This is a genomic window from Dactylosporangium salmoneum (assembly GCF_039532525.1).
Lineage (GTDB): Bacteria > Actinomycetota > Actinomycetes > Mycobacteriales > Micromonosporaceae > Dactylosporangium > Dactylosporangium salmoneum.
In genome coordinates, this window is sequence record NZ_BAAARV010000078.1 from 1 (window position 1) to 57671 (window position 57671).

The window sequence follows — 57671 nt, forward strand, 5'->3', positions numbered from 1 at the left end:
CCGGTCTCGGTCGCGGTCGCCTCGGCGTCGGCCAGCGCGAGCTCGGCGGCGCGGCGGCGGTAGTGGCGCACCTCGGCGTCGAGCTGTTCGGCTCGGGTGGCCTCCTGGCGTACCGAATCCTGGGCTTCTTCGGCGGCTCCGGCGTCGGACTCCGCGGCGGCCAGGGCGAGCTGGACGGCGGCCGTGAGCGACGCGGCGAGCGTGGCGGCGTCGTCGCGGGCGGCCCCGGCGGCGGCCTCGGCGCCGGCCAGCGCGGCGCGGGCCTGCTCCAGGGCGGCGAGCAGGGCCACGGCCTCGTCGCAGAAGGCGATCTCGGCGCGCAGCCGCGGCTGGCGGGCGAGGCGGTCGCGGGTGGTGCGCAGGATGCCGGCGACCTTGCCGGCCGAGGTGGGCTCGGTGACGAGGGCGAGCAGGTACTGCACGAACTCGTCCGCCGTCTTGAACTTGAAGTGGTGCTCGATGCCGCCCTCGGTGGCGTTGATCTTCAGGATGGCGGTGAACAGCCCCGGGTCGAGGCCGCGGTCCTGTAGCGCCTGAGTCCAGCGCTCCTGCTTGGTGGTGACGACCGGCTCGGTCTCGTGCGGCAGCCCCTCGACCGCCCGCACGAAGTCCTTGAGATCGGCGTCGAACGGCAGCTGCACGTCACCGGAAGGGGTGAACGCGTACCAGGCCTGGCGCAGGCGCTCGTGGGAGGCGTTGGGGTCGGCGGGCTGCGCCTTGTCGGCCCACTCGTAGACGCCGCCGGTGACCAGCCGCTGCCCGGCGGGGTCGATCCACTCGACGACGACGTGCGCGGTGTCGGCGCCGAGGATGCAGTCCTCCAGGTGCCGGCCGGTGGTGGCGGTGGCCAGGAAGTCGCGCCGGTCGGGGCGGATGAGCGCGCACAGCAGCGCGATGAGGGTCGACTTGCCGCCGCCGTTGCGCATCCACAGGATCGTGTCGAGCGGGGCGCCGTCGCGGCCGGTCAGGTCGAGCCGGACGTCGCGGAAGCGGGCCGCCGCCGACCCGATCCGGTCCAGGTAGATGCTGCGGATGCGCCACAGCCGCGCGGGGGCCGCCATCAGTGCTGCCCCGCCCGGACGGCCTTCATCGCCTCGAGCGCCTCGCCGCCGGCCACGTCGGCGACCAGCAGCCGGAAGCGGTCGGTGAGCTGGAAGGTGCTGGCCCCGAGCTGCGGCATCTGCCGGGCGGCGCCGCGCTCGACCAGCCAGCCGAGAACCTCGGCGACGGCGAACTGGGTGCAGCCCTTCGCCGGGCCGGGCTGGCGGTCCTTGGGCCGGAAGGCGGCCGTGCGCCGGTAGAGCTCGGCGGCCGTGCGGGCCTGCCCGTCCACGCTTTCGGGGTCGCCCGGGACGGCGAGGACCCGCTCGATCGAGTCGCGCACGAACTTGTCCAATGCGGCGACCTCGACGGTCTTCACCTCGCTGCTGTCGAGGTCGGCCTCCTGCGGGAAGGCGTACGCGGCGACGCCGAGCACGACCAGGCCGGCGATGAGCTTCTCGTCGGCGGACATGCCGGTGCTGCGCAGGTCGCCCATGCGCACCGCGAAGACGCTGCCGGGCTGGGTGCTCAGCACGAGCCCGGTCCGCGCCGGCGCGCCGAGCACGACCAGCCCGAGCCCGCTCGCGACGGTGTCGACCGTGTCGCGGAAGAGGGTTTGGCTGCGGTACCGCTCCAGAAGCCGCCCGTACGGGTTCGCGTCGGTCGGCCGTGCACCGGTGCGCAGGCCCAGGGCGACCAGTTCGGCCGCGGCCCGGACGTCCTCGATCGGCACTGTCACGCTTCGTCTTCCTCCTCGCTGTACTTCACCAGCAGCTCGTCGCCCCAGACCATCGCGTTTTCGAGGGTCCCGCCGGTGCGCTCGGCGACGAGGGCGGTCAAATCGGCGGAGCGCTGTTCCTCGGGGTCGGCGACATCGGGCGCATAGGCCCACAGCGCGGACAGCATCACCAATTCCGCCGTTTCATCGTCGTCAATGTTCTTGAGCAGCTCGGAAAGGGCGACGGGCCGTTCCTGGGCGCGCCGCAGAATGCGGGTGGCGGCCGCCACGACGTGCGCCGGATAGGACTGCGGGTCCACGCCCTCGGTCTCGCCGGGCTCCTCGGCGTCCAGGTCGGTGTTCCCTTCGGCCTTCGGGGGCGCCAGCAGTACGTCGATCAGGCTGTCCAGCTGCAGCAGCCGCGGGATCTGCAGGCCGAGCACCCGGTCCCCGAACGCCTCGGCGACCGTCGCCGCCTGCTGCGCGGGCAGTCCGAGGACGGGGTGCAGCAGCTCCTGCTCGACGTTGAGGAGCCGCAGGTGTACGCGCCGGGCGAACACCTGCTGCAGCTGCGCCTGGATGAAGATCGTCCGCGCGCCGCTCACCCGGTCGGCGAGGTCGAGGTGGACCTGCCGGATGCGCCGCAGCGTGTCGACGAGGTCGCCGGAGGCCCGGCGCACGGCGGGGTCGGTCTCGGCGTCGATGCCGGCCGCGACGTGGTCGAGGACCTCGGCGTCGGCGGCGATGCGGGCCTCGACGTGCTCGCGGGCGCGGGCCAGGCGCTGCGGCACATCGGCCACCCAGTCGACCGAGCGCACGTCCCGCTTGGTGGCGTCGAGGACGTCGGCCAGCGACGCCGACATGGCCACCGAGGCCCGCTCGGCCTGCACGGCGGTGCGCCCGGCGGCCTCGAACCGCCGGTCGCGCAGCTGCCGCTGGAGCACCACCGAGAAGGCGGCCTCGGCGTCGTCCACGTCGAGGTCCAGGCCGCTGAGGTACAACATCACGGCCTGCGGCGAGGCCAGCACCACCGCCCCGTCGGCGCCGTCCTGGAGCTGGAGCAGCTTGAACGCGTACTCCTCGCGGTTGTCGTAGGTGTAGACGAAGGCCCGCTGCTGGTCGGCGTCGTTGAGCAGCCCCTTGACCACCCACCGGGCGGCGTCCTCGTGCTCGGCCGGGTCGGCGCCGGGCGCCCTCATCCGCCCCGCGAGCTCGGCGATCGACTCGATCAGCTCGGCCAGGGTGAGCGAGCGGGCGAACCCGAGCGAGGCGACGGCGAGGTCAATCGCCGCGAGCGCGAGCTGGCGCAGGTCGTAGGCCTCGTGGATGTTGGCGTGCGGGGCGTTGCGCACCAGCCGGGCCACCGGGTCGGTGAGGATGAGCGCCCGCCACCTGGTCCGCACGTCCGTCACCCGATCACCCCCGGCCACCTACCGTACGCATCACCCGTTCGTGGCGCAGGGTTGGGCCTGCCTAGGCTCGGTACTCCCGGGCGGTGACCGCGTACTGCACCTCGGGCTCGTCCTCGCCCGGGTAGTCGAACGTGGCGACGTGGCGCAGCCCGCACTTCTCCATCACCCGGCGGGAGCCCACGTTGGTCGCCATCGTCTCGGCGTACACCCGCTCGACGCCCAGCGCCTCGAACCCGCGCACGACGAGCGGCCGGCACGCCTCGGTCGCGAAGCCCTTGCCCCACGCCTCCCGCCGCAGCCGGTAGCCGACCTCGATCCCGGACCGGTCAACGGGCGCGGGCGGGTCGATGTCGCGGTGCGGCCGGAAGAACACCCAGCCGAGAAACGTTTCGGCGGCCTTCTCCTGCACCGCCCAGTAGCCGAGGTCGTCGCCGCGGTCGTAGTAGGCGAGGATGCGCGGCAGCCCCTCGTCCCGCATGGCCTGCAGGAGCGTGGGCGGGCCGAGGTACCGCATCACCTCGGGATCGGCATCGAGCGCCACGAGGTTGTCGAGGTCACCCACGGTGATACGCCGCAGCGCGAGCCGTTCGGTCTCCAGGTGCACGGACATGCAGCCATCATCCACGGGCTAGGTTGGAGGCATGGACGCGCTGGACCGGTTGGGCGAGGAGTACTTCCGGCGGCACTACGCGGCCGATCCGTTCGCGGCCGGGGTGTTCGGGGTGCCGGGACACGAGGCCGAGGTGCCCGATCCGAGCCGGGCGGCCGCCGATCGGCACCGCGCCGAACTCGCCCGCCTCGCCGGGGAGCTGGACCGCATCGACCCCGCCGGGCTCGTCGGCGAGGACCGGATCAGCCACGCGATCCTGCGCCGGCTGCTGCGGGACGGGCAGCGGGTGCTCGCCGACGGGGTCGTGGAGGTCGGGGTCACGGCCGGGGGCAGCGGGCCGCTCGCGCTGGTCGTGTCGACCGTGCCGGCGGGGACCGGGACCGACTCGGAGTACCTGGCGCGGCTGGAGAAGCTGCCGGGGTTCTTCGACGCCTACGTCGGCCGGTACCTGCAGGCCGCGGCCGACGGGCGGTTCCCGGCCGCGGTCGGGGTCCGGCAGGCCATCGCGCAGGCCGACGCCTACCTCGCCGGGCCGCTCGAGCGGGACCCGCTGCTGCGGCGGCTCCCGACGGACGTGGTGGCTTCCGCGGTACGGCCGGCAGTCGTGCGGTTCCGCAACACCCTCGAGGAGCGTCTGCTGCCCGTCGCGCGGGACGACGAGCACGTGGGGCTGTGCCACGTGCCGGGCGGGGCGGAGGGCTACCTCGGGCTCGTGGCGGCGTGCACCACGACCGAGCTCGGCCCCGAGGAGATCCACCGGACCGGCCTGGAGCTGGTGGCGCGGCTGCGCGAGGAGTTCGCCGAGCGGGGCGGGCGCGCGCTGGGCACCACGGACGTCGACGACGTCCTCGTGCGGCTCCGCGAAGATCGAAGCCTCCGCTTCGGTACCGCGGAAGAGATCGTCGGCACCGTGACGCGCGCGCTGCGCGAGGCCGAGGCGGCGCTGCCGGACTGGTTCGCGCACTACGACATCGCGCCGTGCGTCGTGCGCGAGATGGACCCGGCCGAGGCCGAGCACTCGGTGCTGGGCTACTACATGCCCCCGGCGGCCTCCCGCCCCGGCGCCCACGTGGTCAACACGCACCGGCCGGACCTGCGGGCCCGCTTCGAGTACGAGGCCCTTGCCTTCCACGAGAGCGTCCCCGGCCACCACCTGCAGATCGCCCTGGCCCAGTCGCGCACCGACCTGCCCGCGTTCCGCCGCTTCGCCTACTTCGACGCCCACGGCGAGGGCTGGGGCCTGTACAGCGAGCGCCTCGCCGACGAGATGGGCCTCTACACCGGCGAGCTGAGCCGCCTGGGCATGGTCTCGTTCGACGCCTGGCGCGCGTGCCGCCTGGTCGTGGACACGGGGATGCACCATTTCGGCTGGTCACGCTCGCGCGCCATCGACTACATGCGCGCCAACACCGCCCTGTCGCAGACGAACATCGAGAACGAGGTCGACCGGTACATCGCCATGCCCGGCCAGGCCCTGGCGTACATGATCGGCCGCCTGAAGATCCAGGAACTGCGGGAGCGCTCGCGCGCCACCCTCGACATCCGCGCGTTCCACAACGAGGTCCTGGCCCACGGCCCGCTCCCCCTCGACGTCCTGGACGACCTGATCGAGGGCAGCACGTCGTCCTTGTAACGGAACGTCACTCCAACATCTCGTGCACCGCGCTGGCGAGCTTGCCGAGCCGGCCCTCCTCGCGGAGGCGCTCGTGGTGGATCCATTGCTTCCCCTCAGCAGCGATGCCCTCCAGAACATGCAGGGTGTTGCTGAGGCCGGCGGCGTCGAGCGTCACCCGGGAGACGGAACGTTCATCCTCGTGAGGCTCGATCGAAACGGCCGTCACCACGGCCTCGATCGGGTGCCCGTTGACCAACGTCAGCTCGAACGTCTTGTGGCCGTCATCGGCCTCGGCGACCTGCACCGCCGCCACCGCGTCGAAGCGGTAGTTGAGCCGGTCCATTCCGTGAAACCGCGCCTTCTCGAAGTCGGATTCCACGGTCATCTGCCGGACGCCGTCCTCGGTGAGCAGGAAGATCAGCAGCCGGTACCGCGAGAATCGCCACGGGCCGTTCCGCACCCGTGCCTGCTTGCGGCCCGGAGCCGGCGCCTCGATGAATGCGTGTGCGACAAGATTTCGCGGCGCCAGCTTGTAGTGCCGCATCGCGTCGTCCATGAGTACCTTGCGGTCGCAGTCCAGCCATCGGGCCATCTCCAGATCGCTCGGCTTGTCGGCCAACCTCTGGCACCAGCGCTCGTACGCCGCCACCCTGGCCTCGAGGAGATCCTCGGCCTCCGCGACATCGGCGGCGAATCGCCGATGCTCGACAAAGATGCCGAGGCCGTCGCGGATCGCTGCCCAACCGGCGAGCAGGCCGACTACGGTGGCGCCGATGGCGCTGAACGGCCGGCTCTCGACGGCCTCGGCCACGATCCGGCCCAGCCCTCCCCCGACGACCGCGATCGCCAGCACGCACAGCACCTTGAGGTGCGCGGGAATTCGCAGGCGCGTTCGGTACTCCCACAGGTGGCCCTCTTGCCATCCGCTCTTGACTTCGCTGGCTGTGAACCGGATGAGCCAGTCCACCCGCCGGGCGCTGATCCGGCTCTCGCGGTACAGCTCCGCGAGTTCGTCCCGCAACGCCGCCCGTATACCGCTGGTGAAGGCCAGCCAATCCGCTCGGTCGGCGTTGCCGGGCACATATCTGCCGAAGTAGCGGTCGATGGATCGCTCGATCCTTCGCGTGAACCCATCGACGGCACCGACCGGCCGGCGCTGCCTCGGCAGGAGCGCACGGTCCTTGGCGCCGCGGCGAACGGTCCTGAAACGCCACTCGGCAATCGTCCGGGCGGACACCACCGCGGCACCGACGACAACCGCCAGGGTCGAGAGGGTGATCGGCCAGTCCTGCTGCCAGGCCGCCCAGGCGACGAAGGCTGTCAGCAGCGCGAGAACGATGCTCGCCGCCGCGCACCGCAAGTACACGACGAGGTCGACCTTGGCGGGTCGGGGCACCCGCACTCGAGCCCTGGCGGGTCTGGGGTGAAAGAACTTCCATACCCGCTCGGTCCGATTGTCGGCGCGCTGGTCCCGCCGGGCCTGGTCGAAGGCCCGCTGCCAGATCCAGTCCTGCAACGGCCCGTGCAGGAAGATCTCGAGGTGACGGGTGATCTCGATCCGCTGTGCGGGGGCGAGTTCTTCCAGTTCCTTGATGAGTATCCGCGGGTCCTGTTCGTGGCTCTCGAGCGAGTCGATCAGGCGCATGACGGCCCCCGCCGCATCGGTCCAGGCGTCGCGCGGCTGGCGGGACAGTCGTCCGCGCAGCGAGCGCAGCGCGGTGAGATCCGCGTCCGTCATCTGCTGCACGGTCCGCCCGCTCACCATCGCGAGGACCAGATAGAAGCACGACCGACTGGTCACGTACCCGCGGGCAACCGCGTCGCCGACGCACTCTCGCGCCTTCTCGGGCATGCCGCCGCTGAGGTACCGCAGGCCGAGCTCGAACGTTTCCGCCGGCGTGGCGTCCGGCGGCGCGTAGTACAGGTTCACGTCGCCGTGGATGGCCTCCGCCTGCACGCCGACCGTTGCCGATCCGCTCGCCGTGTTGGCCACTCGGGGGCTTGCGACGGTCATGACATGCCCCGAACTGCCACGACGAGCGCGGTGACCTTGGCCGCGAGCTCGGCGACGTCCATTACGAGTCCGGCGAGCTTCTTCAGCGCCACCAGCATCTCGCCACGCCGCTGTTCGGTGCTGGGCGGCAGCACGCCGTCGACAACGTCGAGCTCATGGGCCGCGGCCTCGTAGGTGCCCTCGTCCAGCCGTCCGTCGACGTACGCCGCCTGAACCATCCGGCGCAGTTCGGCGAGTTCCTCCGCGACGTGAAGCGGCGCGTCCGGCACCGCGCCGATGAACACTGAGCCGGCGATGCTCCCGGCCTGTACGCCGACGCGCGCGTTGTCCCTGGCGACGTTCTTCACGGCATGATCCCTTCGCGTTGTGGAGGGGCTGACCTGCGGGAGCTCGCGGGCCAGTTCGTCGGCCAATGCCACGGCGAACGCCGCCGCGTTCTCGACCGCTCGGGGCTGCCAGCTCTGACTGTCCGTGGTGGCTTTCGTGCCGTCCGCGCGGTCGCTGATCCCGCGAATCACGACGACCGGCAGCGATCGGTTGAAATGGCCGGCCTGCGCGACACCGGCGCCTTCCATCTCGATGGCGATCGCGTCGTTGTAGATGTCCCTGAGCCAGCGGGCCTGATCGGATGTGGCGGAGTCCTGCACGACCTCGCCGGCGGCAATCGGCCCGAAGCGCACCGTGGGCGCGGCTCCGCCGGCCGGCAGGAACCGTGCCCAGGTCCCGGCCCGGGCCAACCCGTGGGCGATCTGGTCGGGCTCGTGCGAGATGTCCCAGGACCGGGGGCGCGCCTTCAGGCCGTCGTCCTGGCTCGTCGCACCGTGGTAGGCGTAGACCCGGCTGGCGACCACGACGTCACCGAGCTGAACGTGCGGCCAGAGCGCACCTGCCACCCCGACGAAGAGGATCGCCCTCGGCCTGAACTGTGTGATCGCCCGCTCGGCCAGCACCGCCGCCGATTGGTTTCCAGCCCCCACGAGCCCGAGCGCTATCCGGCAGGTGCCGCGCGTGAGCCGGCCTGTCTCGTACCTTGTGCCGGCCGGGTGCCGCTGCATCGTCAACCCGCTCAGATGAGCGTGGATCGCCTGGTACTCGAGATCCAGGGCGGTAAGGATGACGATCGGGACGCTACTCATCGATCGGCGCCCCTTCGTGTACGGCATGGGCGGACCGGACCATCGGCGGATACAGGCTGTGGAGCGGCCCGGCTCTGAACAGCCGAGCCGGACGGCCGCCATCGGTTCGCCGGGCCGGCCCGGCCGCGACGATGAAGCCTCGCGCGCCTTGAACCTTGCGGTAGAAGTTCCGCGGGTCGAGACGGATCCCCCAGACCGCTTCGTACACCTGCTGCAGTTCCGCGATGGTGAAGGTCGCGTCGCAGAACGCCGTCGCGAGGGCGGAGTGCTCCAGCTTCCGGCGGGCGTGCTCGACGCCGTCCGCCACGATCCTCCGATGATCGAAGGCCAGCTCCTCCTCGCCGCTCAACAACGGCTCGACGGGCCGCCAGGAGGCGGCGGCCGCGTCAGTGCCGGCAACGGGCTCCGGAAGCCGGGGCGCGATCGCGAGGAACGCCACGGACACCACTCGCCCGCGAGGGTCACGACCCGGATCGCCGTACACGCCCAGCTCCTCGAGGTAGGGAACCTCGGCGAGGTCGGCCTCCTCGGCCAGCTCCCGCCGCGCGGCGTCCAGAAGCCCCTCCTCGAGATGACTCAGGAAGCCGCCCGGCAGCGCCAAGGCACCGCGATAGGGGTCGACACCACGCTCGACGAGCAGCACATGCAGGCGAGACTCCCGCAGCGTCAGAATCACGAGATCCACGGCAAGCGGCACCGCCGGCGCCCGCCAGTCATCGTCGTCCATGAATATTGACGATAGCTTCCTGTCAGAGTGACAGGAAGGGTCCGAGTGTGCGCCATGTGCACACCGTCCGAGATCCTCGCGACAGCCGCTGGAGGAGAGTTACGGCCGCAGGCGCGAGGACGGGATGATCATCACGCCGGCCCGGGGTGACCCGGCTCAGGCGAGGGCGCGGGCGATCGCGGCTGCCGCGGTGACCACCTCGGCGGGGACGGTCACGGGGTCGAGCTCGGTCAGGGCGACCACGCCCACGCTGGCCTCCAGGCCCTCCACGCCCGCGACGGCGGCGGCCACGCCGTGGGCGCCCTGTTGCAGTTCGCCGGTCGTCGTCACCGCCGAGTGATCGCCCCGGCGGCCGGCGAGGATGGCCTTGCCCGCGGCGCCGGACTCCAGCGGGTGGCGGGAGCCGGTCCGGTACGCCACGTGAAACTGCGTCCACGAAGGCTCCACGACCGCCAGGGCGTAGGCCTCTCCCCCGTCGGCGATGGTCAGGTGCGCGGTGGCGCCCACGGACTCGGCGAGGCGGCGCAGGGCGGGCAGGGCCGCGTCGGCGACCAGCGGCTGGGCGCGGCGGGCCAGGTGCAGCACGCCGGCGCCGAGGCGGAGGCGGCCCGAGCGGTCGCGGCGGATCATGCCGTGCTCGACGAGCGTGGCGGCCAGGCGGTAGACGACGGCGCGGCCGACGCCCAGGTGGACGGCGGCCTCGGTCATGGTGAGGCCGGCGGGGGTGTCGGCGACCAGGTGGAGCAGCCGCAGCCCGCGGTCCAGGGTCTGCGCCGTCTCGGTTGCCACGGCCCAAGGCTATGTGAACCGCCGAAGGGGCACACCATACCCAGGCGCCCCGACGGCTACTCTTGCACTCGTGACCCTACGCCTGTATGACACCGCCACCCGATCTGTCCGGGACTTCGTCCCGAAGACGCCCGGGCAGGTCGGCATCTACCTGTGTGGGCTCACGGTGCAGGCCGGTCCGCACATCGGTCACCTTCGCTCCGGCGTCAACTACGACGTGCTGCGCCGGTGGCTGCTGAAGTCCGGGTTCGCGGTGCGGTTCATCCGCAACATCACCGATATCGACGACAAGGTGCTGCAGAAGGCCAGCGAGGCCGGCCAGCCGTTCTGGTCGATCGCCTACGCCAACGAGCGGCTGCTCGCGGCGACCTACCAGCGACTCGGCGTGCTGCCGCCGACCTACGAGCCGCGCGCGACCGGGCACATCCCGGAGATGCACGAGCTGATCAAGAAGCTGATCGACGACGGGCACGCGTACCCGGCCGTGGACGGCAGCGGCGACGTGTACTTCGACGTGCGCTCCTACCCCGAGTACGGCGCGCTGTCCGGGCAGCGGCCCGACGCGATGGAGCCGGCCGCCGACGGGCCCGAGCGGGCCAAGCGCGACCCGCGCGACTTCGCGCTGTGGAAGGGCGTCAAGGCCGACGAGCCCGCCGACGCCTACTGGCCCTCGCCCTGGGGGCCCGGCCGGCCCGGCTGGCACATCGAGTGCTCCGCCATGTGCTGGCGCTACCTCGGCACCGAGTTCGACATCCACGGCGGCGGGCTCGACCTGCAGTTCCCGCACCACGAGAACGAGATCGCGCAGTCCCGCGCGGCCGGGCACGGCTTCGCCCGCTACTGGGTGCACCACGCCCTGTTGAACCTGGGCGGGGCCAAGATGGCCAAGTCGCTCGGCAACGTGGTGTCGCTCGAGTCGCTGGAGCACTCGGGGGTGCGGCCCGTGGAGGCGCGCTACTACCTCCTCGCCCCGCACTACCGCTCGGTGATCGACTTCTCGCCGGAGGCGCTCAGCGAGTCGGCCGTCGCCTACCGACGGCTGGAGAACTTCGTGCTCCGCGCCGCGGAGCTGGTCGGCGATGGCGAGCTTGGTGACGTACCGGCGGAGTTCGCGGAAGCGATGGACGACGACCTGAACACCTCGCGCGCCGTCGCGGTGCTGCACGACGCGGTGCGGGACGCCAATACGGCCCTCACCAGCGCCGATGCCGCGGCCGTGCGCAGCGCGCTGGCGCAGGTGCGGGCCATGCTCGACGTGCTCGGGGTCGACCCGCTGCACCCGCAGTGGCGCCAGTCGAAGGCCGGCGACCTGACCAAGGTCGTAGACTCGCTGGTCGCGCTTGCCCTCGAACAGCGGGCGGCAGCGCGCGCACGCAAGGACTGGACCGCCGCCGACGCGGTGCGCGACCAGCTCAACCAGGCCGGCGTCGTGGTGGAGGACACCGCGGCCGGCGCCCGATGGACCTTGGAGCATTAGTCGTGCCTGGAAATTCCGAACGCCGCGGCAAGCGGGTCGCCTCGAAGAAGGGCGCGACGAAGGGCTCGGGCGGCAAGAACCGCCAGTCGCTGGCCGGGCGGGGTCGCACCCTGCCCGCCGACGAGCGGCCCTGGCACAAGGGGTACTCCGGCGACGAGCCGCTGCCCGACCGCACCGCCTGGAAGCAGGAGAAGGAGCGCCGGTCCGCGGCCGCCCAGGGCCGCACCCCGAAGATCGGCCAGCCCGGGACGAAGCGCACCGCCGGCAAGGGGCCGTTCGGTCCGGCGGCGAAGAAGGCGGCTGCGCAGAAGGCCCGGGTCTCGCCGGGGCGCAAGTCCGTGGCGCCCAAGGACGGGCCGGAGCTGCTCGTCGGGCGCAACCCGGTGGTGGAGGCCCTGCGCACGCACGTGCCGGCCACCGCGCTCTACGTCGCCCTCGGCATCGACATGGACGAGCGGGTCAAGGAGGCCGTGCGCACCGCCGCCGAGCGGGGCGTGGCGATCCTCGAGGTGAGCCGCAACGAGCTCGATCGCATGACCGGGGGTGTACTGCACCAGGGCCTCGGCCTCCAGGTGCCCCCGTTCGCCTACGAGCCGTTCGCGGACCTGCTGGCCGCGGCGCTGGAGAGCCCGCAGCCCCTGCTCATCGCCCTCGACGGCATCACCGACCCGCGCAACCTCGGCGCGATCATCCGCTCCGCGGCCGCGTTCGGCGCCCACGGCGTCTTCCTCACGGAGCGCCGCTCGGCCGCCATCACCGCGACCGCGTGGCGCACGAGCGCCGGCGCCGCGGCCCGGGTCAAGGTGGCCCAGGTCACCAACCTGACCCGCTCGCTCAAGCAGTGTCAGGAAGAGGGCTTCGTCGTCGCCGGCCTCGACGCGGACGGGGAGGCCTCCCTGTACGCGCTGGAGGCCGCCGTCGGCCCGCTGGTCGTGGTCGTCGGATCGGAGGGCCGCGGCCTGTCCCGGCTCGTCGGCCAGACCTGTGACCTGCGCGTGGGCATCCCGATGGTGTCCGATGTGGAGTCGCTGAACGCCTCCGTCGCCGCCGCCGTGACGCTCGCCGAGGTAGCACGTCGTCGCGCTCTGTAGATCTTGAGGGCCGCACCTAATATGGGCCGGTGACTCAGCCTCAGCAGGGCTTCGCCATCGGAGTGGATCTCGGCACGTCCAACACCGTCGCGGTGGTTCGCCACCCCGACGGTCGGACGCGGCCGCTCCTGGTCGACGGCGCGCCGATCATGCCGTCCGGCGTGTACGTCGACGAGCAGGGTCGGCTGCACGTCGGCCGGGACGCCTACCGGATGGCCGGGCTCGATCCGTCGCGCTTCGAGCCCAACCCGAAGCGGCGCATCGACGAGCCCACGGTCCTGCTCGGCGACCGGGAGATCGCGACCGTCGACCTGCTCGCGGCGATCCTGGCCGCGGTCGCGCGGGCCGCCGTCGAGGCGGTCGGGTTCCTGCCCACCGCGGTGCTCACCTACCCCGCGGCCTGGGGCGCCCGCCGCCGCGACGCGCTCGCCGAGGCGGCCCGCCGGGCCGGCTGGCCGCCGGTCAGGCTCGTGCCCGAGCCGGTCGCCGCCGCGCGGTACTTCGCCGACGTCCTGCGCCGCCCGGTGCCCGTCGGCGCGGCGCTCGCGGTCTTCGACTTCGGCGGCGGCACGCTGGACATCGCCGTCGTGCGCAACGACAACGGCCGCTTCTCCGTGGTCGGCTCCGGCGGCGTCGAGGACCTCGGCGGCCTCGACGTCGACGCCGCGATCATCGAGCACCTCGGCAACGTCATCGCCCAGACCAGCCCGGACGCCTGGGCCCAGCTGCGCAACCCCTCCAACACCACCCAGCGCCGCGACCGCCGGCTCTTCTGGGACGACGTGCGCGGGGCCAAGGAGATGCTCTCGCGCACCACGGTCGCGCCGATCACCGTGCCCGGCCGCGACCAGGCGCTGCACGTGACCCGTGAGGAGCTCGAGCGGGTCACCGAGCCGCTGATCCGCCAGGCCGTGTGGGAGACCGGCAAGGTCATCAAGGCCGCGGGGCTGCGCGCCGACCAGCTGGCCGGCCTCTTCCTGGTCGGCGGCTCGTCGCGGCTGCCGCTGGCCGCCCGGCTCCTGCACGCGGACCTGGGAATCGCGCCGACGGTACTGGAACAGCCCGAGCTGCCGGTCGCCGAAGGCGCGCTCGCCGAGATCGTCCCAGTCGCGGCTGGTTATCAGACGGAGAGCATTCCTGCGGCCCCTCCCACGGCGCCGTTCTCGGCCGTGCCGGTTTCTCCGGTCTCTGGGGGCTTCGGCGGTACTCCGGTTTCTGCGCCTCCGGGATATCCGATGACCGCGGGGCAGGCGATTCCACCGGGGCAGATCAGCTCGCCACCGGTTTCCGCCGCGCCGCTTCCTTCCCCGGTACCGTCGCGGCCCCGCCGGACCGGTCTGCTCGTCGGCGCGGTGGCGGCCCTCGCGGTGCTCGCGCTGGTCGGGGCGGGCACGTACTGGTTCTTCTTCCGTGACCGCATCAACGCCGTCGACTTCAAGACCGTGGCGAGCGCGGGCGAGCTGGCGCTCGGCGCCGACGACAACGCGATCAGCTACCCGGTCACCGCCACGCTCGGCTCGCGCACCTATGTCGGCTGGGTCGCGGACAAGAAGTTCCACGTCGCCGCATACGAGCTCGACGACAAGAAGAAGGCCTGGCAGACCGACATCGACAGCGACACCACCCGCTGGCAGCTCTATCCGAATCCGGACGGACTGGTGCTCATCGGCGCCGGCGGGACCAAGGGAACCCTGCGGCTGGTGAACACCTCCAACGGCAAGCAGCTCGCGCAGCAGGACTTCAGCTCCGACGACCGCGTCGTGTTCCTCGACTCGGTCTGGGTGGTCCACTCGTACACCGCCAAGAAGACCACCGCGTACGCGTGGGGCGGCCAGCTGAAGTGGTCGCTGGACGACGACAAGAAGGGCACCGTCATCCGCGGCCCGGTCAACGCGGCCGACACCCGTGGCCCGGCCGACTTCGGCGGCGGCCCGACCAACCGCGACACGAAGTCCCGCACGACCTACGTCTCGATGGACGGCGGCAAAATCAACCTGCGCGACGCGTCGGCCGGCGGCAAGGTCCTGCGGAGCTGGAACGACAGCGGCGACAGTTACTCCGAGTACGCGATGGCTGACGACATGCTCATCGTGTACGGCACCAGCTCGAAGTACACGGTGAAGGTCTACGACCTGACCAAGCAGAGCGAGCCCGACCAGCTGTACGCGGGCGACGACAAGCACCGCGTCGCCTCGGTCTCCCCCTGCGGCGCCGGCCGCGTCTGCGTGCTCGACTCGTCCGCCTCGGACGGCTCGGACACCACGCTGCACATGCTGTCGGTCGCCGACAAGAAGCAGCTGTGGCAGCGCGAGGCCAAGTCCACCGACCTGCTCGTCCCCGTCGGCAAGCAGATCCTGGCCACCTCCGCCAACGGCAGCTCCAGCCGGCTGTACGGCGAGGACGGCACCCAGCTGCTGAAGTCCGAGGACATGGGGGCGCTGGGCGTGCGGGTGACCAACGGCAGCCTGCTGTTCTTCGCCAAGGCCCCGTCGCCGTACGCCGCCGACGTGGCGCTGGTCGGGGTGTCGGCGGCGAGCGGGGGCCGGGTCGCGCTCGGCACGCTGCCCAAGGTCGTCGGCACCAGCTGCTCCTGGAACGCCACGAAGATCGCGTGCGTGGCGGGGGCGAAGCTCCAGGTCTGGGCCTTCGCGTAGGGCGCTTTCGCACCTTCGTCACTCTGGGTGATTTGCCCGAAATGTCGGGCGCTGACGCGCCACGACATTTCCGGATTTATACCCTGACAGGGTTTTTGCCGGTTACTTCTACGCGAAAAGGGGCGGTGCACTAGGCACCGCCCCTTTTGTTGCTCTTGCTGCGCTTGTTGCTCTTGCTGCCGTTAGATGCGGTGGCCCGTCGCGGCGTTGAACGCGTGGTGCGTGTTGGCGTGCGGACGGACGTACACGATCTCGGTCAGCCGCGGCGTGCGGCGCGGGTCGGCCCGGACGACGAACCGCTCGTCCTGCCCGTCCAGCGCGACGATCCCGTGGACGTACGCGTCGGAACCAAGCTCCTCGACGAGGTCGACCGTGATCGGGATGCCGCCGTCGTTCGCGCCGACGAGGTCGGTGTCCTCGGGCCGGAACCCGACGGTGACCCGCCCGTTGGCCCCGTCCGTCTGCGCCGCCGCGATCTGCTCGCGGGTCAGCGGCAGGATGACGTCGCCGAAGCGGCCACCCTGGTCGGTCAGCGGCACGGTCTTGATGTTCATCGCCGGCGAGCCCATGAACCCGGCCACGAAGACGTTGGCCGGCCGGTCGTACAGCGCGCGGGGGCTGTCGACCTGCTGCAGCACGCCGTCGAGCAGGACCGCCACGCGGTGGCCCATGGTCATGGCCTCGACCTGGTCGTGCGTGACGTACACGGTGGTGATGCCGAGCTTGGCCTGCAGCGTCGCGATCTGCGAACGGGTCTGGACACGCAGCTTGGCGTCGAGGTTCGACAGCGGCTCGTCCATGAGGAAGACCTGCGGCTCACGCACGATCGCGCGGCCCATCGCGACACGCTGCCGCTGACCACCGGAAAGCGCCTTCGGCTTGCGGCCGAGGTAGTCCTCGAGCTGCAGCATCGCGGCCGCTTCCTTCACGCGACGGTCGATCTCGTGCTTCGGCGTCTTGCGCAGCTTCAGGGCGAACGCCATGTTCTCGTACACCGTCATGTGCGGGTACAGCGCGTAGTTCTGGAACACCATCGCGATGTCGCGAGCCTTGGGCGGCAGGTGCGTGACGTTGCGCTCGTTGATCAGAATGTCACCGGCGTCGACGTCCTCGAGCCCGGCGAGCATGCGCAGCGAGGTCGACTTGCCACAACCGGAGGGCCCGACGAGCACCAGGAACTCGCCGTCCCCGATCTCGAGGTCGAGCTGGTCCACCGCGGGGCGCGGGGTGCCCGGGTAGATCCGCGACGCCTTCGCGTACGTGACCGTAGCCATAGGGGTAGCCACCTTCCACCGGCAGGAACGTGCCGGACGATCCGAGTAGAAGTACCTCCGGCCTGCGACAGTGCAGGGCACGAAGTACCGCAACAGTAGGCGGTACAACGCCCCGTGCCAAGGTCGCGGTCCAAATTGGTGGTGTTTTGGTACGCTTCGTCCCCGGGAGTATCCGGAGGACACCTCTTCCCCACCTAGGTACCATCGTGAGACCACGCCGACGTGGCGCAACTGGCAGCGCACCCGACTTGTAATCGGAAGGTTGGGGGTTCAAGTCCCCCCGTCGGCTCTCCTGATCAAGCCTCTGAGCTGGCATTTCTCGGGTGGATCATGATCCTGGATGGTCAGTGACGTCGCGGCTTGTGCTCATTCCGTGCTCGGACAGACTGGCAATGCGCGGCACATCGCGCCTCATGCTGAACGCATGTGCGAACGGTGGCAAGTTGCCGGTATGGGTGTCATCGCGATCCGCCTCACTGGCCGGGGCTGGGACCATATCCGGCATAAGGCTATCCAGCCTGCTCGCCTCGGCCAATGATTCTGCGCCGTCCAAGCGGCCTCGCAATGCGGGCCAATCAAACGATGGGTTTACTCGTCGTCGATGGGCTGTGCGAGCCAAGCCCGCGGCGCCCGGCAGCCAAAAGCGGGCGGTCGGCGTGACAAACGGGCCAGCTCGTCACGATCCATGGCGAACGATCACCTGCTCGGGCACCCGTTGTCGACCGCTTGGCGGATCTCATCCGCGATCTCTGCATGTTCGATGGAATTTCGACCGATCCGTGCGTACTTTACGCTCTGCCCGCCTTCGGCACGCCAGCAGCGTTCGGAGTGGGGATCGCTGGAATTTACGGGAGAACGGAAGTGTCCCGGGACGTGCCGGACAGCGTTGAGGAGCTGGAGCAGCGGATCGAGTCGTTGCCGGCCGTGGTTCGCCAGGCGCCGGTGACCGCCGTGCGGATCGCGATCGGCACCGCCCGCCGGGACCTGGCCGCCGCGGTCCGTCAACTCCTGCCGGCCGACTGCAGGATGACCGCCGACACTGCCAAGCGGCCGCAGGATGACGCGCTCCCCGCCCTGCTCGAGCAGTACCTACAACAGCTGATCGAGCTCGGCAACGACGGCCAGGTCGCAGTAAACGTGTGGGAAGACCACGAGCGGATCGAGCTATTCGAGCGTGCGATGCGCCATATCGGTGCGAAACCGGTCGTCAGCGCCACCGGCTGTATGGCGCCCGATGGCTCGCGCATCCACAACGCTGGCGTGCTGCTCGTCCTGCCAGCGGCTGATCCGTTGATTCCGGCGGAGCTGCTCGGCCGCCTCGAAGCCGGCGCCACGGGAACGATCGGCGCGCTCGCCGCCATCCTGGCGCGCGAGTTCAGCGGGCTACAGCTGCCCGACGCTCGTCCGAAGTGGTGGCAGCCCGTGTGCGAGCGGCTGCTCATGCCGCTGCCGACCAACAAGGCGCAGCAGAGCCGCAGCGATCCGCGACCTGCGGCAGCGAGGCGCGGCAACTGCCACGAAGATCGCGGACCTGGCCGACCACACCATCGATGTCCACGCCGCGTTGGCATCCGGCGAATAACCCCTAACCGAACCTGGTTCACGAGGCGTTCACCTACGTGCGCCGCCGCGGGAGCTCCTGGACCATTCGGCTCGGCCAGTCATCACCGACCCGCACCTCATTCGCCGCCGTCAACTGGCTACGGTGATCATGAGACAGCTCCATCCGTGACCGCTGACCGCCACGCAGTTGCAAGTCTTACGCCACTCATCTCCCATGGTGCACGTCGGAGGGAATACGTATGACGGGGACGATCGAAAACCCAATCCTGAACTCCCCGTATGAGCAGCCGGACCGCTACTACGAGATTGGCCCACAGGGCCCGACGGGGGAGATTAACGACGGACGCCGGCCGAGCGAGTCGTTCATTCCGATCGCAATCACTAAGAAGGGCAAGAAGGGACAGTTCCAGCAGGGCGTGTTCGACTTTGATGCGACCGGTGAGCGGCGGGAGAAGAACTCCCTAATCAACGAGATCCGTCGGGATGTCGCGAAGTGGCGTCGCGGCGGCGACTACGCCGGCGTAACCCCGATCACCCGGAAACTGCTGCAGCACTGGGCGGATCCGAAGCGGGAGAATCGCGTCATATTCGCTCAGCGCGAGGCAGCCGAGACGGCAATCTTTTTGACGGAGGTTGCGGGCCGTATTCACGGCTACGCCGACTGGCGAAAGCGACTTGAACCGCAGAACCAGGCGCACAACAATGGCCTTCCCCGGGCTGCGTTGAAAATGGCAACAGGCGCGGGTAAGACCGTGGTGATGGCGATGCTTATCGCTTGGCAGACGATCAACAAGGTACAGTCCCCACGCGACGTCCGCTTTACCAACCGCTTCCTAGTCGTGGCGCCCGGCATTACGATCCGCGACCGCCTCCGAGTGCTGCTTCCCGCGGATCCGGAAAACTACTACGATCTCCGCGACTTGATCCCTGCGGACCTAAAGGGCGGACTCGAGCACGCCCGCATCGTGATCATCAACTACCACGCGTTCCAGCTCAAGGACGCCAAGGAAATTCGCGGCGTTGCCAAGAACACAAGGCTTCTCCTCAAAGGTGATCGCAGAGAGGACGCGTTCAGGGAGACGCCGCAAGCGATGGTGAGCCGCGTGCTTCGAGACCTAGGCGCGGACAAGCAGCAGATCATCGTATTCAACGACGAGGCCCACCACTGCTACCAGGACAAGCCGCTCCCGGCCGGCGAGAAGGCGGATGCGGAGCAGCAGGCTGCCAATGAGGAAGCCCGGGTGTGGTTCAAGGGGCTTCAGGCCATCGCCAAGCATGTCGGGATCAAGCAGATCTTCGACCTCTCCGCAACCCCGTTTTACCTCAAAGGATCCGGCTACAACGAGGGCTATATCTTCCCGTGGACCGTCAGCGACTTCTCGCTTATGGACGCGATCGAGTCCGGAATCGTAAAGGTGCCGCGCACCCCGGTCGACGACGACGCTGACCACGAACTCGTTACCTACCTCCGCCTGTGGGATTTCGTCGGTGACCAGCTCCCCAAGCGTGCGGCGAAGGATAAGGTCAACGACTGGCTACCTCCGCCCGAACTCGAAGGGGCGTTGAAGAGCCTGCACCGCAGTTACAGAAAGGCATTCAACCACTGGCAGCAGGAGTTGGAGCGGCACGGCGAGACCCCACCTGTCTTCATTGTGGTGTGTCCGAACACGGTGGTAAGCAAGCTCGTCTACGACTGGATCGCAGGCGAACAGATCGAGGTGAACGGCGAGATCGTCGCTCACAGGCCCGGGAATCTTGCGTTGCTCAGCAACGTCCTCGACGGCAAGCCGTTGGCCAGGCCGAGGACTATCCTGATCGATTCCGCCCAACTGGAGTCGGGCGAAGGCATGAAGCCAGAGTTCAAGCAGGCTGTGGGGACGGAGATCGCAGCGTTCAAGGCCGAGTACCGGCGGCGCAACCCAGGCGCTGATGTCGAGAAGATCACCGACGACGAGTTGCTGCGCGAAGTCATGAACACGGTCGGCAAGAAGGGCAGGCTCGGAGAGCAGGTTCGCTGCGTCGTCAGTGTCTCCATGCTGACCGAAGGCTGGGATGCGAACACTGTCACGCATATCCTCGGCGTCCGTGCGTTCCGCAGTCAGCTGCTTTGCGAGCAGGTCGTCGGGCGTGGTCTCCGTCGCCGTTCGTACGCGATCAATGACGATGGATACTTCGACCCCGAGTACGCCAACGTCTACGGCATCCCCTTCCAGTTCATCTCCTCCGACAAGCCGATCAAGGACCCGCTGCCGCCGAAGCCGGTTCAGCAGGTGGCAGCCTTGGAAGGCCGCGAGCACCTGCGGATCACTTTCCCCAAGCTGACCGGCTACAGGGTCGAGCTTCCGGATGAGGAAATCTGGCTGGACCTTGACGCTGCACCTGTCTTCGAGATTGGCCCGAATACGGTCCCGCGCTGGGTCGAGATGCTGGGCGTTGTTGGCTCTGGGGAACGCGAACGTGGCGAGGACCGGGTCTACCGCTCGCAGGAGGTCGCGTTCGCGCTTGCGAAGCGCGTCCTCGACACAAATTTTAATACTGTCGACGACAAGCGACCCTGGCTGTTCCCGGGGCTGGTCGGCATGTGCAGGGACTGGATCGAGCAGCGCGTCGTCCTGGCCGATGGGTACGATCTCGGCTACCTCATGACGATCACAGAGGCACAGGCCGAAGCAGCCGAGAAAATCTGGGGCGCCATCACCAGCCTGGCTGACCGTCGGGGCCGGCTCCGGCCGATGCTCAACCGCTTCGACCCACAAGGCTCGACGGGCGACGTCGACTTTCCCACCCGCAAGGCCACCGTGCCGACGGAGAAGTCCGAGGTCTCCCACGTGACTCTCGACGGTAAGGACGGCAACACCTGGGAGCAGCTACTGGCCGCCGAGCTCGAGCTCAACCCGAACGTTGCCGCGTATGTGAAGAACGACCACCTCGGATTCACGATCCCGTACGTGCATAAGGGCCGCACCCACTCCTACGTCCCTGACTTCCTCGTCCGCCTCAAGCGACTCGAGGATGAGGAGTTCGACCGCACCCTCATCGTGGAGGTGTCCGGCAGTCAGAAGAGCCCCGGCCCCACGCAGGCGAAAGCCACCACGGCCAGGGACTCCTGGTGTGCCTCGGTGAACAACCACGGCGGCTTAGGTCGCTGGGGCTACGTCGAGATGACCTACCCGCTCGAGTTCAAGATTCGGCTCGGCGAGTCGATCCAGCTTCTCCACGACGACGCCCCGATCATCGGCGACCCGGATCTGCTCGACTTCCAGACTCAAAACCTGAGGAGCGCTCGTGGCGCGTAGCACGCAGAATGGCCCCACCCCGGTCGACGCCATCAAGCACGGCGACAAGCGGACCAACATCCCGACGGCAGACGCCCACGAGTTCGTGGACCCGAGCCTGGAAGAGGCCCGCAAGGTCCGCTACGCCCGCGACGAGACCCTCGACCCTCAGCTGGTTTGGCGCGGCAAGTACTCGGCCGTCGAAGAGGCTGGGGCGACTGACACCGACCTGGTGGCGGACGCACCCCCGATCTACATCCAGGAGAAGATCGATCCGCGCGTCCTCATCGAGAATCTCCGCCATACGGCGGGGCGGCCCGAAGACGAGCCGGAACTCACCCTCTTCGACAACTTCGACGGCCTCGACGAGCTCGACCAAGTCGACTTCTACAAGCACGACGCCAACTGGTCGAATCGCATGATCCTCGGTGACTCGCTCCAAGTGATGGCCTCACTCGCCGAGCGCGAGCGGCTGCGCGGCAAGGTGCAGATGGTCTACATCGACCCGCCCTATGGCATCAAGTTCGGCTCCAACTGGCAGGTCTCAGCGCGTAACCGCGATGTCAAGGACGGCAAGCTCGAGGATGCCGCACGTGAGGCTGAGCAGATCAAAGCATTCCGAGACACGTGGGAAGTCGGCATTCATTCGTACCTGTCGTACCTGCGTGACCGCCTACTGACTGCTCGGGACCTGCTCACCGACTCTGGCTCATGCTTCGTACAGATCGGCGACGAGAACGTCCACCTTGTTCGCAGTCTTATGGATGAGGTGTTCGGATCCGAGAACTTCGTCAGCCAGATCGTCTTCAAGAAGACTGCTGGTGCGACGTCCAGCTACCTTGGGGCAGTTGCTGACATCATATTGTGGTACGCAACTGACCTTCCGCGTCTGAAATACCGCCAGCCCTACGCGCAGAAGACGAAGACCGCGGATGAGCAGTACACAACGCTGCTGATGCGCGATGGGTCTATGAGGCGAATGACCGCCGAGGAGTTGGCAGGGATCGATCAGCTTCCCAATGGGTCACGGCGTGTATACCCAGACACTCTGACGAGCCAACGGCCACCGGGCGACTTCCCGGTTGAGTTCGAAGGGACGGCCTATAGACCTCGACCTGGGTACTGGAAGACCAACCCTGACGGCATGCGCCGACTAATCCAGGCGGGCAGGATACGGGTGGTCGGCAGGAAGCTGCGTTACCTGCGCGATCTCCAAGACTTCCCGGTCGCTCCTCTCAGCAACTTGTGGGAGGACACCGTCACATCCGGCTTTGCAGAACCGAAAGTCTATGTCGTTCAGACCAACACGAAGGTCGTGCAACGGTGTCTTCTGATGTGTACCGATCCTGGAGACCTGGTCTTGGACCCGACCTGCGGTTCGGGCACGACCGCCCTCGTTGCAGAGCACTGGGGTCGCCGGTGGATCACTATCGACACTTCCCGCGTTGCCCTCGCGCTTGCACGTCAGCGGATTATGGGCGCTAAGTTCCCATGGTTCCTTCTGGCCGATAGCACCGAAGGTCACGCTAAGGAGCAATCCCTGACCGTACACGTGTTGCCCCGCGAGACTTTCGGGCGTGACATTCGACAAGGTTTTGTTTATCAGCGTGTGCAGCGCATCACGTTGAAGTCCATCGCAAATAACCCAGATGTTCGAGAGGGAATGACTCCTAGTGAGCTTGATGCTGCAATCAAGCGCCACGCGGACTTCGAATTGCTTTACGATCGGCCCTTTGAGGATTCCAGGAAAGTGCGAGTCGCCGGGCCGTTCACCGTCGAGTCCCTGAGCCCGCACCGTTCCCTTGCTTTCACAGGCGGCCCGGAGGGATCGGTCGGCGAGTCCGGGAGTGAGACCGAGGCGGCCAAGGAAGCAGACGCGCCGAACTTCGAGCAGTCGATCCTGGAGAACCTGGCGAAGGCCGGCATCCAGAACGGTCGACGCAAGGAGCGGATTAGCTTCGCGTCGTTCGAGACCTACGCAGGTGAGTACGTCCAAGCCATCGGTGAGCGAACGGGCGAGTCGGAGCGTGACGCGCCGACGCGCGTCGCGATCGCAGTCGGACCGCAGTACGGCACCGTCAGCGCGTCGTATGTCAAGAAGGCCGCTCGCGAGGCGATCAGCGCGGAGGACGTGGACTTGCTCTGCATCCTCGGCTTCGCCTTCGACGCCCAGGTCACCGGGGTGACCGAGGACGATGGCGTCACCGTGGAGGCTTCCGACGAAGGTTTCGCCAACGTCGCCGGCGCCCGAAAGCTCGGCCGCATCCCGGTCCTCATGGTCCGGATGAACGCAGACCTTCTGATGGGGGAGGAGCTCAAGAAGACTGGCGCCGGCAACCTATTTACGGTCTTCGGTGAGCCCGACATCGTCATCGATAAGACTCCGGACGGCTTGGTTGTAAACCTCAAGGGCGTCGACGTCTACGACCCCACCACCGGCGAGGTGCGGAGTAGCGACACCAGCCGGGTCGCGCTGTGGATGATCGACACCGACTACAACGAGGAGTCCTTCTTCGTCCGCCACTGCTACTTCACAGGCGACAACGACCCATACAAGCGACTCAAGACGGCACTCAAGGCCGACATCGACCCCGACGCGTGGGACTCGCTCTACCAGACGGTGTCGCGGCCGTTCCCCAAACCCAAGACTGGCAAAATCGCCGTGAAGGTCATCAACGACTACGGCGACGAGGTCATGAAAGTCTTCGAGGTCTGACGGTCATGGCGTTGGGAAAAAGAAGGCCCGGCGCCGCCGCGACCCAACGGGCCGAGCTCGAGGCGCGGCTTGCGAGGCTGAATGCAGAGGCTCGCGACGTCAATCGCGCCCTCTCCAAGCTTGCCGCAGAGCCCGGGACCATTGAGGCCCCTGAGGCCATCCGCGCCGGAGAGTCGTTGCGGCGCAAGCGTACAAGGATCCTGTTCGGGGTCGAGCGAACCGAGGCAGCCATCGAGCGGGCGAAGGTCAGCAAAGGCAAGCGGGTTGTCCAAGGCCCCCAGGTCGGGCATCCGGTCGGTTGTCCAAGATGGTTCCCCTGGACTGGAAGGCGCACATGACGTCCTACACAGAGGCACAGAAGGAAGCGATCGTTTGCCTCGACGAGCCCCTGCAGATCATCGCTTGTGCCGGCTCGGGCAAGACGCAGGTCATCTCGCAGCGGATCGCCGCCATCCTAGCCCGACCGGGCGTGGAGCCTCGGAACCTGATCGCCTTCACGTTCACCGAAAAGGCGGCCGCCGAGCTGAAGGAACGCATCCTCTCGATCCTGGAGAAGGACGGCCTCGACACGCTCGGACTGGCAGAGATGTACGTCGGCACGATGCACGGGTACGCGCTAGACCTTCTTCAGCGGCTGGTCCCCGAGACCTTCAAGTTCTCGGTGCTCACTGAGATCACATCTCGGATGTTCGTCGACCGCAACAGCCGCAAGTCGGGCCTGACCGTCTGCCCAACGCTCAGCAGCGGCACGCCGTACCTGCGGAGGTTCCTGCACTCGCGACTCTTCCTGCAAGCCACGGGTGTTCTGCGGGAAGACACCGTGAACTGGGACCTTGTCCCAGCCGGCGTGGTGGCATCCTTCGAGGACTACATGAAACTCCTCTACGCGCATGCCTACTTCGACTTCACTGAGATGATCAACCTGGCAGTCCAGTTCCTCGAGGGTGACATCGACGAGGACGAGAGCTCCGGTGTGGTCCAGCAGCACATTCGGGAAGACATCCGGTACGTCGTGGTTGACGAGTACCAGGACGTGAATCCGCTGCAGGAACGGCTGGTCCGTGGCCTGACTCAGTTCGGCGCCAACCTTTGTGTAGTAGGTGACGACGACCAGACGATCTACCAGTGGCGGGGTAGCGAAGTGTCTAACATCGTCACCTTCAAGGACCGGTACGAAGGCGTCCGCCAGGTCACGCTGGCCGAGAACTTCCGGTCTAGCGAAGGCGTCGTGGAGGTCGGCCGGTCCGTCGCCGAGCGCATCCCCGACGCGAACCGGCTTCCCAAGGCAATGGTCCGTGCCGGGCATCAACGGTGGCAGCGAGGCGACATGATCGCGCGCGAGTTTGCTGATGAGTACGACGAAGCCGCGTGGATCTGCGACCGCATCGAGGCCATGAGAGGTCTCGCCTTCCAGGACGCGGCCGACACAGAGGCACGCGGGCTCTCGTGGTCGGACTTTGCGGTCCTCTATCGGTCGGTGGCGAATGACGCTGGTCCTCTCGTGGAGGAGATGCGGCGGCGCGAGATCCCGTACGTGGTGAAGGGTCTAAACCGGCTCTTCGACAGCCCCGAGATCCAGGCAGTCGTCGGCGTCTTCCGCTACATGGCCGGGCTGATGGATGCGTCGGACCTGCGTGACCTCTGGGCGGACGCGAAGCTTCTGCCATCAACGGCAGACTGGGGCGGCGCGATGGCGGTGCTGGACGAAGGGCGCGACTTCGACCGCGGCAAGCGATGGGGCGTGTACAACATCCAGCGCCTCTACCTTGAGTTCATGGAAGCCCTCGGTCTGCGGGAGGAGACCGTTCCGGGGCAGCCGGTTCGACGTGAACTGGTCTTTTACCAGCTGGGCAAGTTCAGTCAGGCGATCTCCGATTTCGAGCAGATCTACTTCAACACCGCGCCCAAGCAGAAGTATGAGACGTTCGCCGCTTGGCTTGAGCATCAGGCGCCTGGCTACTACGCGGAGTCTGACGCAGACGTGGGCTACGCAATGCCCGATGCGGTCACGCTAACCACGGTTCACCAGGCGAAGGGCATGCAATGGCCGGCGGTCTTCTTGCCTTGTCTTCGTGCGAACCGCTTCCCCGCCAAGCGGCAAGGCGGACTTGGCCTGTTCCACGTAATCCCCGAAACTGCGGTGGGCGACGCTGATCGCTATAAGGGAACGTTAGAGGACGAAACTCGCCTGTTCTACGTAGCGGTCACCCGTGCGCAGAAGTACCTGTTCGTCTCGTTCTCCCCGGGTGGGAACCAGCTGTATCGCCGGCGATCGGCGTTCTTTGACCATTGCGCTGCCCAGCAGTGGTTCTCGACGCGCGAGGGCGGTGTCGCGGCGGGCACGCCCCGCCTTGAACCTCGCGCCCGTCACGAAACCCCGAACGTCACGCTGTCGTTCTCGGAGCTGAAGTACTTGTTCGAGTGTCCGTACCAGTTCAAATTGCGATTCCTGTATGGCTTCAACCCGCCTCTTCACGAGGCGTTGGGCTACGGCAAGGGGCTGCACGACGCGCTTGCCGAGGTGCACAAGCGGGCAATTGCAGGTGACCTGGTCCGACAGGAGGCCGCCGAAGATCTCGTCATCCGCCACTTGCACACTCCCTACGCTTACCCAGAGTTGAAGACGACGCTTCACCGGGCTGCTGTGAAGGCGGTCAAGCGCTACCTCAAGGACCACGAGTCTGATCTCGAGCGGACGGTCCACAGTGAGAAGCAGATCCAAGTCCACGTTAGCCCCGGGATCACCGTCGACGGGCGGATCGACCTCGTTCGCCGGCTCGACACGGACGAGCTAGCGATCGTCGATTTCAAGTCGACTGCTCGAGCCCAAGACGAAGATGTCACGCGCGATCAGCTGCATGTGTACGCAGTGGGCTACGAGGAACTGACGGGTAAGCGAGCTGATCTCATCGAGGTCCTGAACCTTGACGAGGAGGGAAAGACGATCCGGGAGGAAGTGGAGGATCCGCTCCTGGTGAGCGTACGAGCCAGGATCAAAGAGGCAGGAGATTCGCTGCGAGACAACCATCTCCCTCGGTTGCCGACCTGGAGCGAACACTGCGGCAAATGTGACCTCGCTGAGCTGTGCCGTGACGTTCCACCAGACGCCAAGAGAAGCCGTCGAGCCGCAACGGGGCGCTGACAGGCTTTAGCTCAGTCGGCAGACCGACGCGGTACGTGAGATCTTCGGACTGCGGCCGGTCATCGATGACCGCTCGCGGTTGCGCAACCCGTATGGCTGCCTGCAGTCGAGGTGCTCGGCGAAGGTATCTTCGTGCGTCTGAATTCCGAGTCGCTCGAGCAGTGGGAAGCAACTGAGTTCGCGCACGTCGGGCGCAAGTCGTGCGCGACGGCATGCGGCTCCACGCGAACACATTCGGCCTTCCGGCCGACGCTGCGGTGTCGCGCGAATTGCTGCTGCACAGTCTGTCCGATGTGCTGAACGAGCTCAGCCTTGACAATCGGCCATCCCACGGCATCGCTTCGTGAACGGCTGTACTCACGCGAAGAAGAGGGCGGCATTCTCATTTACACCGCCTTCGCTGACAGTGTAGGCAGCCTCGGAGGGCCTTGCCGCCCAGAGCGCCGCAGCGGGGTTCAACGCCGTTGTCCGATTGGCGATCGTACGAGCGCGATGGTGCTTTGCCGACCCTCTGTGCATCGAGGAGACCTCGTCCGGTGCCGGGCGATCCAACCTGGTGGCCTGCCATGCGTGTCTGTTGGTGCCCGAGACGGGCTGTGAACGGTATAACCCAAGTGTTGGACTGGGCAACGCTAGTGAGCTTGCCAAATGGACCGGATACGGGCTTTTTCGTCGCTCAGCTGATATGCAGTCTCCGAGGACCGATCGACTTGGCCAGTTCGCTATCGCCGTCTTGGTACCAGCGCGGCGGCCGCTTCGGCGGCGTTGCGCGCGACCTGCGGCAGAACCGACGTGTACGTGTTCGCAGTGAGCACAATCGTGGAGTGGCGCAGCATCGCCTGGACGGTTTTGATGTCGGCGCCGCCGGCGAGGGCGAGGGTGGCGGCGCCGTGGCGAAGGTCGTGGAGCCGTACCGGTGGTAGGCCCGTTTCGGCGATGGCTTCCTTGAAGCGGCGGGTGACGTAGTCGGGGTGGATCATGCTGCCGTCTTCGCGCGTGAAGACCAGGCCGGTCTCGACCCACGCCGCGCCGGCTCGCTCACGGAGGTCGTCCTGGTCTTCTAGGTGTTCGCGCAGCAGCCGAGCGGTGATGGTGTCCAGGGCGATGGTGGCTTCGCTGCCGTCCGTCTTTGGCGCAGTGAGGTTGAGCTTCCAGGCCTCCACGACGACCTGATGCCTCACGGTCAGAGTGAGGGCCTCGAGGTCGAGATCCGCGCGGTGTAGGCCGCACGCTTCGCCGCGGCGCAGCCCGCGCAGGGCGATCAGGTGGTACATGGCGTACAGCGGGTCGTCGATGATGTGGTCGAGGAACGCGCCGGTCTGCTCGGCGGTCCACACCATGACCGGTGACGGGATGTGGCCGGTGCGCCGCCATTCGGCGACGCGCTGGTCGGTCCAGATGAGCGGCTTCGCTGACCGTACCGGCGGCAGTTCGACGTGGGTGGCGGCGTTGTAGGTGATCATCTGTCGGCGCATGGCGGCGTTGAGTGAGGCGCGTAGGGCGGCCTGGATGCGTCGTTGCGCGGCCGGTCCGGCTGGTTTCATGGTGCGGCGGTCGCCGTCGAAGCGGCCGAGGTTTAGGTCGGGGTCCGCGAGGTACGCCTGGAAGGCTTCGTTGTGGGCGTTGATCGCGTCGAACATTGCGGCAACATGCTTTCCGGTGAGCCGGACCAGCTTGATGTGGCCGAGGTGCGGCTTGAGGTACTTGCGGATGTTGTCGGCGTAGTTGCGGCGGGTCGTTTCGCGCAGGGAACGGCGGCTGGCGAGCCATACGTCGAGCCATTCGCCGACGGTGACGTCGTCGTGTTCGCCGTCGCTGTGCAGCAGCCGGCGGACGGTGGCCTGGTCGGGGAGGGGTTCCCGGCGGCTGATGGCGCCGGCGATGAGGTCGCCGATGCGGGTGGCGTCCTCGGGCTCGTCGGCCAGGGCGAGCAGGGTACGGATGCGGTCGAGCTCGGCGTCGGCGTCGGCTTTGGTGGCGAAGCCGCCGCGGCGTAGTGGGCGGCGTTTGCCGTCGGCGGTTGGTGGGAGTTCGCATTGGTACTGCCAGATGCCGTGCGTCGGGTGCCATGAGCCGCCGGGGCGGCGCAGTTTTGGGCACGCGCGGCCGTACGGGCGGCCGGTGGCGGGGTTGGTGCAGCTGCACCGCTTGTAGGTGGTGCCGTTCAACCATGCCTCCTCACGGGCAGTCGGTGCGGATCACGGGTGGTGTCGATCGACGCTCCGCTTCGCATGGTGGTCAAGTCGCCGGTACCGGTGGGGTCGACGATGGCGAGCAGATGGACGACGGCGACGCGGTAGCGGCGGCCGACCCGCAGGACCGGGACGGGGAAGTCGCCGGCGGCGGCGAGGGCGTAGGCGGTAGAGCGGCCGATGCCGAGGACAGCGGCGGCGGTAGGCAGGTCGGTGACAGCGCCGAGGGCGCGGACGTCGTCGACGGTCCAGATGCGCGGTGCGGTGGTGGACACGGTGGTTCCTCTCGGGCATTGGGCTGGGACTATTACGGGGTGCGTGACCCGGCGCGGCTCGATGACCGCGATAACTGGTCCGGTGGCTTCTACGAGCTGGACATCGAGCTCGGCGAAGCTGGGCCGGAGCGTCTGCAGTCGGCGCTGACCCGACTGTGGGCGGCTGCGCGTGTTGAGGGCTGCTACGCCGACCCGCGGATATACGGGGGCGACGAGATGGCTGCTGTACCGCTGCAGGTGTCCTCACTCGAGGAGCACGGACTGCTCGCCGGGACGGTGGCGTTGCCTTCCTGCCACCGGGTGGTTTGTGCGTGTACGTCGGTCGAATTCGACGACGGACAGCGGTGGCTGACCTTGAACCTGCCGCTCGGCGCTCTTGGCCGCACCGATCGGCGTATCGGTGCGTTCCCGTTCGGCGAGGACGGCGGCCCGGTGTCGTTGCGCTGGCGACATCCGCTCGACGCCTGGCTGGGTACCGTTGCGGATGCTGTTCACGCGGAGGTTGGGATCGCCTGCGCCGTCATCGGGTTCGAGATCGACGTCGGGAAGGATGCTGCCTCGTTCGCGGCTGGACTTCCTGAGCAGCGAAGGGAGGCGATCGCGCTGCCCGGGCCGGACGGCCTGGTGCACACGCCGGCCAACCGGTGAACGGGTCACACGGTGAACTGCGACAGTTCCGCGAGGCGGTAGCGGTACCAGCCGGCTTGGGCCATGGCCCAGACGTCGTCGGCCGGTGATGGTGGACCAGCGCGGTGGCCGGTGGCGACCGGTACGGCTGGCGGCGGGTCGGTCAGGAGCCGCTGCAGGTTGCGCTCCCGCGCTGGGCTGTGCAGCCAGAACAGCACCGGCCAGACCCGGCCGAGGGTGCGGGCGAGGTCGGCGTACCCGTCGAGCTTGTCCACGAGCGTGCGCAGGGGTTCGGTGCCGGTGTCGTACTCGAGGAAGAACGGCACCATGACACCGCCCTCGAGCCACTCGCCGTACCCGTCGGGCCGGATCCGCGGCTGGTACGCGTGCAGCAGGACCGAGTCGTCGGGGCGGACGAACGCGCCGGGGCGTCGGCAGGCCGACTCCGGCCACCAGGCGGCCAGGCGGGTGCCGGTGTGGGTGCGGGCGTGGGCGGCGAGGTCAGTAAAGAACTGGTTGACGCCGAGCCGGTGCGCGAGAAGGTGCCCGGCGGTCCAGCGTCGCATTTCGGTACGGGCGTGCTCGCGCCGTGGCGGGCGTTCGCCGCGCGCGGCGGCGATGGTCTCGGCGCCGAGCTGGGCGACGACGTAGTGGTACGGGTAGGAGCCGCCGTCCGGGCGGTGCGGCCGGAACCGCGTGATCAGGCGGAGCTCGGTCAGGGTGCGCAGCCGGCGCTGGCAGAAGTCCAGCGACGGGAACAGCGCCGCGGCGATCTGGAACGACGTGAGGACGCCGTGGTCGTACAGCCAGCCCAGCAGCGTGCGGTCGCGGTTGGTGAGCCGGAACTGGACGCGCAGGACGGGATCATCCATGACGGCTCCCACCCCACCGGAGACCCCGAAGCAGAGGGTCTGTCGCAGTACATCGGCCGGCCGGTGACAGCGGCTGTGACCTGCGGTGTGAGCTGATCGGTACGGTCGGTACCGGGGTCAGGTTGAAGACTGACCCCGTTGCTGACGGCAAGCGGGACGACCGGGCTGACGGCAAGGCGTGGCCGTCGACGTTGATTTGACGGGTTGCGGCGGTGCCCATTGCAATCTCCATTTCCGATCATGAACGCTCGCCCTGCTGCTCGATGCGGCAGACGGCCATCTATCCGGGTTTGTAAGCGCTGGCGAGCACCTCTTCAGGTCGCAGCCACTCCCCCGCCCCGCCAGGTCGCGCGCCGTGCGCCAGCTGTCAGCGCGCCTTGGTCGGCGGCCGCGATCTTCGAGGCGTTGTCCGGCAGCATCCGGCCGTGTGACATGTCTTGCCGGCAGCCGGCCAACCGATGTCCGCCGATGTCATCGGTAGTCGTGGGACTGTGACATGCCAGCTGTGACAACTGCGATGACAGTGTCATCGGCAGAGTATCCGCGACGTTATGACATGGCCCCCCGCGATGCCTGTGACACCGAATGATCGAATGTCAATGGGCAGGACAGACGGACATTGACATCGATGCCCTTCGCTGTCGCGGCGGCGCGGGAGCCGTACCGCCGGCGCGTGTCACTGCGGTCGCGTTCCCCGGCGCCGTGTCACGCCGGTCGGCAGCGGGGCCGTCGGATGATGGCCGTGACACGGCACAGGTGACATGACGCGCCAACTGCGGTGGCACCGTTGACATCGGCCGCCTGGGTGGCGGCGCCGCGAGCCGGTGTCACGACGTTCGCTGCACCGTCCGTCACCTTCAAAACGGCGTTTGTGAGCTGTGGCGAACACTTGGGCATCTCACAGCAGTCTGACAACGCCTTCGGCCGTCTGTGAGATCTGCCGATCCGGGATCTCACAAACATGCCGGTCGCTGTGAGACACCCGATCGCCGACGTGGTTCCGCGCGCATCGCCGTCTGTGAGCCGGGACGAGCACCCGCCCGTCTCACAGCAGTCTTACAAAAATCCAACAGCGCCGGTGCACGCCTGTGAGACCGTGCGCGGCATCAATGAACGGTCAATGGCGGCCTTGACGGCGGCGACGTTCCTGCGCGGCGATGACAGCGTCGGCGAGCACCGTCACCGGCAGGTCGAGCACCCTCGCCAGCACGGCCGTCATCGGGCCGCCCGGCAGCCGTATCCCGCGCTCGTACCGTGACAGCTCATGCCGGGTAATCGTCGCTCGCCCCGACGCCAGACAGATCCGTTCAGCCAGATCCCGTTGACTCAAGCCGAGCGTCCGCCGGCGGTTGGCAACGAGCGCACCGAGGGTGCTTCCGGCAATGGTCCGGGTGGGGACGGTGTTCATCGACGCTCCCGATGGGACGGTGGAGGTCGATCAACGCTTGCCTTCGCGTGAAGGTCAAGTCGTCAGCCGGTTCGCGTGACCAGGGACGCGATGAGTGTTGCAAGTCGCGCCGCTGGCACCGCGATGTTGGAGCGACGCCGGCTGTGCCGGGCCAGGTCATGCAGGTGTACCGCGGCGTCGCGTCGCGAGCCCAGTAAGGGCGTCTCGTTCAGGCGCCAGCCACCGATCTCGTCTGGAGGGTAGCTGTCGATGATCTCCAGAAGTCGATAGATGTCCTCGACATCCCGGGCCTGGTGGCGCGAGCCGTACGCGAGCGCCTTGATGACGACCGCGAGTTCCACCGTAGGCACTCGTACGGTGAACTTCAGCGTTGCGCCGCCCAGCATCCGCGCTGCCGCGTCAATCGTGATCGGGTCGGTGGCCAAGGCGGGGGCGAGCCCAGGGGCTGCGTCGAACGCGCGTCCTCCGTGCTCCTGGGGTTGGAAGCGTCCGTCGAGGGACGGTATGAGCAGGTCGACGGCGAGTTCGGGAACGGGTCCGCCAGCGACGGCAAGGTCGGGTACCGGTCGTGTGTAGCTGTTGCCGCTGGTGGCGGTGTACCCGTAGTCAAGGAGGCGCTGATGGATGACACCGGAGCCGGCGAGTTCGGTGGTGATGGCTGCGTCGGCGTCACGGGTGCGGCGTACATCGATCCCCGGGACGGGAAAGGCGGTCAGGAGCAGCGAAGCCATCTGCCCGCCGACGATGCGCACATTCTGGTCGGCGGTGATCGCACTGATCTCCGCGAGGGATCGTATTGAGAGTTCGTCGGCATACGCGGTGGCGACGAGTTCGACGTGACGCCTCATCTCCACAGCCGCTCCCGCAGTGCCCGCGCTCGCAGTTGGTCGACCGCTGAGTCAACATCCCCGCCCGATGACCGGCTCAGATCCCACGCCGCGATCAGCGGGTCGGTGTACCGACGCGGGTTCCCATCCCGTGAGGCTGGCAACTCGCGGGACATGGCCAGCACGGTCGGATCCCTGGGTGTGTGCAACTCGACCGTTGCATCCGCCGGCCGTACGACCGCGAAGCCGTGCTCCTCCAGAGGAGGGTGGCTGGCGACGTAGGCGACGACGCGGCTCGGGCGTCGCCACGGGGCGTAGAGGTCGGCGGCGAGGTCGCCGGACACGGCCGGCGGGGCGTCGCCCCGGTCGCGGGCAACATCTTCGATGCATTCGAGCTGGGTCGCGAGGTCACCGGTCGCCGCCCAGTAGGTGGTCAACCCGCGCGGTCCCGGATAGTCCGCCATGAAGCGGTCCCAGCACCCCGCCCGGTCTACGACCTGCCAGCCGGCCGGCGTACGCGCCACCAACTCGTCCGGCAGCGGCAGCTGCTTGCCGACCGCAACGTGCGACACGCCAAGCTGACGCGCGATCGCCGACTGCGACAACGGCTCGGCCGGACTCAGCGCGAACAACCGGAGCATGGCGAGCCGGGTCCAACTCGTGCGACCTGGATGCGTGGGGCCGGCTGGCCGTTGCTCGCCGGCCCGGTACGTCTCGCCCCGGAAGCAGACGACCGCCTCATCCACTGCCGAGTAGGCGATCCGGTGATCCCGTTCGGCGGCGCTTTTCAAGGCACGCCCCGCCCGCGGGACCACGAAGAGCAGTCCGTCAACGTGCGGCCGGAGCCCCGTCGCGGCACGATCGATCTCGTGCGGGCTCGGCGAATGGCGCAGCAGCATGACTTGGCGGCGCGACCACCGGCCGTCGCCGGTGCCGATCTCGATCTCGGTGCTACTCGTGACCCGTCGGTCCAGGCCAGCATCGAGTAGCAACTCGACGCCGTCGACGGTCTCCACGCTGCTAATGTAACCTACCTAGAAAATCCCTAGGTAGGTTACAATCGACGTGAGACAGTCGACCCGTCGACCTCGCGCCCCCTGCGCCGATTGAGCACCGTCGGCCTTCCGGGACCGGTAAGGGGCCTGTGGTGCTTTCAGCGTTTTATGAAGCCTTTTTCCGCGCGGCCGATCCGCGCTTACCCAGCACCGTTGTCCTCCGGGCAGTGCGGGCACTCAATCGCCCGGAAGCACTCGTGACCTTCCGCAGCTTGCGAACCGGGGACGAGGCGGCGCCTGCGTTGGCGGCCGTCTCGGATGAGGTCAAGAGCGGGAACCTGCGGCGTCCCTGCACGGCGACGATCTCCAGCCCTCCACCAGGCAGCAACGCACTGACATAGCGCTCCAGTAGCTCGAGCGTGATGTTCGAGGACCGTTCAATAGCGGCCACGCGTGGCTGGGAAACGCCGATACGCTCGGCAACCTCAGCCTGGCTCAAACCCGCCCGTTCGCGCAGTGCCGTCAGGCCGGCGGCCAGCCGCAGCTCCTCTTCGACCTCGGCGACTCGTTCTGCCGCACCCTCGACGGCCAGAACCCGCTGCTCCCAATCCTTCAGGCTCATCGCCGCCCCCTTCTCCGCGCCCCTGAGTTCCCGCGTAGTTTTGCCGACTGGCTTCTCCGCGCTTCAAGTGTTGCCTGATGCTCGCTGAACCGCTGGTCGGCGATAGGAATATTCGTCTCGTACCAGCCGGACCAGTTGCCGCTCTTGTCGCCGCCGACGAGCAGGATGGCTTGCCGCTGCAGGTCGAAGGCAAAGAGCAGGCGGATCTCAGTGCGGCCGGTCGAGCCGGGTCGCAGCTCCTTCATATTGGCGTGCCGGCTGCCCTCGACCGTGTCGACCAGCGGTCGACCCAGCGCCGGGCCTTGGTCCCGGAGGATCCTGATCGCCGCCAGTAGTGCTTCGGCGTCCAGCCGGTCCAGGCTATCGGCCCACTTCTCGCAGTCGGCGTGAAACTCCACCGCCCATCCGCCAGGCGCCATGTCATAACAATAGCGTTATCATCAACGCGTCCACAAGCCGCTATCACCATGCGCCACCACGGCAGAACTAGAGCCCTGTAACCCACCTAAAGATTTTCTAGGTGAGTTACAACAGCATGGCAACTCGCGATGCGCTCGGCGCACGCGACGGCCAGCGCAAGGCGTTCCGTGGGCGGATACACCAGCTGCGTCCGGAATATGTCCGCTGCCTCGCAGTTCGACAGTTACTCGGCTGCTCGGGCGCACTTCAAGGGCGGATGAGCTGGCCGACACCCACCCGCCAGGATCACCAGAAGTTTTGGGAGATCGAAGGGTGGGAGACCGCTCGCGGCCGGACCGGCACCGACCATCTGACGGCTGCTCGACGTCGTCTGGCACGAGTACGACACGGCTCGCCAGCCGTTGCTGGAGTGGCTCGACGACCTCGTGTTCACCGAGGCCGACGCAGTGTCCTTCTATGCTTTCGCGGTGACCGCTGCGCTCGCTCACGACGTCGACAACTGCACGATCATGGTTCGCGCGGGGTTGGTGGCCGCCTGGGTGGGGGCCGGGCGACCGGTGACCGCGAAAGGCGTGCTGCGGCCCGGCGACATCCCGCCTGCGGCGGCGGCGATGGGCGTTGCAGCGCCGCCGCGTGCTCGTACCGCAGCCGACGTCGAGGTGCTGCATCGTCCTTGGGTGGCGGCTCAGGCGATCGGGCTCATCGCGGTCGATGCAGGCCGGGCGACGGCCGCTGCCGGCCCGGCAGGCGATCGGCTGGAAGCATGGTGGGTTGCGCTGATCGCGGTCCTGCGGTCGGAGTCCCATGATCGTCGCGGCGAGGGCGCCGTCATGCTGTGCCGGACGCTGCTGACGGTCCTGGACAACGAGCCCGCACCGGCCGCTGAAGAGCTCGAAGACGCTGTTCACGAGCGGCTGCACGAATTGGACGGCTGGCAACTCGGCGCGGTGTTCGAGGCGTTTCGGCGGGGTGTGACGCCGGTCGAGGCGGGGTTGGAAGTGCTTGCCGAGTTCGGCGCGGTCGACGCCACGGCGCGGCTGACGTCCCTGGGGCGATGGGCGAGCCGACGCTTCGCAGCAATCAGCCCGCAATCGGTCTCCCCGGACCTCCCAGCCGCAGAGCTGTTGACCAGGCTGGCATCGCTGCCGGATCAGGACGTCTGGCAGCAGGTGCGACGCTGGCTCGCCGGCCGCGATCTCGGCCAAGCCGTGTCCGAGGTCCTGGCCGCCGCGGTGGAGGCGAAGCCGGCCGCCCGGGTCGCCGGGATCGACCTGGTCGGCGGCCTCGGTGAGGCGATGCGGCCGGTTTGGCAGGCGGCACTGGACCAGCCCATGCTGGCGCCGCACGCCCGCGCGGTTCTGGCAGCCTGGGACGAGACAGAGCCCGACGAGGCAGATCATTGCTGGTTGGCCGTCGAGTACGCACTCGCCTCTGAGGACATCGAAGAGGCGTACCACCTGGTGGAGGACTTCGGCGGGATGGCGATTGTCACCGCCAGCGATCACCCCGGTGCGCCGGGACTCCGCGACACACTTACCGCCGCCGAGCGCCCGCCACGACGGGTGTACCAGCTGAAGATTGCCCTGTCGCGCGTCAAGCCACCGGTGTGGCGAAGGCTGCGCGTACCTGCCACGATCACGCTCGACCTGCTGCACCAAGCGATCCAGGTGGCCTTCGACTGGGACGACGACCACCTGCACATCTTCGAGACAGACCGGAATCGGTACGCCGACCCCGAGTTCGTGCTTGACGACTGCGACGACGAGTCCGCCGTACGGCTGGCAAAAGCCATGCCCAACGAAGGCACCACGATGACGTACGTCTACGACCTGGGCGACTGGTGGGAGCACCGAATCACCGTCGAGCGGATCGACGAAATGGATGATCTGGACGTCATCGATATCGTGTGCACCGAAGGTCGCGGCGACGCCCCGATCGAGGACTGGAATCCCGAAGACGGCCCCGGCGCGGCTCCGTTCGACGTCGAAGCGGTCAACCGCAGGCTGGCGGCGCTACTCGGCGCATCGAACATGGACGGGCTTCAGGCACAGGCCGGTCGTCCGTAGCCGGCAACTGTCCACAGTAGATTTTGTTGTGTTCCGTTCGTTCCGCCGTTCCTGGCCCTCGCCCCGACCCGGGCCACATCGCCCACGGCGGTCACGGCCGACGGCGCCATCGTCGGCGTAGTGCACCTCCCGGGCGGCGCGAGCCAGGGTTACGTCTGGCTGCCCAACGGCGAACACCGGCAGTTCCGTCGCCCGTGGTCGCAGGTCGTCAGGCCGCGGGCTACTGGCCGACCAGCATCCACGGCACCGTCATCGGCGGCGCGCCCACCGGTGTGCCCACCGCTCAGCCGGGTGCCGACGGTCGTCTTCATCAGCGACGACGCCCGTACGCTCGCCGGCCGGGCCGCCGACGCGAACGGCCTGACGAAAGCCGCCGTCTGGCGCTGCCAGTAAGCCGCCCGAACACCAGGCAGATCCGATTGGCTAGATCCCGCTGGCTCAGCCCGGGCTTCCGCCGACGGTCGGCAACGAGCACACCGAAATCGCTTCCGGCAGCGGTACTGAAAGTGGCGGTGTTCATCGACGCTCGCAACGGGACGGTAGAGGTCGATTAACGCTTGCCTTCGTATGAAGGCCAAGTCGTCAGCCGGATCGCGTGACCAGGGACGCGATGAGCGTTGCGAGTCGTGCCGCCGGCACCTCGAGCTTGGAGCGGCGCCGGCTGTGCCGGGCCAAGTCGTGAAGGTGTACCGCGGCATCGCGGTGCGAGCCCAGTACGGGCGTCTCGTTCCGGCGCCAGCTACCGATCTGGCGGATGCCGATGCGTCTGGCCCGTTCGACGGTCCATACGATGAAGGGCCGCTCTTCGAAGTCTGAAAAACGGCCCTTGACCTGCACTTTCAGTTGTAGCGGAGACAGGATTTGAACCTGCGACCTCTGGGTTATGAGCCCAGCGAGCTACCGAGCTGCTCCACCCCGCGTCGGTTCGTACACCGTATCTCACCATCCCCGGCCGCCACAGAACGACCCCCGACCGGGCGGTCCGGGCCGCGCGCCGTGTCACGTCTGTGTCGCCGTACCCCTGTTCGCCGGCGTGCCGGCCAGAGCCGCGCTCATACTCGGCCCGCACCCCCCGCTGCTACTCGTCTCCAGCGCTTCCAGCGCCCCGATAGCCGCACTGCTTACGACCGCGGTCGAGAAGGTGGGGCAGCAGTTGGCACCGGGTGAGCCGGCTCCGCTGCACGCTATCGATGTACGCCCGCTTCCCCGCACCGACCCGAGTGGCCTAACCGGGCGATCATCCCTGCCTGAATGCTGTTCGTCGCGGTCGGGAACCCCTCAGCCGGCGGCGCGGTCTCGGCGCCTCTGCTGCCGGGGCTGTTCGCCTTCTGCGGCCTATCTGCCGACCGGCGCCATCGTGCACACACCATGTACTTCCGTGACGCACGGCACCTCGAACCTATCGTGGCCATGAGTGTCCGGCTGGTCACCTGCCTCGCCGCCTTGCTGATCTCCGCACGGGCCTTGCGCTGGAGTCCGAGCGGTGAACGCGACGAACCCACCGGCGAGCCGAATACGGTCCGCTGACCGGCGCCGACCGCAGCCGGCCGACGACCCGGGCGAAGGGGGCCCTGCTCGGCCTCGACCCGCGATACCAGGGACCGGCATGGCCCGGCGCGTACGGCTGCGCTAGAACGGTGCCGGGCCGCGGCCTGCCAACGACATCAGGATCTGCGTGGCGAGGAGACGCCGCGTGCCGGTCACTGCCACGTCACCGAACTCTTCGTACGGCAGCTCGATCTGCACGCCGTCGCCCGAGGCCCGGACGGCGGCGGTGGTTTCGTCGGGCCGGAATGTGCCACCCCAGCCGGCGGGACGACCGGGTTGGTTCGTTTTGAGCGAGGCTGTGCCTGGCACCCGTGTGCCGTCGGCGAGGATGAGCCTGGCTGGCCCCGAGTAGGTGCTCATAATGCCCGATTCTAGCTGTCGGGGGTGCCACCCCTTCGGCCAGTTGTTGATCAAGAGCCAGCTGTCCGTGCTCGTACTGGCCGTCGTCTTGATGTTCATGATCTATTGGCTGGCTCGTTCCGGGGCCCGCGTTTCCGGCGGCTGGCAGCGGCGACGAGCGTCTTTACAGCTCGGCCAGAACGTCCGGGCACTCATCGTCGCCGCCGACCGCGGATGGCCGGGCCGTCTGACCGCGGAGTTCCTCGAGTCCGCGACATTCCTCTACGGCGTGGCCCGGTTGTCCGGTTGAGGGACCGCGTCGGCGAGTGGTGGGTCTTGATCGGCACGCCTGCGAGTATGGACGCGGCCGCCACGTGAACATCATGGTGGCAATGACACCCACCATGGCGACTATCCATAGTGGATTCGGCTGCGTTCCATACGTGCTCTGCTGTTCCTGGACCCCGCCTTGCCGTCCTGGACGTGTTCGCCGAGGTGGGACGAAAATCCGGACAAGCTACCACTAAACAGCATTGACAATGCTCGCAAAAACGGACATAACTCGCCTTGAAATCGGAAGGTTCGAGTCCAATCTCCGCAGTTTCGGTAGCTGGTGAGCCGTCTGGCCGGTGTTCGTGCTCTTTGGTGCTCGCGCCACCGTTGCCCCGCGTGCTCAGCCACCTGCGCGGCATGGCTGCGCCGACTTGCATGCCGGTCAGCGACGTCGAGCCGGGCCGACACCCTCGGTGCCGGAACTGCGGCTGAGAACCTTCCGATGCTGAATCCGAAGTCGACACCCTGTGGCCGTCGGTGTCGCTTGGTGGGTGCCATCCGGTTGAGTAATCGCCCGTTGACCAACCCCACGCCCGATGATCGCAAGTCATGATTCGGCAGGTGGGTAGAGGTGGAACGTCGACGCGCGGGTTTAGCCCGAGCTATAGTTGTGACGTGTCGCCGGAACCCGCGAGCCGATGGACGTCAAGACCACCGCCGACGTTCGGCAGTGGCTGCGCACGTTGCGGCAGACAGACACGAACACCTACCTCCGTCAACGTGGCTCTCGACATGTTGGCAGAGCGAGGCCCGGCGCTTGGGCGTCCGCTGGTCGATACCCTGCAAGGGTCGGCCATCGGCAACCTGAAGGAACTGCGGCCGAGGTCCGGGCGAAGTTGCGATCCGGATCCTGTTCGTCTTCGACCCGTGGTCGCAAGCGGTGCTGCTGGTCGCCGGCAACAAGGCCGGGGACTGGTCAGGGTGGTACAAGACGGCGATTCCAGTGGCGGAAGTCGCGTACGAAGCCTGGTTGGCATTCGAGCGGAAGCGGAGGGAGGACTCATGACCGAGTTCCACGACTGGCGGGACATTCGCGCCGAGCTGGACGACGGCGACACCGACGCACTTGCCGAGGAGCGCGCGCGCACCGAAGCGTGGGTCAGCGCCTTCCACCTCGCCGAGGAACGAAAGCGGCTGGGGCTGACGCAGCGCCAGGTTGCCGACCTCATGGGTGTGACGCCGGGCAGGGTGAGTCAGATCGAGAACGGTGACCTAGATGTCAATGAGGTTGCCACCTTGAGCCGATACGCACAGGCGCTCGGTGCGCGGATGCGGATCATTTTCGACTACGGCAACGACCTCCGCCAGATCGCCTGATCCGCGAGTACGAACGCGATGGCCGCATTCTCAACCGCTCGTTCGTGGTGTTCGGTGCAGCCGGCTGCTTCACGGTGACCGCCATTCGCTGACGAAGGAGCCATCAGGGGCCGGCAGGACAACATGAAGGTTTGCGGCCCGCCGACGGGCGCGAGTGCGGTCGGCGAGATCGTCTGCCGGCCCCGCTGGCATCGACGACACCCCTAATTAGACACCCCTACCGGTCGCCGTCCAACCGTGCGGTGACGAGGAGTTCACCTGGTGCTACAGATGACGCGTCGGGTTATGTCTCGAGGCGATTCAGCTGATCTATTACATGCACCAGATGATGTGATGTGCCCCAAGCTCGCCAATTTGTCGGGTTTCCTGGTCTACTTCCGTCACGTGCGCGTCGCGCGATCTCCTCGTCGCCCCACGAGAAGGTGGCACCGTTGGATGGCCAATGATCAGACGAGATCAGGGCATCGCACAGTTCATGCATGGCGGCGTTGGCGTCCCTGTCGGGCCAGCGATAGATCCACCACGAATCGTCGGCGGTGTAGCGGAGGTTTGGTCCAGGTCTCCAGCCCTTGCCGGTCATCCTCGGATGAGCGATAGCGTAGTCGCCGTAGTGGATAGCTTCCTCTTGTACGCGTTGCCAGAGTGCTATGTCCCATCGCCGGATGGGGCTAGCGGTCCGTGGGGGCAGGTGTGACATGCTGTCCGGCATTGCGCCCGCCGCGACCGCGATCGACCGCCAAGGCCTTCTTTGAGCCCAGGCCAGGCACTTTCGGGCGATAGGCTCGGCGCGCGTGAGATCTCGTTCGGATCGCATCTCGAACATGTCGATCACGAGGTCGCACTGTTCCGGTGTAAGGCCCGCATCTTTGCGGATCTTGTTGAGCATCCGCTCGGCGTCCTCGTCGTCGGGATCGACCACTTCGCTACCGAGCCGGAGGACTGCGCGGCCGCAGTGTAGTTCCGCGGCGTCTCCGACGTCTGTCATCCGATCGCGGCTGTCCTGGAGGTGGACGACCGGAAGCATCGGGACTTTCAACGCGTCCAGATCGGCTGCGATGCTCTGCAACGGACGGCGGACGTTGGAGGGTGGATCTGCGAGGTAGCGAACGTCAACGGCAATCAGGAGGTTGCAGGGCAGGCGGTCTCGGACTTTGACGGTGAAATCCCATGTGTCTTTCGCGGGCCCTTTGCCTGTCGGCTGGACCTCCATGATCGGCAACAGGTGAGGGATCAGATCGTCCGTGAGATTGCTGATCGCCGTAAACTCGCCCTCACGGCCCTTGAGGACCGGCATGTACATAGCCAACTGACTCACTCCCGGCGTCCGGCAGTAAGCACTTACGACAATCAATATTGGACCATCTGTAGTCGCTTGGCAACAGTGAGTCTCGAATGCCCGGGTGTCCTGTTGCGGGCGCTGGCTAATGCGCAGGCGGCGCTGGCCGCCCAACGCAAGCAGAGGCCGTACCGCTGCGGCCGGACGTCAGCGACGAGGAGGGAGCGGCGATGAGCCTGAAGGATTGGGAAGCCCGGCTTCTGTCGGTCGAGGGCGCCGCGGAACGCGTGGTCGAAGTCGAGGAGGAACTGCGGCTGGTGGCACTGCGAGAGCGAGCAGGACTGACCCGGGCCCAGCTCGACGCACGCATCATGGTGTCCCAGCCCTGCGTCGCCCCCGTGGCCGACGACCTCGAGAACATGAGTAGTGGCCTCACGCGTGAGTCCATCGCCCAGGAGAATTTGCCGCCGCGGCAGCGGCGGAAGCGCGATGCGCGCGGCAAAGTCGAGGCCACGCCAGCATCCACGCCGCCCGCTGACTACATGCCCTACGGTGAGCGGAAGCCCATCGTCGTCGCAGACAGCCTCTCCCAACTGAACGGCCCTATCAACGGCACGGTCGCCCTGCCGAACCATCTCGACTGGTCCGGCCACCGGGTCTACGACCTTGATGACCCCAAACGGCTCGTCACCATGTACAAGACCGTCCTGCAAGAGGCGCAGACCGTCGCCGACCTCGCTACGTGGCTCAATGCTGACAGGCTCGCCACCGAATGGGCCAGCATGTATCTTCCGCCGAAGATCCGCAGGCTCTGGGAAGCACGGTTCCCTCAGCTCGGCGATGCCAGCGCTGGGCAGCGATAGCCGGTGCATCCATTCCACGAACCGCTTGCAATGTTGCCCGGCCAAGCGACTGTCCATAATGGATACGGCTGCGTTCCAACCGTGCTCCGCCGTTCCTGGACCCTGCCCCGCCGTCATGGACGCACCCGACGGCATGGGACGAAAATCCGGACAAGCTAGCACTAAAGAGCACTGGCAATGCTCGCGAAAACGAACATAACTCGCCTTGGAAGCAGACGACCGCCTCATCCACCGCCGAGTAGGCGATGCGGTGATCCCGTTCAGCGGCGCTTTTCAAGGCACGCCCCGCCCGCGGTACCACGAAGAGCAGCCCGTCCACGCGCGGCCGGAGCGCCGTCACGGCCCGATCGATCGCGCGCGGGCTCGGCGAATGGCGCAGCAGCATGACCTGGCGGCGTGACCACCGACCGTCGCCGGTGCTGATCTCAACCTCGGCGCTACCCGTGACCCGTCGATCCAGGCCGGCGTCGAGCAGCAACTCGACGCCGTCGACGGTCTCCACAGGTTGAATGTAACCTACCTAGGAAATTTCTAGGTAGGTTACAGGCGAAGCTGTCGTACGGGGGACCGGCCGTGGAACCGCGCTAGCGCTGGGTGTTCTGTTCCGGACGTTACTGCATTCAGAGGGTCAGTTCTCTGGTCTGCGGGGTCACGTGCGCGAGGGCGGATCGCAGTGTCCCGGTACGCGGATCGTCGGTGGACTCCATGACCTCGAGCGCCTGCTGCCAGTGCTGGTGGCCCTCGGCTGTCTGGCCGTGCATGCACAGGGCGTTGCCGAGGTTGATCAGTGTGCCCGCCTCCATGTAGCGGTTGTCCAGCGCGCGATGGCGGCGCAGTGCCTCGCTGAGGTGGGAGAGGGCGGCGGGTTGGTGTCCGGCGGCGCTGTGGATCTCGCCGAGGTTGTTGAGGGCCATCGCGTAGCTGTGGTTGTTGCCAATCGCCAGGAAGACCGCAGCGGCTTCTTCGCATCGGGAGATCGCGCGGGCGAAGTCGTGCTGCAGGAACGCGACCCGGGCGAGGTTACTGAGCAGGTTGCCTTCCGAGTAGCGATCACCGGCTTCGCGGTTGAGTTTCAGGGCCGCCAGGTGGGCCTCGGTGGCGCTGTCGAAGTCTCCCATCTCGCCGTAGGAGTAGCCGAGATTGCTCAACGCGCCGATCTCGTTGGACGTGATACCGGCGGCCCGGCTGATCTCGATGGCCTCGCGCAGACAGTCCACGGAGTCCACGAGGCGCCCTTGTTGCATGAGTACGTTGCCGAGCCCGTTGAGGACCCGGCACTGACCCTCGAGATCGCCGGTCGCGCGGGCCGCGGCGAGCCCCGTCGCGCAGGTCTGGGCCCAGTCCGACCACCGACCGCGCAGGAGGAAGTAGTTGCCCAGCACGACGGGCAGTTGCCAGGCGACGTCCGCGGCCCCGACGCCGCTGGCGCACACGACGGCCGCCACCAGATTGGCGTGTTCGAGGTCCAGCCATGCGACGGCGGTGACCCGATCGGCGAACCGCAGTGCTGACTGGCCGAGCTCGATCGAGGCGAGGTCCAGATGCAGGGATGACCTGCGCAGGTAGAGCATGGCCGCCTCGGCGCAGTGCAGGTACCAGCCGGCCAACCGGCGGATCGCCGCGGTCTGTCCGTCGACGGGCTGTTCGGCCGCATACACGCGAACCAGGTCGTGGAAGGTGTACCGGTCCGGGCTCGGGCTGTCGAGAAGGTGCACTGCGGTCAGGTCACGCAGGATGACGTCGGTCTCGGCGACGGTCCGGTGGAGCAGCGCGGCCGCGGCCTCGACGCTGAGATCTGGGCCGGTCCATCTGCCGAGCAGCGCGAACGCGCGTGCCTGCTCGGCGGTCAGCCGCTGGTAGCCGACGGCCAAGGTCGTGCGGACCGCCCGGTCCTCGACACCGAGTTCGTCGAGCAGCTGAGACCGGTCGGCCAGCCGATCGGCCAGCGTACGGATGTTCCAGCCGGGCTCGGCAACCAACCGGGCCGCGGCCATCCGGATCGCCAACGGCAGCCCACCGCATGCCCGCACAACCTGCCAGCTGGATTCGGGCTCGGCGGCGACCGCGTGCGTGCCGACGATCCGCTCGAACATGGTCAGGCCGTCGGCGGGGCTCATTACGTCCAAGTCGATGCGTGCGACGCCGTCGAGCCCGGCCAGCCGGTGACGGCTGGTGACCACCACCGAACACGAGGTTGTGCCGGGCAGCAGCGGGCGTACCTGGGCGGCGTCGGCGGCGTCGTCAAGCACGATGAGGATCCGCCGGTCGGCCACCAGGGTGCGAAACCTCGCCGCAGTGGCGTCCTCACTGTCGGTGGCAGCGGCGGGATCGCCGCCTAGGGCGCGGACGAACTGATCGAGGATGTCGACGGGCCGGGCGGGGGTGGTCATGCCACGCAGGCTCGCGTAGAGCTGCCCGTCGGGGAAACGTGAGCGCAGACTGTGGCCGACGTGGATGGCCAGGCTCGTCTTGCCGATACCGCCGGCTCCGACCACGGCGGACAGTACGACGACGCTGGTCCGGTGCAGCTGCGCCTCGCAGAGGTTGCGCAGCTGGTGGACCTGCTGTTCCCGCCCAGTGAAGTCGGCGATGTCCGCGGGCAGCTGCCTCGGTATGACGTCAGGCACACCAACCTCCGGTGCCGCCGGGACATGCTCCACGGTGGGCTCCGGCATCGACCGGCGCGCCAGATCGGGGTCGTCGGCCAGGATCCGCCGATGCAGCCGCTCGAGCTCCAGTCCCGGGTCGATGCCCAGTTCGTCGGTGAGCTTGGCACGGGCAATCCGGTAGACCTCCAGCGCCTCGCTACGGCGGCCGACGGCATGCAGCGCGGTCATCAGCAGCCAGTGCAACCGCTCACGGAACGGATAGAGCAGCACGAGCGTTTGCAGCTCGCCGACGGACTCGCTGAAGCTGCCCACGCGCAGCCGGGCCTCATGTAACCCCTCGACGATTCGCAGGCGCAACTCGGGTAGGTGGCCCAGCTGGTCGTGCAACACCGGAGCGGGTACATCGGCAAGCGGCTCGCCCCGCCAGAGCGCGAGGCCGCCCTCGAAATGCGCGGCCGCCTGCGCCCACTCGCCCGCTCGTAAGGCCTTGTCGCCCAGGCGCTCGGCCATCTCGAATTGGACCGTGTCCACCTCGGAAGGATCGACGTCCAGCATGTATCCGCCCGCGGTGTGCCGCAGCGACTCGCGCAACGCACCGCCCAGCCGCTCGCGAAGCCGGGCCACGGTCATGTGCAGCGCGCCGGACGAGCGGCGCAGTCCGCCGTCGCCCCAGATGATCGTCTGCAGTTCGCTGACGCCGACCGGCCGTCCCGCCCGCAACAGCAGCGCCGCCAGCAGGACCCGTTGCCGAGCACCAGGAATGTCGATCCGACCCTCATCGGCCGTGATCCACAACGGGCCGAGCAGACCGAACCGTACGCCCGCGCTCATGTTCCCCCAACACCAGTGCGACTCGGCACCTCAACCACCGGAGGTGAGCCCGGCGTGAGCGGAACGTTAGCAGCTGTCACGAAGCTCAGAGAGCCAATACCAACTGCCGTCCCAAGGAGAGGAAACAGGGTGCGGAAACTCATCGGCCCCCTCATCGCCACGTGTACTGCGGCGCTCGCAGTCGCCGTCGGCGCTACTCCGGCTCAGGCCTATCAGGTGCCCGGCTCGACGTGGACCTGGCATCGCGGCGACAACGTGGTCAGCGGGATCTATTACTTCGCGCTGAACTTCGAGGACACCAACGACCTGAGCTCGGGGTGCGATCACTTCTACATCAGCGGTGACAGCAACGTCTACCGGTACGCCGGATCCGTGAACCCTGCCGCGCTGGAGCTCAGGGACACCTGGACCTTCGGCGTCTCCGTCGGCTCGGTGAGCGTGAACGCACCGGCGGGCGCCGGCTCGGGCTTCACCACCGGCAGCAACAGCGTCAGCTGGGACACCACGGTCAACGGGTACACCTCGTCGCAGCACTACTACCGTGGCGGCAACAACTTTGCCGTCGGCACGTCCAGCTGGTTCTATCGGATCAGCCACCAGTCGGACGGGTTCTACAACATCGGCGGCAACTGGTACCACCTCGGCAAGGAACGGCACGAGACGCTGTGCTGACGCATCGTCTGACGAGCGCGGGGGCGGCCCTGGCCGCCCTCGCGCTCGGCCTGAGTGCCTGTGCCGGGCCCGCACCCGGGCCCGCCGCCTCTGGCTGGAGTCGGCAGACCGAGCAGCGCCTGCTCGACCTGCTGCACGTCACCTCGCCGCAGTCCTATCTCGACAGTCCGAACCCGGCCGGTGACCTCAACGGCCTGGCCAATGCGATCCTGGTGCTGCGGGCCGCTCATGTGCCGACGACCGTCGCCTCCTTCGACCGATACCGGCACGGCGCCCTCTACGGCGACTACGACCCACTGGGCCAGACCGCCCTCGCCGCCCGTGCCACATCCGCCGTGGACAACGCCGCAGTCGCCGACGCCGTGGCACAGCTAGGCCGGCCCGGCGCGGGCTTCGCCGACCCAGCCCACCGCCAGTCCGAAGTGGACCTCGGCGCCACCCTGCGCGCCCTCGACCTGCTCGATCTCGTGGTCCCGCACCTCGCCCCCGATGCCGCCGCCCACGTCGAACAGGTACGCGCCACCACCCGTATCCCCGACGTCTGCCACCGCCTGATCGGCGCGAGCGAGCCTGACGCACGTCTACTCGTGCGCCTCGCCGCGCACCAGGGCGACCAATGTCCGCACGAGACGCTGGCCCAGGTCGCGGCGCACCTGGACGCCAGCGGCGATCTGCTCGTGGCAGAGCGGCTTCGCGCCGCCCGCGCCCTCACCGACCTCGGCGCAATAGAGCAGCAGCAACGCGACGCGATCGGCTCCGCCGCTGCTGCCGCATTCGAGCAGCGCTTCAGCACCGCGAGCGGTAGCGCGACAACTGCGGGCATAGAGCAGGCCCGCGACCTTCTCGACGCGATCACCGACCTGGACGCGACCGTCCAGGTGCCGCAGGACCTAACCGCCTCGGCACAACGGCTGGTCCGATGGGGCGGCGCGATCCTCGACGTCGATCCGCAGGGCCTGGCGGTCGAGACGGCACACGCTCTGTTCGCGCTGCGGGTACTCGCGCGGTCGACAAGGGACAGTGACCAATACGGCAAGCTGCTCAGCGAGGTCAGGGCACGGCTCGACGCCACCAAGCTGACCCCGGACGACGCCCTGGTCTGGCACGCCGCCCTGCCCACCACACCGATCGCGGCGGCCGCACCACCCGCCCTGGAACGGACCGATCTGGTGCTGGCGCTGCTCGACGCAGCAAAACACGATCCCAAGTTCTGCCCAGAACAGGCCCCCGCGACATGGCAGCAGGACCTCAACGCGCTCGCCACGGGTAAGGACCCGGCCAGCCGCTCGTCACGACTGCTCCGCGCCGCCGCGACCCGGCAGCTGATACGCGTCTGCACCGGCCACGACCCGGATGGGACACAGGCCCTGGGAGTGGCACTGCAGGATGCCCTGGCGCACATCGGCTCCGGCGCTGGGCACAGCGAGCTGCTCCGGCTTGCCGAGGCGGCCTGCCTGGCCGATACGCCGACCCCGCCGTTACGCTCGGCCGTGAACAGGGTAGTTGCGCAGAACCGCCTCACGACCGGCGGAGCGGCCGACGATCCCGCCGCGTCCATTCTGGACTCGGAAGCCACGTATGACGTGGTGCGGTTGAGTCAAATCGCTGAATCTGGCTGTTCACCAGGATGGTGGACCGGCCTTGACAGCGTGTCCCTTTAGCAGGCTGCCGGTACCAACAACGCCGACCCGGCCGTCGCCGAACGGTTCCTTGCCGCGACCTCGCTGCCGACACCGGCAGCACCGGCCGGCGGCGAAGCCGGCGAGGTGCGGGACGCCGCTGGACTGTGCCCGGTTGATCCAGGAGTCCAGGTGCTGGCCTTGGCGTTGGCGTAACATGCCGGCGAAGTCGCTGACCAGCTGGTCCAGGGTGCGCAGGCTTCACATCGCTGCAGGATGTGCGCCAGGTCAGCGTGTTCACGGGCGCGTGTTCGGCGGTGGGCCGGATGATCCAGACCGTCCCCGCACGCATCGACGTTCCATGTCACACTCCCCGGGTGACGCTGCCCCCTCAGCCGAACTACCCGGCGCACCCCCCGTACCCGGGCGCTGTCCCTCCGATGTACGGCCCCCGGGCCCGCCGCCGAAGAGCAATGCTGGCCTCATCGTCGGCGTCATCGGTGGCGTGCTCGTGTTGGTTGTCGGCGTCTGCGTGGCCGGCGTGTTGACCTTTGCCGCCTTCCGGGACAAGGCGAAGTCGCAGGCGGAAGACCGGGGCGCCCGTTTCGGCAGCGACGCGCGATCACTATCCGGTCGACACCTACACCGCGCCCGTCAAAGCGCCTACGACGCAGGCACCGCCGCCGGCGCGGGTCGGGAAGTGCATCGGCGTCGACGGGGCCGGAACGGTCCGCGCTCGGCGCCGCTATCTGGGTGGAGGACCCGATGTGGCTGATCGTCCGGTGACATTCCGGAATCATCCGCCACCACCATGATCCAGTGACACTCCCCGGAACCCCTGAGCAGCCAGCCCAAGGAGGCTGGCAGCCATCCCCGCAACCCCAGTACGGGCCACCCGCGGCCCCGCCGCCCGGCTACCCGATCCCGCCCGCCGCGCCTAAGAAGAAGAGCTCCGCCGGCAAAACCGTCCTCATAGTTGTGGCCGCGGTGGTGGTCCTGTGTTGCGGCGGCGTCGTCATCGCCGCCGCTACCAGCAACAACAAGACCAACAACACGAGCGGGGCAGCCACCCCGGCAACTACCACAGCCGGTGCCCAGCCGCCGGCAACCCAGGCCGCGACGACGCAGGCCGCGACGACGCAGGCCGCGACGACGCAAGCCGCGCCGCCGCCACCGAGCCAGGCCGCAGCCCAGCCGAAGCAGATCATCAAGGTCAGCGGTAACGGGATCAAGAAGACTGCGATGTTCACGACCGGTGCCGAGTGGACGCTTGTCTACTCGTACGACTGCTCGAAATTCGGCAGCAGCGGCAACTTCCAGGTCTTCGAGTACGACGACAGCGGGGCGCCGCAGGACGTCCTGGCCAACGAGCTGGACAAGAAGGGCAACGATTCGGTGCCGCAGCACGCAGACGCTGGCCAGCACTATCTCCAGGCCAACTCTGAGTGCTCGTGGACGATCACCGTTATGGGGTAGGCAACCCCTAGGGTGGGGCGGTTCGGGGCCCGGTTGGAGCGGTTGCTCGCCGGGCGCTGAACCGTCGTAGCGTCGCTCCGGCGCCCATTTAACCGGCGCGCGCAGGCGATGCTGCAGGCCGGGAACGCAGCCCAATGATCACGGTGGCACTCGTATGCCACGTGCACCAACGCCTACGATCCGCTCACTCAACTGCGCTGCGGTCGTTCGACGCCGGTGGCAGTGCCCGTACGGCCCATTCCATACCGGCTGGCCAAGCCTTAACTTCACCCGCCGTGATGCCGAAATCAACGGGCCTGCTGGCGCTCGTGGCTTTGTTGGTGCTGTCGTCCTGCTCTGGACACGTTGGAGCAGCCGCTGCCGGCGGCACGCCCCACGTTTGGGTGGGGAAAGATGCAACATCAGCATTCATGATTCAAGTGACTCGACAGGGCGGCAACCTGGCAGGCACGTTGGACCAGGTCGAGGTACGGACAACCACGGCGACGGCGGTGACACCTACCCACGCCGCCTTCACGGGCACCGTCGACGGGACAGCCATCACGCTGACCTTTCCCGGCGGGCTCGGCTTCGTCACGAACATCTCGGGGACGATGTCCGACGACACGATGACGCTGCAGGCACCGCAGGGCGATGGGACCGTCACGCCGGTCACCTTGAAGCCATCGACCATCGACGCCTATAACAGCCTGGTCGGAGTCGTCCAAGCATCCGCGGCGGCCAATCTCGATGCGCTTCGGGCCTCCATCGCCGCGAGTGAACAGGCGGCCACGCGCCAGAGAACCGAGCAGGGCATCCAGAGCGCCGCCGACACCGTGAGCCGTGACATGGACAGTGTGCGGACGGCAATTAGCAACGCGCCGGACTTTTCCGGCTTCGAGGGGGACGTCAATGACGCCTCCGGGTACCTGCAGCAGTCCCGAACCTACGCCACCAGTGCCGACAGCGAGCCTGACCAGGCCGCCGCGTGCGACGACGCGCACACCGCCCGGGACTACGCAAACGCCGTTCACGACGAGGCGAACGGTGTCCACGACGAGGCCAACAGCGTGGACGAGCACATTGCCGATGTCACCTCCGCCGTCAGCCGGCTCAACGACGACTTGACAACCTTCCAAGGAAAGGCCGCAGCGTTGCCTGCCTTCGCACCCCTGATCCCGCCTGATCTCGACAAGATCAAGGCTCTGCGCGATGAGGCGGTCAAGCAGACCGGTGGCTGGAAGGCGAAGGCGGACAACTACCACAACCAGGTGGCGTCGTTCGTCACCCAAGCTGACGCTGTCGCCGCCAAGGCTGAGCAGCGACATTGTTGAATGCAGGAGGGCCGTGACTGATGCGTGGCGGCACGGACATCGCCAGTGTGACCAACCACCAGCCGGAGGGCCGAGCCCTGCACGGACCTGTTGCTGTGGCCTCGCTTCGTGGAGACAATCTCCTGCTCAAAGAGATGCTCGACTCGCTTGTCAGTCGCTGAATGCTGTTGCCTCGCGAAGGCCGGATCGGCGTGGACGAGCTGGTCCAATCGGTCGAGTTCGGCTTCGATGAGCCGATGTAACCTACCTAGAAATTTTCCAGGTAGGTTACAGCCGCGTCGGCGTCAGGTACCGACGGGCCAGCACCGCTTGGATCACCGTCCGGTATCTCTTCATGACAGCCGGCGTGTTCATGCTGGCGACCGCCCGACTTGAATCAACGGTTCGCCGCCTCTTGGATCCAGTACGCGCGTTGCACAGTCCGTGTCCACAGTGGATTTTGCTGTGTTCATCGTGTGCTCCGCCGTTTCTGGACTCGACCCGCCATCGTGGAGCCCGCCGTCGAATCTGGACGATAATCCGTATGAGTTGGTACTAAACGGCACTAACAATACTCGCAGAAACGGACATAACTCGCCTTGTAATCGGAAGGTTTGGGGTTCAAGCCCCGCCGGCTCTCCCAATCAAGTCCCTGACCTGGTCATTTCGGGTTGGCTCGCGACCTTCCGACCTGACCGCGTGGGGTCGTCGTGCGCTTTCTGTGCTCGAACGGGTCACCGCCGTGAACAGCGTTCGCGGCTCAGCCCGGCTGAGGAGCCCGTCGCGTTCATGCTGCCTGAAGGTCGCGGGCGGACAGGTAGACGCCGTGTTTGCGGAAGGCCGCGGAAGTCCAGACCAACCCCCTCCATGCGCTTGGACCGCAGTGACGACGGGAACCTCGGTGTGGCCGGGAACCGAGAACTTGACCACCGCGGTGGTGCCTCGTCGAGGCCGGCGGCGAGATGTTCCGCCATAGCGGCCAGGAGGCGTTCCAACGCGGCGTTGAGCTCGGTATACGAGGCGGCCTTCTCGAGCCGGGCACGCCCGATCAGGAAATCGAGGCCGACTTACGCCAATCGATCCCACATCTCGGAGCTCGGCCATACATGGACATAGCGACCTCCATCGTGGAGAGTGGGTGGCGACGGACTACTTCGCCATCGGAAGGGCGGAGCTCGATGCGAGAGTAAGGCTGGCCTATGAAGCTTGTCGATCGTGAACAGGCCGCGGCGGAGTTCTTGAATCTTCTCGACAAGGCGGCACGGCGGGTAGACGATCCCTGGTTTCTCCTTCCAGTCGCAGCAGAGGACACCAAAGCTCCGGTCAGGCGCTACCGCGAGCGTGTGTACTGCTACGAGCTCTACCACCAGATCCGAGTGCTCGCCACGGGGAAGGGGAGTGTCGCTGCGGATACGCAGACCTACGTACTCTCGGGAGAGATCGACAAGGCGGGATTGAATGCAGTGATCGACGGCGGGCTTCACAAGCCAGACCTGGTTTGGCACGTCCCAGGGGTCTCGGAGCACAATGCAGTGGTGGTTGAGGTCAAGGCCGCCGACAATCTCCAAGCTGAGCCGCTACGTAAAGATTTACGAACGCTTCGCGCATTCCTGGATGCAGAGCGAGGATATGCGCACGCCGCCTTCCTCGTATACGGATGGGCTACCGAGGAAGCTTTGCGGCAACGGCTCCTTCGAGCGGCAGATCAACTCGGCTTGCCCGACGACGTGCGGCGGCGGACTCATCTGCTTTGGCATCCGCGAGCACGTGGGCACATCAGGGACCTGGGAAGCCTGAAACACTGAGGAACACCTCGCGACCATCGTGTGCTCGGCAGTGCGGACCGCAATCGCAGCTTGGCCAACCCCAACCAGCTCATCAAGGCCTTGCTACGCGAGGAGCAAGCGCATGCGCTGTGAACAACTCCAGCGATCTCGCCAGCCCCCGGCAACAAGCATTAACCCCCATCACCTGGAGCCTGACCGGCTGGAATGGCATCGTCGGATAGTGAACGGCTCGCCTGAAACGATCCGGAACCAGCGATGGCCAGGCTGGCCGCGCCGGCGAGACACCTGTCCCTGACGGTGTCGCGATCAAACAAGCGTCGAGTTGAACGCCGGCAGGCGGCACTGTCTTCGTCGGTACACGAGCTGAGGTCGGGCGGCCGTGGGCATGTAGCCCGCGCAGGTGGGTGACTATGTCGACCTTGTCGCCAGGCGATCGCGAGACATTGCCTCACCTCCCAGTCCCGTTCACTCCGACTCGGGGTGCATGTAGACACGGCGGGCCTGCACGTGGTCGGGTGTGGACACGTAGGCCACGCCGACGTCGAGCTGCTCGATCTCGCGGCTGAGGTCCTGGTCGCCGCGGCCGCGAAGGAAGCCGGCCACGTACTTTGATGCCGGAAAGTTGGTGCGGAAGACGATCTTTGTGCCGGCGTTGCCGAGGACGTCGCGGTGAAAGTCGGACATACCTTGGCTTGCCATAATGACCGCGACGCCGTACTTGCGGCCCTCCTTCATGAGTTTCGGCAGGGTCACGTCTTTCGCCAGGCGGTGCGCCTCGTCCAACACGATTGCAATCTTCATCGAGCCGTCCTGCTTCCAACCGAACATGTCGCGGTACAGCTTGCGCAGCAGGAATGCGCCAGCCGCGACCTGGACTGTCTCGAGGCCGAGGCGGCTCACGTCGATGACCATGCCGGGACCGGCGGTCGGGTCGAAGGACGCGCCCGGCACTGGGCGAAATAGCCCGAAATCGGTGAGCGCCCGGATGCGGTCGCGAGCATTGCGGCCGCGGGCGCCCTCCTCTGCGTCGGCGACGGCGTCGGCGAATTCCTCCATCGTCGGCACTCGCGGGCCGTCCTGCAGCGCCGTGTGGTACGCGGCCTGTATGCCGCGGTACACGTTGTTCCGCTGGATCTCGCCGAGGCCACACACGTAGGCGACGATCTCAGAGACCTCCCAGGCGCTCTGGTTGACTAGTCGGTCGTCGTCGGTGACCAGCTCGAACGGGCTGAACGGCAGGCCGACCGCAGCGTCGACGACGGTGGTGCCGGCCGGGGCGCGTGCGGCGAGGTCGCCGTGGAAGTCCAGCACCAGCGAGGGCAGGCCATGGGCGGCGAGCTGGCGCATAAGGCCGCGGGTGGTCACCGACTTGCCTTGGCCGGGGATGCCGAGGATGAAGCCGTGCGGACTGCCGCGGGTGCTGAGCTCCCAGCCGACGGCGGCGCCGGCCTGGTCGCGGCCGAGCTCGACGTGCAACGCGCCGTTCTGATCGGGGCGGCGGATCGGTTGAGTCGGCGGAGCGGGTTCGCAGAGCAATGCGCTGTGCAGAGGCGGAGCAGGTTCAGAGGGTGCTGCGCTGTGCATGTGCGAGGCGGTCACGACAGAGGAGGGGGACGGCGGGACGGTGACGGGAGGGGCTTTCGCTGCGGCCGGCGGTTCAGCGGAGCGGTGCCGGCCTAGGGCCTTCTCCGCCGGTCCAGATTCTGAGTGCGCCACGATCGAAGTAAGCCCCACCTGTCCGAGGTCGGCCGCGGTCAGCACCACTATCGGAACGTCGCGGTGGCGCGGCTTGAAGCCGGCCGAGCCCTCGAGGCTCACCACGTACCCGCGCATTGTGATTTCTGGCCGCTCGCGCTGCTCGCACACTCGATCGATGTTTCGGTGCAGGTCGTCGACCTTCTCCGGGGCGACGAGCTGGTAGGCGGCCGACCGGCGGGCGTAGTAGTGCAGCAGGCCGGCGAGCCGGGTGCGTTGCAGGTCGGTGTCGACGCGGCCCGGGTCGATCGCGAAGAAGCGCTGGATCAGTAGGTCCCGGGTGTCGACGAGTTGGTCGACGATGCGATCGGCGAGCGCGGCGGGCAGTGCCGCCTCCCGGCGGGATTTGACTTCCACGCACTCGATCTTGAGGCTGCGCTGGGTGACCCGGACCAGCAGCAGGTCGCAGCGGCGCCCGGCCGCCTCGTCGCGGCGCTGCTGGCCGGCAAAAAGTTCCGGGTGCACGTCGACCGGGATGATGATGCGGTCTTCCAGGTCGCCGCGGCGCTCCAAGTGCAGCATCAGCGCAGCCAGGCTTACGGCCTCGGTCGCCAGTGTGGTGTTGGCCAGCAGCCGCAGCGCAAGCCGGCCGGACACGAGCAGCAGGTGCTGCAGCACGGCTGCGATCGAGTAGTCGAACGCAGCGAAGCCGATGCGCTCCATCGCCTCGTGCAGCACGTGCTGCACCTCCCCGCGGTGCGCGGTGCTCACCGTGACCTGCGACCCAAAGCCGTCCAGAAAGTCCGGCGCGTAGTCGAGCAGGTAGTTGTGCTCGCCGACGCCGACCTCGGTGGGGTCTTCGTAGAGTTGATAGCCGAGGTACCCGTCGAGTGTGACGACCCAGTCGGCGCGTGTGTGTGCGGTGTCGAGCATCCGCAGGTCGTCGTGGGTGAGGCGGAGAGACAGCACAGGCGCGCGGGTCATACCTAGGTGCGCGGCAAGCGCGAGTTGGTGCGCGCGGTGCGCCTCGACGACATCGGAGGCTGGCGCGCCGCCCCGACTCCGCAGCGCTGGCTGCGCATGCCATTCGTAGCCGTCGCGCTCTACCTTGCGCACGGTGAGCAGCGGCGTAAGAAGGTCGTGGAACGTCGTGGTGCGCGGTGTGCGGGCGTCATCGGCGGACTCGACGAGGCTGCCGCGGACCGGGTCTTGAACGATCGCGATGTGGTAGCCGTAGCGGTCACCAGCCAGCTCGGCCAGCGGCCGGGTGGCCAGCCCGACCGGCGGCACCAGGTAGTTTGTCGCGTTGGCTAGTTGGTGTGTCGTGGCGAGGGTCTGAAGTTGGCGTAGCTCGGGCACCGGGTTGGTGAACGAGGAGCTGTCGGTGTAGGCGACGACCTCCAGCCGCGGTGGCGCGGTGGCCTGCAGCGCCTGGGCGGTCGTGTCCACAGGCTCTTCGTCTGCCGGTTCGCGGAACAGGGCCTCCAGCGCCCGGCGGCCGATCATGCCGGAGCCGGGGTTGACGGCCATCACACGCAGCGCGTCCGTGCCGGGGTGGGCGAGCCGGTAGGCGTTGACCCGCAGGCCAATCAGCGCGGAGGCGGCCCGCAGGCTGGCGTTGTCGCGGCCGATGTCCAGCGAGGCGCACAGCACGTCGAGCATCGCCTCGGGTTCTTGGACGCCGACGGGCAGGTACAGCGCGGCGCCGTGGGTGAGTTCCTCGGCGTACAGGAATGCCCGGCCGTCGTCGGACAGGACGGTGAACGGCACGTTCGCCGGGGATACCAGGGCGACGAGCGGCAGGTCGACCGAGGCGCCGCGGCGGGTGGCGGGCAACCCGCCCTCGACGAGCTCCGCCGCCCATCCGCGCAGGACGGCGTCGTGGCTGGCCAGCCACACGAGGCGCAGCGGGTGCAGGGGGAGTAGTACCACGCCGTCGACCTCCTCGACCGCGGTGCGTACCCGCACCGATACGGTGTCGACGGTGAGCAGCGCGAGCCTGGCGGCGGGGTCGGCAGTGTCGAGCGCCCGGCGGTACGAGTGCAGCAACCCGGTGGCCTGCTCACGCAGCTCGTCGTCCCAAAGCACAGCCTCGGCGACGTCGCGGGGCGCGCGGCGGGCCAGTGCGGCGAGCAGCCGGCGCCGGCGCTCCAGGAACGCCGGCGGCAGCCCGAGCGTGACCGGCTCGGCCTGGGCGGCCTCGACCGGAACGCCGAGTTCGGTGTGCGCTCGGAAGGCGTGCGCAGCCGGTTCGACGAACAAGCGCCGCTGCAGTTCGACCAGCACACGAGAGACCCGCATGAGCGAGGTCTCCCGCCGGCCGATCCGCACGCTGAACACCTGCCCGGCTAGGTCCCAGGCGGCACCCTCCTCGGCCAGGCTCGTGCCGCCCTTGGCCGCGGCCCGCAGCACCAGCTCCGGCACGGACGAACCGCTGATCTTACGAATGCCGCGCT

At 67.7% G+C, this 57671-nt stretch carries 44 protein-coding genes and 2 tRNA genes (1 of these 46 running past the window's edge); 22 read left to right on the forward strand and 24 right to left on the reverse strand.

Annotated features, from left to right (window positions below; translation table 11 throughout):
- The 4 genes from ABD352_RS39425 to ABD352_RS39440 form a co-directional block, all read right to left on the reverse strand.
- A partial coding sequence (locus tag ABD352_RS39425) for a hypothetical protein (RefSeq protein WP_344617686.1) occupies positions 1-1061 on the reverse strand: 1061 nt, incomplete at its 3' end.
- A complete protein-coding gene (locus tag ABD352_RS39430; RefSeq protein WP_344617687.1) occupies positions 1061-1780 on the reverse strand; it encodes a hypothetical protein in 720 nt (239 codons plus the stop codon). The genes ABD352_RS39425 and ABD352_RS39430, both read right to left, overlap by 1 nt.
- A complete protein-coding gene (locus tag ABD352_RS39435) occupies positions 1777-3171 on the reverse strand; it encodes a hypothetical protein (RefSeq protein ID WP_344617688.1) in 1395 nt (464 codons plus the stop codon). The genes ABD352_RS39430 and ABD352_RS39435 overlap by 4 nt, the downstream gene beginning before the upstream one ends.
- A gap of 61 nt (positions 3172-3232) precedes the next feature.
- Positions 3233-3781: a GNAT family N-acetyltransferase gene (locus ABD352_RS39440; RefSeq protein ID WP_344617689.1), complete on the reverse strand. Its 549-nt coding sequence runs from the start codon at positions 3779-3781 to the stop codon at positions 3233-3235.
- Between the two features lie 31 nt (positions 3782-3812).
- On the opposite strand from ABD352_RS39440, the gene ABD352_RS39445 reads away from it, so the two are divergent.
- Positions 3813-5414: a DUF885 domain-containing protein gene (locus ABD352_RS39445; RefSeq protein WP_344617690.1), complete on the forward strand. Its 1602-nt coding sequence runs from the start codon at positions 3813-3815 to the stop codon at positions 5412-5414.
- 7 nt (positions 5415-5421) lie between these two features.
- Here the strand turns inward: ABD352_RS39445 and ABD352_RS39450 are convergent, their stop codons facing one another.
- The 4 genes from ABD352_RS39450 to ABD352_RS39465 all read right to left on the reverse strand — a co-directional run bounded on the left by ABD352_RS39450 (position 5422) and on the right by ABD352_RS39465 (position 10062).
- Positions 5422-7389, reverse strand: a complete 1968-nt coding sequence (locus ABD352_RS39450; protein ID WP_344617691.1) for a hypothetical protein — start codon at positions 7387-7389, stop codon at positions 5422-5424.
- A gap of 17 nt (positions 7390-7406) precedes the next feature.
- A complete protein-coding gene (locus ABD352_RS39455) occupies positions 7407-8546 on the reverse strand; it encodes a 5'-methylthioadenosine/S-adenosylhomocysteine nucleosidase family protein (RefSeq protein ID WP_344617692.1) in 1140 nt (379 codons plus the stop codon).
- On the reverse strand, positions 8539-9273 hold the full coding sequence (locus tag ABD352_RS39460) for an NUDIX hydrolase (protein WP_344617693.1): 735 nt from the start codon (positions 9271-9273) through the stop codon (positions 8539-8541). Before ABD352_RS39460 ends, ABD352_RS39455 begins: the two co-directional genes overlap by 8 nt.
- Before the next feature lie 156 nt (positions 9274-9429).
- Positions 9430-10062, reverse strand: coding sequence for an IclR family transcriptional regulator (locus ABD352_RS39465; RefSeq protein ID WP_344617694.1), 633 nt, complete (start codon positions 10060-10062; stop codon positions 9430-9432).
- Positions 10063-10132: 70 nt separating this feature from the next.
- On the opposite strand from ABD352_RS39465, the gene cysS reads away from it, so the two are divergent.
- The 3 genes from cysS to ABD352_RS39480 are packed head-to-tail and all read left to right on the forward strand — an operon-like array spanning position 10133 to position 15284.
- Positions 10133-11539: a cysteine--tRNA ligase gene (gene cysS, locus ABD352_RS39470; RefSeq protein ID WP_344617695.1), complete on the forward strand. Its 1407-nt coding sequence runs from the start codon at positions 10133-10135 to the stop codon at positions 11537-11539.
- A 2-nt stretch (positions 11540-11541) separates the two neighbouring features.
- Positions 11542-12630, forward strand: coding sequence for a 23S rRNA (guanosine(2251)-2'-O)-methyltransferase RlmB (gene rlmB / locus ABD352_RS39475; RefSeq protein ID WP_344617696.1), 1089 nt, complete (start codon positions 11542-11544; stop codon positions 12628-12630).
- Between the two features lie 29 nt (positions 12631-12659).
- On the forward strand, positions 12660-15284 hold the full coding sequence (locus tag ABD352_RS39480; protein WP_344617697.1) for an Hsp70 family protein: 2625 nt from the start codon (positions 12660-12662) through the stop codon (positions 15282-15284).
- Positions 15285-15466: 182 nt separating this feature from the next.
- On the opposite strand, the gene ABD352_RS39485 is transcribed toward ABD352_RS39480, so the two are convergent.
- Positions 15467-16558, reverse strand: a complete 1092-nt coding sequence (locus ABD352_RS39485) for an ABC transporter ATP-binding protein (protein ID WP_344617698.1) — start codon at positions 16556-16558, stop codon at positions 15467-15469.
- 216 nt (positions 16559-16774) lie between these two features.
- On the opposite strand from ABD352_RS39485, the gene ABD352_RS39490 reads away from it, so the two are divergent.
- From ABD352_RS39490 to ABD352_RS39505, 4 genes are all read left to right on the forward strand, one after another.
- A tRNA-Thr gene (locus ABD352_RS39490) sits at positions 16775-16847 on the forward strand.
- Between the two features lie 437 nt (positions 16848-17284).
- Positions 17285-18364 (forward strand): hypothetical protein, encoded by a 1080-nt coding sequence (locus ABD352_RS39495; RefSeq protein ID WP_344617699.1) that lies wholly within the window; start codon positions 17285-17287, stop codon positions 18362-18364.
- Positions 18361-21417 (forward strand): BPTD_3080 family restriction endonuclease, encoded by a 3057-nt coding sequence (locus tag ABD352_RS39500; RefSeq protein WP_344617700.1) that lies wholly within the window; start codon positions 18361-18363, stop codon positions 21415-21417. Before ABD352_RS39495 ends, ABD352_RS39500 begins: the two co-directional genes overlap by 4 nt.
- Positions 21407-24112 (forward strand): DNA methyltransferase, encoded by a 2706-nt coding sequence (locus ABD352_RS39505; RefSeq protein ID WP_344617701.1) that lies wholly within the window; start codon positions 21407-21409, stop codon positions 24110-24112. Before ABD352_RS39500 ends, ABD352_RS39505 begins: the two co-directional genes overlap by 11 nt.
- Here the strand turns inward: ABD352_RS39505 and ABD352_RS39510 are convergent.
- Positions 24076-24402 carry a hypothetical protein gene (locus ABD352_RS39510; RefSeq protein WP_344617702.1) on the reverse strand — a complete coding sequence of 109 codons (327 nt, stop codon included), beginning with the start codon at positions 24400-24402 and terminating at the stop codon, positions 24076-24078. The genes ABD352_RS39505 and ABD352_RS39510 overlap by 37 nt on opposite strands.
- Positions 24403-24419: 17 nt before the next feature.
- Here ABD352_RS39510 and ABD352_RS39515 point away from each other — a divergent pair, with 17 nt between their 5' ends.
- Both ABD352_RS39515 and ABD352_RS39520 read left to right on the forward strand, forming a co-directional pair.
- Positions 24420-27254: an ATP-dependent helicase gene (locus ABD352_RS39515; protein ID WP_344617703.1), complete on the forward strand. Its 2835-nt coding sequence runs from the start codon at positions 24420-24422 to the stop codon at positions 27252-27254.
- A 200-nt stretch (positions 27255-27454) separates the two neighbouring features.
- Positions 27455-27601 carry a hypothetical protein gene (locus ABD352_RS39520; RefSeq protein ID WP_344617704.1) on the forward strand — a complete coding sequence of 49 codons (147 nt, stop codon included), beginning with the start codon at positions 27455-27457 and terminating at the stop codon, positions 27599-27601.
- A gap of 375 nt (positions 27602-27976) precedes the next feature.
- Here ABD352_RS39520 and ABD352_RS39525 read toward each other — a convergent pair whose 3' ends face one another.
- Both ABD352_RS39525 and ABD352_RS39530 read right to left on the reverse strand, forming a co-directional pair.
- On the reverse strand, positions 27977-29422 hold the full coding sequence (locus ABD352_RS39525; RefSeq protein WP_344617705.1) for a tyrosine-type recombinase/integrase: 1446 nt from the start codon (positions 29420-29422) through the stop codon (positions 27977-27979).
- Positions 29419-29721: a helix-turn-helix transcriptional regulator gene (locus ABD352_RS39530; protein WP_344617706.1), complete on the reverse strand. Its 303-nt coding sequence runs from the start codon at positions 29719-29721 to the stop codon at positions 29419-29421. Before ABD352_RS39530 ends, ABD352_RS39525 begins: the two co-directional genes overlap by 4 nt.
- Positions 29722-29760: 39 nt before the next feature.
- On the opposite strand from ABD352_RS39530, the gene ABD352_RS39535 reads away from it, so the two are divergent.
- Positions 29761-30369 carry a hypothetical protein gene (locus tag ABD352_RS39535; RefSeq protein ID WP_344617707.1) on the forward strand — a complete coding sequence of 203 codons (609 nt, stop codon included), beginning with the start codon at positions 29761-29763 and terminating at the stop codon, positions 30367-30369.
- Positions 30370-30374: 5 nt separating this feature from the next.
- Here ABD352_RS39535 and ABD352_RS39540 read toward each other — a convergent pair whose 3' ends face one another.
- The 6 genes from ABD352_RS39540 to ABD352_RS39565 form a co-directional block, all read right to left on the reverse strand.
- Entirely contained in the window at positions 30375-31220 is an 846-nt protein-coding gene (locus ABD352_RS39540) for a replication-relaxation family protein (protein ID WP_344617708.1), read from the reverse strand.
- A gap of 1117 nt (positions 31221-32337) precedes the next feature.
- Positions 32338-32628 carry a helix-turn-helix domain-containing protein gene (locus tag ABD352_RS39545; protein WP_344617709.1) on the reverse strand — a complete coding sequence of 97 codons (291 nt, stop codon included), beginning with the start codon at positions 32626-32628 and terminating at the stop codon, positions 32338-32340.
- A 62-nt stretch (positions 32629-32690) separates the two neighbouring features.
- Positions 32691-33482: a hypothetical protein gene (locus ABD352_RS39550; RefSeq protein WP_344617710.1), complete on the reverse strand. Its 792-nt coding sequence runs from the start codon at positions 33480-33482 to the stop codon at positions 32691-32693.
- Positions 33473-34471, reverse strand: coding sequence for a hypothetical protein (locus tag ABD352_RS39555; RefSeq protein ID WP_344617711.1), 999 nt, complete (start codon positions 34469-34471; stop codon positions 33473-33475). Before ABD352_RS39555 ends, ABD352_RS39550 begins: the two co-directional genes overlap by 10 nt.
- A gap of 145 nt (positions 34472-34616) precedes the next feature.
- Complete coding sequence (locus ABD352_RS39560) at positions 34617-35072, reverse strand: helix-turn-helix domain-containing protein (RefSeq protein WP_344617712.1); 456 nt, start codon at positions 35070-35072, stop codon at positions 34617-34619.
- Positions 35069-35491 (reverse strand): type II toxin-antitoxin system RelE/ParE family toxin, encoded by a 423-nt coding sequence (locus ABD352_RS39565; RefSeq protein ID WP_344617713.1) that lies wholly within the window; start codon positions 35489-35491, stop codon positions 35069-35071. The genes ABD352_RS39560 and ABD352_RS39565 overlap by 4 nt, the downstream gene beginning before the upstream one ends.
- A gap of 402 nt (positions 35492-35893) precedes the next feature.
- Here ABD352_RS39565 and ABD352_RS39570 point away from each other — a divergent pair, with 402 nt between their 5' ends.
- On the forward strand, positions 35894-37558 hold the full coding sequence (locus ABD352_RS39570; protein WP_344617714.1) for a plasmid pRiA4b ORF-3 family protein: 1665 nt from the start codon (positions 35894-35896) through the stop codon (positions 37556-37558).
- A 582-nt stretch (positions 37559-38140) separates the two neighbouring features.
- Here the strand turns inward: ABD352_RS39570 and ABD352_RS39575 are convergent.
- Both ABD352_RS39575 and ABD352_RS39580 read right to left on the reverse strand, forming a co-directional pair.
- A complete protein-coding gene (locus tag ABD352_RS39575) occupies positions 38141-38395 on the reverse strand; it encodes a hypothetical protein (protein ID WP_344617715.1) in 255 nt (84 codons plus the stop codon).
- Between the two features lie 9 nt (positions 38396-38404).
- Positions 38405-38478 (reverse strand) — tRNA-Met (locus ABD352_RS39580).
- 331 nt (positions 38479-38809) lie between these two features.
- Between ABD352_RS39580 and ABD352_RS39585 the strand changes: the two genes are divergently transcribed.
- Complete coding sequence (locus tag ABD352_RS39585) at positions 38810-39085, forward strand: hypothetical protein (protein ID WP_344617716.1); 276 nt, start codon at positions 38810-38812, stop codon at positions 39083-39085.
- Between the two features lie 102 nt (positions 39086-39187).
- Here the strand turns inward: ABD352_RS39585 and ABD352_RS39590 are convergent, their stop codons facing one another.
- Positions 39188-39466 (reverse strand): hypothetical protein, encoded by a 279-nt coding sequence (locus tag ABD352_RS39590; protein ID WP_344617717.1) that lies wholly within the window; start codon positions 39464-39466, stop codon positions 39188-39190.
- Between the two features lie 43 nt (positions 39467-39509).
- Here ABD352_RS39590 and ABD352_RS39595 point away from each other — a divergent pair, with 43 nt between their 5' ends.
- The 3 genes from ABD352_RS39595 to ABD352_RS39605 all read left to right on the forward strand — a co-directional run bounded on the left by ABD352_RS39595 (position 39510) and on the right by ABD352_RS39605 (position 41095).
- Entirely contained in the window at positions 39510-39755 is a 246-nt protein-coding gene (locus ABD352_RS39595; RefSeq protein ID WP_344617718.1) for a hypothetical protein, read from the forward strand.
- Between the two features lie 903 nt (positions 39756-40658).
- Positions 40659-40784: a hypothetical protein gene (locus ABD352_RS57855; RefSeq protein ID WP_425553846.1), complete on the forward strand. Its 126-nt coding sequence runs from the start codon at positions 40659-40661 to the stop codon at positions 40782-40784.
- Positions 40781-41095: a helix-turn-helix domain-containing protein gene (locus ABD352_RS39605; protein WP_344617719.1), complete on the forward strand. Its 315-nt coding sequence runs from the start codon at positions 40781-40783 to the stop codon at positions 41093-41095. The genes ABD352_RS57855 and ABD352_RS39605 overlap by 4 nt, the downstream gene beginning before the upstream one ends.
- A gap of 283 nt (positions 41096-41378) precedes the next feature.
- Here ABD352_RS39605 and ABD352_RS39610 read toward each other — a convergent pair whose 3' ends face one another.
- On the reverse strand, positions 41379-42389 hold the full coding sequence (locus tag ABD352_RS39610; protein WP_344617720.1) for a beta family protein: 1011 nt from the start codon (positions 42387-42389) through the stop codon (positions 41379-41381).
- A gap of 212 nt (positions 42390-42601) precedes the next feature.
- On the opposite strand from ABD352_RS39610, the gene ABD352_RS39615 reads away from it, so the two are divergent.
- Positions 42602-43234 (forward strand): hypothetical protein, encoded by a 633-nt coding sequence (locus tag ABD352_RS39615; RefSeq protein WP_344617721.1) that lies wholly within the window; start codon positions 42602-42604, stop codon positions 43232-43234.
- A 620-nt stretch (positions 43235-43854) separates the two neighbouring features.
- Here the strand turns inward: ABD352_RS39615 and ABD352_RS39620 are convergent.
- Entirely contained in the window at positions 43855-46674 is a 2820-nt protein-coding gene (locus ABD352_RS39620) for an AfsR/SARP family transcriptional regulator (RefSeq protein ID WP_344617722.1), read from the reverse strand.
- Positions 46675-46803: 129 nt separating this feature from the next.
- Between ABD352_RS39620 and ABD352_RS39625 the strand changes: the two genes are divergently transcribed.
- From ABD352_RS39625 to ABD352_RS39645, 5 genes are all read left to right on the forward strand, one after another.
- Positions 46804-47346, forward strand: a complete 543-nt coding sequence (locus ABD352_RS39625; protein ID WP_344617723.1) for a hypothetical protein — start codon at positions 46804-46806, stop codon at positions 47344-47346.
- A complete protein-coding gene (locus ABD352_RS39630; protein ID WP_344617724.1) occupies positions 47340-49007 on the forward strand; it encodes a hypothetical protein in 1668 nt (555 codons plus the stop codon). The genes ABD352_RS39625 and ABD352_RS39630 overlap by 7 nt, the downstream gene beginning before the upstream one ends.
- 777 nt (positions 49008-49784) lie before the next feature.
- Entirely contained in the window at positions 49785-50441 is a 657-nt protein-coding gene (locus ABD352_RS39635) for a hypothetical protein (RefSeq protein WP_344617725.1), read from the forward strand.
- A 410-nt stretch (positions 50442-50851) separates the two neighbouring features.
- Positions 50852-51754, forward strand: a complete 903-nt coding sequence (locus tag ABD352_RS39640; RefSeq protein WP_344617726.1) for a hypothetical protein — start codon at positions 50852-50854, stop codon at positions 51752-51754.
- 1178 nt (positions 51755-52932) lie between these two features.
- The gene (locus tag ABD352_RS39645) at positions 52933-53538 is read left to right on the forward strand and encodes a hypothetical protein (RefSeq protein WP_344617727.1); all 606 of its coding nucleotides are present in this window, start codon (positions 52933-52935) and stop codon (positions 53536-53538) included.
- Positions 53539-53985: 447 nt separating this feature from the next.
- Here ABD352_RS39645 and ABD352_RS39650 read toward each other — a convergent pair whose 3' ends face one another.
- Positions 53986-57671: the 3' portion of an ATP-binding protein gene (locus ABD352_RS39650; protein ID WP_344617728.1), read on the reverse strand. 1252 nt of this gene lie beyond the right edge of the window; 3686 of the gene's 4938 nt are visible here — the last part of the coding sequence; its start codon lies off the right edge, out of view — the gene reads right to left on this strand; the stop codon is at positions 53986-53988.

Excerpts from the sequence above, each read along its gene's own strand:
- ABD352_RS39485 (WP_344617698.1), bottom strand. The coding sequence starts at position 16,558 with ATGGCTACGGTCACGTACGCGAAGGCGTCGCGGATCTACCCGGGCACC.
- ABD352_RS39545 (WP_344617709.1), bottom strand. The coding sequence starts at position 32,628 with ATGAACACCGTCCCCACCCGGACCATTGCCGGAAGCACCCTCGGTGCG.
- ABD352_RS39640 (WP_344617726.1), top strand. The coding sequence starts at position 50,852 with ATGATTCAAGTGACTCGACAGGGCGGCAACCTGGCAGGCACGTTGGAC.
- ABD352_RS39460 (WP_344617693.1), bottom strand. The coding sequence starts at position 9,273 with ATGGACGACGATGACTGGCGGGCGCCGGCGGTGCCGCTTGCCGTGGAT.
- ABD352_RS39615 (WP_344617721.1), top strand. The coding sequence starts at position 42,602 with ATGAGCCTGAAGGATTGGGAAGCCCGGCTTCTGTCGGTCGAGGGCGCC.
- ABD352_RS39585 (WP_344617716.1), top strand. The coding sequence starts at position 38,810 with ATGCTGTTCGTCGCGGTCGGGAACCCCTCAGCCGGCGGCGCGGTCTCG.
- ABD352_RS39500 (WP_344617700.1), top strand. The coding sequence starts at position 18,361 with ATGACGGGGACGATCGAAAACCCAATCCTGAACTCCCCGTATGAGCAG.
- ABD352_RS39445 (WP_344617690.1), top strand. The coding sequence starts at position 3,813 with ATGGACGCGCTGGACCGGTTGGGCGAGGAGTACTTCCGGCGGCACTAC.
- ABD352_RS39455 (WP_344617692.1), bottom strand. The coding sequence starts at position 8,546 with ATGAGTAGCGTCCCGATCGTCATCCTTACCGCCCTGGATCTCGAGTAC.
- ABD352_RS39510 (WP_344617702.1), bottom strand. The coding sequence starts at position 24,402 with ATGCCCGACCTGGGGGCCTTGGACAACCCGCTTGCCTTTGCTGACCTT.
- ABD352_RS39565 (WP_344617713.1), bottom strand. The coding sequence starts at position 35,491 with ATGGCGCCTGGCGGATGGGCGGTGGAGTTTCACGCCGACTGCGAGAAG.
- ABD352_RS39560 (WP_344617712.1), bottom strand. The coding sequence starts at position 35,072 with ATGAGCCTGAAGGATTGGGAGCAGCGGGTTCTGGCCGTCGAGGGTGCG.
- ABD352_RS39590 (WP_344617717.1), bottom strand. The coding sequence starts at position 39,466 with ATGAGCACCTACTCGGGGCCAGCCAGGCTCATCCTCGCCGACGGCACA.
- ABD352_RS39620 (WP_344617722.1), bottom strand. The coding sequence starts at position 46,674 with ATGAGCGCGGGCGTACGGTTCGGTCTGCTCGGCCCGTTGTGGATCACG.
- ABD352_RS39440 (WP_344617689.1), bottom strand. The coding sequence starts at position 3,781 with ATGTCCGTGCACCTGGAGACCGAACGGCTCGCGCTGCGGCGTATCACC.
- ABD352_RS39605 (WP_344617719.1), top strand. The coding sequence starts at position 40,781 with ATGACCGAGTTCCACGACTGGCGGGACATTCGCGCCGAGCTGGACGAC.
- ABD352_RS39610 (WP_344617720.1), bottom strand. The coding sequence starts at position 42,389 with ATGCCGGTCCTCAAGGGCCGTGAGGGCGAGTTTACGGCGATCAGCAAT.
- ABD352_RS39645 (WP_344617727.1), top strand. The coding sequence starts at position 52,933 with ATGAAGCTTGTCGATCGTGAACAGGCCGCGGCGGAGTTCTTGAATCTT.
- ABD352_RS39540 (WP_344617708.1), bottom strand. The coding sequence starts at position 31,220 with ATGGATGATCCCGTCCTGCGCGTCCAGTTCCGGCTCACCAACCGCGAC.
- ABD352_RS39515 (WP_344617703.1), top strand. The coding sequence starts at position 24,420 with ATGGTTCCCCTGGACTGGAAGGCGCACATGACGTCCTACACAGAGGCA.